We start from the raw sequence: 57671 nt of genomic DNA, 5'->3' as shown, positions 1-57671 counted from the left end.
CGTCAAGTGGCATGACGGCACGGAGCTGACCACCGAGGACGTCGCCTGGTCACTGGACCGGCCTGCCACGATTCTCAACAGCCCGGGCAAGTTCGATGTGTACACCAAGGCGATCATCAACAAGAAGATCATCGACAAGTACACGATCCAGCTGACCACCAACCAGCCGTATCCGTTGATGCTCAACGACCTGACGGCGGTGTTCATGGTGCAGAAGAAGGCCACGCAGGGCCTGTCTTCCGACGACTTCGCGCAGGGCAAGGGGATGATCGGCACCGGGCCGTTCAAGTTCGTCAGCTACGCGCGCGACGATCGCGTCGAACTGGTCAAGAACCCCGACTACTGGGGGCCAAAGCCGGCCTGGGACAAGGTGACGCTGCGCTTCATCCCGAACCCGGCCACGCGTCTGGCGGCGCTGCTGTCGGGCGATGTGCAGGCGATCGAGAACGTGCCGACGCCGGACCTGCCCAAAGTCCGCAACGATCCCAAGCTTTCGTTCTTCTCGAAGATCTCGCATCGCGTGATCTATCTGTACTTCGACGCCAAACGGGACAAGTCACCGTTCGTGACTACGAAGGACGGCCAGGCGATGGACAAGAATCCGCTCAAGGACCCGCGCGTGCGTCTTGCCATCAGCACCGCCATCAATCGCCAGGGCATCAAGGATCGTCTGATGGAAGGGCTGGCGGAGCCAACCAATAACCTCGTGCCGCCGACGATGTTCGGCTACAACCCGGCGCTGAAGACGGTCAAGTACGATCCCGAGGCGGCGAAGAAGATGCTGGCCGAGGCGGGCTACCCCAATGGCTTCGGGTTGACGTTGCATACGCCGAACAACCGGTACGTCAACGACGAGAAGATCGCGCAGACCATCGCGCAGAACCTGACGCGCATTGGCATCAACACCAAGGTGGAAGGGATGCCGATGGCCACCTACTCAGCGAAGGGGATCAAGCACGAATGGTCGTTCGGCCTGCTGGGCTGGGGTGCCCAGACCGGTGAGGTCAGCTCGCCGCTGCGCGCGCTGCTAGCCTGCGAGGACTCCAAGAAGGGCTTCGGTACCACCAACTGGGGCGAGTACTGCAATCCGAAGATGGATGTGGTGCTGGAGAAGGCGCTGGCCACCGTGGATGACAATGAGCGCTCGAAGCTGTTGCAGGAAGCCACTGCCATCGCGATCCTCGATGATGGCATCATTCCGATCCATCATCAGGTGACCACGTGGGCCACGCAGAAGGGCATCGTGTACATCCCCCGTACCGACGAACGGACATACGCGCACAACTTCAAGCCGGCCGGCGCGCAATGATTCTGCCCGCACGCGGGCCTTTGATGGCTCCGGTATGATCGCGGCCCCGACTGCGTCCATGCAGCCGGGGCAATCCGCCCACGCCTGCCCCAGTGGGCCGCGAACACGCTGACGGGCCGCATGCGGCCGCCAGCGAAAGGATAGTGGTAAGAACATGCTGGTCTTCATCATCCGGCGGCTGATGCAGAGCGTGGTTGTGCTCCTCGTCATGTCGCTGCTCGTGTTTCTTGGCGTCTTCGCAATCGGGAATCCGGTCGATATCCTGATCAGTCCGCAGGCGGACCAGGAAGACATCAAACGTACGATCGCCGCGCTCGGTCTCGACAAGCCGCTTTGGGAGCAATACTGGATCTTCCTGCAGAACGCGCTGCACGGTAACCTCGGCACCTCGTTCGCGCACGGCACGCCCGCGCTCAAGCTGATCTTCGAGCGGATGCCCGCCACGCTGGAGCTGGCCGTGTGCGCGATCCTGCTGGCGATCGTGCTCGGTATTCCGCTGGGGTTGTGGGCCGGGCTCCGGCCGAATGGCATCGCCGGCAAGTCGATCATGACCGTGTCGATCCTCGGCTTTTCCCTGCCCACGTTCTGGGTGGGCCTGATGCTGATCATGGTCTTCGCGGTGCAGCTTGGATGGCTGCCATCCAACGGCCGAGGAGAAACGGTGCGCGTGCTGGGTGTGCCGCTGAGTTTTCTGACCGTGGACGGTATCCGCCACCTGATCCTGCCGGCCGTCACGCTGTCGCTGCTGAATATCGCGATGGTGATCCGTCTGACGCGCGCCGGCACGCAGGAGGCGATGCTGCAGGACTACGTGAAGTTCGCGCGCGCCAAGGGCCTGTCGAACACCCGCATCGTCGGGGTGCACGTGCTGAAGAACATCATGATTCCGATCGTGACCGTGATCGCGCTGCAGTTCGGGTCGATCATCGCCTTCGCGATCGTCACGGAGTCCATTTTTGCCTGGCCCGGCATGGGCAAGCTCATCATCGACTCGATCCAGTTGCTGGACCGCCCGGTGATCGTTGCCTACCTGATGGTGATCGTGACGTTGTTCATCCTGATCAACCTGCTGGTCGACATCATCTACAGCATGCTCGATCCGCGCGTGCGGATTGCCGACAACAAGGGCTGAGCCATGAGTACTTCGACCGTACCGCAAAACGCGGCCAAGGTGGCCGGTACCGCCAAAGAGCAGACGCCGTTCCGCCGCTTCGCCAGGCAGTTCATGGAAAGCAAGCTCGCGATGTTGGGGCTGGTCATCCTTGGGCTGATCATCCTGATTGCGATATTCGCGCCATGGCTCGCGCCTCAGAATCCCTATGACCTCGCGACCCTGGACGTGCTCGACGCCCGCCTGGCCCCCGGCGAGCAGGCGGGCAGTGGCATGACGTTCCTGCTGGGCTCCGACGAACAGGGCCGCGACATGCTCTCCGCGGTGATGTACGGCCTGCGCATCAGCGTGGGCGTCGGGGTGGTCAGCACCGTGATCGCGTTGCTGCTGGGCGCCACGCTCGGCCTGCTCGCGGGCTTCATCGGCGGCCGCACCGAGGCCTTCATCATGCGCGTGGCCGACCTGCAGCTTTCGTTTCCGCCGATCCTGCTGGCGCTGATCCTGCTGGCGTTCCTGCGCCCCGGCATCGGCAACATCGTCATCGCGCTGGTGGCTGTGCAGTGGGCCTACTACGCGCGCACCACGCGTAGCGCGGCGCTGGTCGAGCGGCGCAAGGAGTATATCGAGGCGGCCACCTGCCTGGGTCTGCCGCCGGGGCGCATCATGTTCCGCCACCTGCTGCCGAACTGCCTACCGCCGCTGATCGTCATCGCCGCGCTGCAAGTCGCGTCGGCCATTACGCTGGAAGCCACGCTGTCGTTCCTAGGGCTCGGTGTGCCGGTTACCGAGCCGTCGCTTGGGATGCTGATCGCCAATGGCCAGCAGTACATGCTGTCCGGCAAGTACTGGATCAGCTTCTTCCCGGGCATCGCCCTCGTGATCACAATCGTGGCGATGAACCTCGTGGCCGACCAGTTGCGCGATGTGCTCAATCCGCGCCTGCAAACGCAATAACGGACCAGGAGCCGACATGACGCAACCAACCCTGGTCGTCGAACATCTGAAAACGCAGTTCTTTACCCGAGCCGGCGTGGCGCGTGCCGTGGACGACGTGTCGTTCACGGTTGGCCGTGGCGAGATCATGGGCCTGGTCGGTGAATCGGGCTCGGGCAAGTCGATGACCGGCTATTCGATCATGGGGCTGATCGATCCGCCGGGCAAAGTGGTGGAAGGCCGCATCGCGCTGACCAGCCGGGACGGCGTGACTCGCGACCTGCGCGCGCTGACGCCCGCGCAGCAACGCGACGTGCGCGGCAACCGGATCGCGATGATCTTTCAGGACCCGATGATGACGCTGAACCCGGTCCTGCGCATCGACACCCAGATGATCGAAGCCGTGCGCGCGCACGACGATGTCAGCAAGGCCGCCGCGCGTGAGCGCGCGCGCAATGCGCTGGCACGCGTCGGCATCCCGTCGCCAGACGAGCGGCTGCAGGCCTATCCGCATCAGTTTTCCGGCGGTATGCGCCAGCGCGTGGCGATTGCGATTGCCCTGCTCAACAAGCCCGACCTGATCATCGCCGATGAGCCGACGACCGCGCTCGACGTCACGATTCAGGGGCAAATCCTGTATGAAATGCAGACGCTGTGCCGCGAATCCGGCACCGCGCTGATCTGGATCACTCATGACCTTTCCGTTGTGGCGGGGCTGGCCGACAAGGTCTGCGTGATGTACGCGGGCAAGATCGTCGAATCGGGCGACGTGCGGCAGGTGCTAGAAGCTCCCCGGCATCCTTATACCCATGGGCTGATCGACTCGGCGCCGTCGCGCAATCCGCGTGGTGTGCCGCTGCGGCAGATTCCGGGCATGACGCCATCGCTGCTGAATTTGCCGAGCGGCTGCGCGTTTCGCGAGCGCTGCCCCTATGCCACGGAGATCTGTGCCACCGAGCCGCCGCTTGAACTGTCGCCAGATGGGAGGCAGTTGCGCTGCTTCCATCCGGTACACGCCCAGCAGGAGGCCGCATGAGCTCGAATGTGATGGATACCCCGGGCGCCCTGGCCTCCGGCGTGGCGGCGGAGACGGCCCTGCCGCCGGCGCCGCTGCTGGAACTGCGAGGCGTCTCCAAGCGCTTCGTCAAGTCGCTCGACATCGCGGCGAAAGTCGCCAATGTCTTCGGCGCGAAGCAGCGCGTGGAGATCGTTCATGCGGTGGATCATGTCGATCTCTCGATCCGCACTGGCGAGGTTGTTGGTCTCGTGGGGGAATCGGGCTGCGGCAAGTCCACGCTGGGCCGCATGGCCGTGGGCCTGCACACGCTGACTGAAGGGGAACGATTCTGGCGCGGTACGGATCTCGACCGGCTGCCGCCAGACCGGAAGCGCGAGAAGCAGCTTGCGATCCAGATGATTTTCCAGGACCCGTACGCGTCGCTGAATCCACGGATGCGCGTGCTCGACATTGTCGGCGAGGCGCCTGTCGTCCACGGCATGGTGGAGAAGGGCGCGCAGAAGGCGTATGTGGAAGACATGCTCGTGCGCGTGGGGATGGATCCGACCGTGCTGCGCCGCTTCCCGCACCAATTCTCGGGCGGTCAGCGCGCGCGGATCGGCATTGCGCGCGCGTTGGCGGTCAAGCCGGAGTTCCTGGTCTGCGATGAATCGGTGGCGGCGCTAGATGTATCGATCCAGGCCCAGGTGCTGAACCTGTTCATGCGCCTGCGCGAAGAACTGAACCTGACGTACCTGTTTATCAGCCATGATCTGGGCGTGGTCAAGCACATCAGCGACCGCGTGGTGATCATGTATCTGGGACGTGTGGTGGAGTCCGCGCCGACCGAGGAGGTGTTCGCCGCGCCGAATCATCCCTATACGCAGGCGTTGCTGGCCGAGGCGCCGAAGCTCGAGGTCGGCAAGAAGACTTACGTGGCGATCCGGGGCGAGATTCCGTCGCCGCTGAATCCGCCCACCGGCTGCCACTTTCATCCGCGCTGCCCGCACGCGATGCCACGTTGCAAGACCGAGCAGCCGGTACTGAAGGAGATCGCGCCGCTGAGGTTTTCAGCGTGCCATCTGAACGATCAAACCTGACTGGGTGAGTGTTCTTTCCCCTCTCACGCAGTGCGGGAGAGGGGAGCAAGAAAGGCCGTCAGCGAATCACCACGCCCCGCGAGTTGATGATCGTCATCTCGACGAACTTCGAGCCGACATGGCTCTCGGGCGAGAACTGGACGATATAGCCGCCGAGGTCGACGTTACGCATGGTTTCCAGCGCCGTCACCAGGCGTTCGCGCGTCAGGTCCTTGCCCGCGCGCCGCAGGCCCTCGACGAACGACTTGGCGGCGATGAAGCCCTCGATGCTGGCGTAGTCGAAGTCGTTCTGCTTGCCAGCCGCCTGCAGCAGCCGCAGGTACTCGCGCACCACCGGCAGCGTGGCATTGCCGGGGTGCGGCATTACCTGCGAGATGATCACGCCGCTGCCCTGCGGCCCCACTTCCTTGGCCAGCGCCTGGGTGCCGACGAACGACACGTTGTAGAACTGCCCACTGTAGCCGCGTCGCAGCGCTTCCTTCACGAAGGCGCCGACCGTGCGGTAGGCGCTGATCAGCACGACCGCGTCCGGCTTGGCCTTCATCGCCGTCTGCATGGCATCGCCGATTTCCACCGTGTTCCGGATCACGCTTTCCTGGGCCACCAGTTGCACGCCGCTGTCGGCCGGCAGGGCCTTGATGGCGTGCTCGACGCCGGAGAGGCCGGCACGGCCGTAAGCGTCGTCGTTGAAGACCACGACGATGCGCTTGAGGCCGGTGGTACGGATCTGGCGCACGATCGCGGCGGTTTCTTCCTCATAGCCGGCGCGCACATGGAATACGTAGCGGCTCTGCGGGTCGCGCAGCGACTGCGCCCCCGTGAACGGCGCGAAGAACGGGATGCGTGCCTGGTTGACCAGCGGCATCACGGCCTGGCTGGTCGGTGTGCCCACGTAGCCGAACAGGGCGAAGACCCGGTCTTCCTCGATCAGCTTTTTCGTATTCTTGACGGCCTCTTCCGGCTCGTACATGTCGTCGAGCGCCTTGAGTTCGATCTTGCGGCCGAACACGCCGCCCTGCTTGTTGATGTAGTCGAAGTAGAGGTGGGCGCCGGCGTTCATCTGCTTGCCGAGCACGGCCGTGGGGCCGGACAGCGCGGCCGACTGGCCCAGCAGGATGCTGTCGGCCGTGACCCCCGTTTCGCCAGCCGTGGTGTTGGCGGCAAAGGCGGCGCCAGTCACGCCGCAGCTACCGATGGCGCATGCCATCAGCAGGCCGGCAAATGTCCGGCGATTGACCCTAGATTGCAAAACCATGTGAATCCCCGTCAAAAAATCCGTCAACCATTCTTGTTACTGCTGTGTTGCTTCTCGGATCCGCGTCCCCTCGCGATCTGACGTCGCTGCGGGTTCTTTCCGACCCAGGGGGCGGAACGCGCCGGCACATCATAATCGAATACAATCGGAGCCAAACAATTTCTCCCGGTTGGGAATGTTCGGACGAGGCCGTTGCGCCACAGTCACATGGCGGAACATGGAAGAGGCGAAGTTCGATTCGCCCTGACGCTGGCCCGTTCGCCGTACTTCATTGCCCACACCGGGCGCCCCACTGAAGTTATCTGCCTGCCGATACCGCCATGGCCACCCGCATCGTCCGCGCCGCCTGCCCCCACGATTGCCCCGATACCTGTGCACTGCTCGTCACCGTCGAAGACGGCCGGGCGATCAAGGTCGCCGGAGACCCCGAGCATCCGGGCACCCAGGGTGTGCTCTGCACCAAGGTTTCGCGCTATACCGAACGCACCTATCACCCGGACCGGCTGTTGACCCCGCTGCGGCGCGTGGGCAAGAAGGGCGAGGGCAGGTTCGAGCCAATTTCGTGGGACGAGGCGCTCGACGAAATTGCCGGGCGGCTGTCATCGATCGCCGCCCGGAATCCTGAGGCGATCGTTCCCTACAGCTACGCCGGCACGATGGGCCTGGTACAGGGCGAGAGCATGGCCGCGCGCTTCTTCCACAAGCTCGGCGCCTCGCTGCTCGATCGCACGATCTGCGCCAGTGCGGGCGCCACGGCCCTGCGCCATACCTACGGCGCTAGCGTCGGCATGGACATGGAGCAGGTGGTCGACGCGAAGCTGATCATTATCTGGGGCAGCAATCCGATTACGTCGAACCTGCATTTCTGGACGCGCGCCCAGGAAGCCAAGCGCCGTGGCGCGACGCTGGTGGCGATCGACCCGTACCGCTCGCTGACGGCGGAGAAATGCCATCGTCATATCGCGCCGATGCCGGGCACCGACGCCGCGCTGGCGCTGGCGATGATGCACGTGCTGATTCGCGACGACCTGATCGACCACGACTACGTCGCCCGCCATACCGTTGGCTTCGACGCGCTGCGCGAACGGGCGATGCAGTTTTCGCCGGAAACGGCGGCGCGGATCTGCGGGATTCCGGTCGATGACATCGAGTGGCTCGCCGGGCTGTACGGCAAACTCGCCGTGCGCGAGCGCCAGCCGGTGGCGATCCGCCTGAATTACGGGATGCAGCGCGTGCACGGTGGCGGCCAGGCAGTGCGTGCCGTGGCGTGCCTGCCTTCGCTGGTCGGTGCATGGCGCGAGGCCGCAGGCGGCCTGCTGTTGTCGACGTCGGGCTTCTTCCCGGTCGACAACGCGGCGCTGCAACGCCCCGACCTGCTGCCTGGCTGGCCGAACCTGCCGCGCACGATCAACATGAGCACGATCGGCGACGCGCTGCTGGACGACGGCACCACCGGCAACGGCCCGAAGATCGAAGCCGTGGTGGTCTACAACAGCAACCCCGTGGCAGTGGCGCCGGAATCGGGGAAGGTGGCGGCCGGGTTTGGACGCGACGACCTGTTCACGGTTGTACTGGAACACTTCCGGACCGATACGGCCGACTACGCCGATATCGTGCTGCCGGCCACGACGCAGCTCGAGCACGTTGATGTGCACAAGGCCTACGGCCACACTTACTTCCTGGCGAACAACCAGGCGGTGGAGCCGCTCGGGCAGGCGCTGCCGAACACCGAGATCTTCCGCCGGCTGGCCGCGCGCATGGGATTCACGGAGCCCTGCTTTGCCGACAGCGACGAGGCGATCGCATCGCAGGCCGTCCTGCGTGACGACAAGCGCGCGGCGGGTATTAGCTGGGATTCCCTCAAGGCACGGGGCTGGCAGAAACTGAATATCGCCAAGGCGCCATTCGCCGAGGGCGGCTTCCCGTCGGCATCGGGCAAGTGCGAGTTCTATTCGGAGACAATGGCGCGAGAGGGGCTTGATCCCGTTCCCGCCTACGTGCCGCCGTACGAAGCGCCTTCCTCGGCCCCCGAACTGTTCGCGCGTTACCCCCTGGCGATGATCTCGCCGCCGGCACGCAACTTCCTCAACAGCACGTTCGTCAATGTCGACAGCCTGCGCGCCACCGAAGGCGAGCCGCATCTCGACATCCATCCGCTCGACGCCGCGGCGCGTGGCATTGCCAATGGTGCGCAGGTCCGCGCCTTCAACGATCGCGGCAGCATGCAGGCGCGCGCCCGCGTGACCGACCGCGCCCGGCAGGGCCTGGTCGTCGGCCTGTCGATCTGGTGGAAGAAGCTCGCGCCGGATGGCAAGAACGCCAACGAACTGACCAGCCAGCGATTGACGGACTTGGGGCGCGCGCCGGTCTTCTACGACTGCCTGGTCGAAGTGGAGCCGGTGCCCGCGGAGGCGCTGGCATCATGATCCGCTGGCCGGCCCGCCGGCGCCTGGCGAGTGCCCTGGCGGTGCTCGGCGCGGCGTTGCTGGTGGCCGGCTGCGACACACTCGGCTATTACTATCAGTCGATCGGCGGCCATCTCGGCGTGATGGCGCAGGCACAACCGATCGACGATGCCATTGCCACGGCCAATGGCGCCCACGATGCGCGCCTGGCCCAGCGTCTGACGCTGGCCCGCGAGATCCGTGACTACGCCTCGCGCGAGCTAAAGCTGCCTGACAACGGCAGCTATCGCCGCTACGCCAACCTGCATCGTCCCTATGTGGTGTGGAGCGTGTTCGCCACGCCCGAGCTGTCGATGGATCTGCGCAAGTGGTGCTTTCCGATCGTCGGTTGCATCACCTATCGGGGCTACTACGACCAGAAAGCTGCCGACCACTACGCGCTGGGGCTGCGCCGTGACGGGCTGGAGGCCTATGTGGCCGGCATCCCCGCGTATTCCACGCTTGGCTACTTCGACGACCCGCTGCTCAACACCTTTGTCTACCTGCCCGAAGGCGAACTGGCGCGGCTGATCTTCCACGAACTGGCGCATCAGGTGGTCTACGTGCGCAACGACACGGCGTTCAACGAATCATTTGCCACGGCGGTGGAGACGGCCGGCGTCGAGCGCTGGCTCGCGCAGGAAGGGTCGCCCGAGGTGCGCGCCAGCTATCAGATCTACGACAAGCGGCGGCGCCAGTTCCGCACCATGCTGCTGGGCGCGCGCGACCAACTGGTCGAGCTTTACCATTCGCCGCTCGACGACGACGCCAAGCGGCAAGGCAAAGCGCGTATCTTCGACGAACTGCGCCAGACGTATGCGAACCTCAAGAAGGACGAGTGGGGCGGCTACAGCGGCTACGACCGATGGTTCGAGCAGCCGCTGACCAATGCCCATCTGGCCGCTGTCGCCACGTATCAGCAATGGGTGCCGGCTTTTACCGCGTTGCTGGCGCAATGCGATGGTGACTGGGACCGCTTCTACGCGGCCGCGCGCAAGATCGGCGATCTCCCGCCGGCAGAGCGCGACGCGGCCTTGCGCAAGCTGGCGCCGCCCGCCACCGAGGTGAAGCCACTGACCGCCTTGCGTGCGACGGACGCCGGCAGTCAGACATCCGCTACCAGTCAGGGGCAGTAGCCACCGAGGTCAATCGCGGGAGTTTCCCAATGGTGGTGCGCGCGGGCCGTGCGAGAATGGCCGTCATGCCTCGCGCCCTCAAAAGAACCGGCCATACGCCTCGTGCCGCCGAAGCCACCACGCTGGCAGAAAGCGGCCCTGCACGCGCGCACGTTGCCGAACGACAGGAAGCGCGTCGTCGCCAGATTCTCGACGCGGCGGGCCAGCTCTTCTACACGAAGGGCTACCCAGGCATGACGATGAATGATCTGTGCCGGGCGCTCGGCGTGACCAAGCCCGCCGTCTATTACTACTTCGCTGACAAGTACGAGATCTTCGACATCCTGTGTCGCGAGTCGGCACAGACCTGTCTGACGGTGATCCGCGAGACCGCCGACCCGGCGCTGCCGGTTCGCGAGCGGCTGAGCGCCTGCCTGCTGGAAATGGCGCGACGCTGCGTCCGCTGCCATGTGGCCGCCGCCCTGAGCTTTCGCGACAACCAGTACCTGAGGCCGGACACGGTGGAATGGCTCAACACCATGGCGCGCGATTTCTATCGCGACCTGTACGCGCTTCTGGAAGAAGGTCGTGAGGCGGGCGTGTTCGAGTTCGGCGATGCGCGCGTGACCGCGCATTCCATGGGCGGCGTGATTGGATTCATGTACACGTGGCACGAGCCGGGACGCATGGACCCGGAGACGCTGGCGCAGGAGTTGGCCAGGAACATGATGAAACTGGTCCTGCCGAATTGATCGCAGTCAAAGCCAGCTGAGGCCGTCAGGGTATTCCCTTGGTCACCTTAATGGGTGACGCATAATCCATGATTTCACGGTCGTATTCGTGGAGGACTTCGTCTAACGTGTTGTCTCGATAGCATCGCGCGTTTAGCATTGCGAAAAAATCGAACGACCATTCAGAAATTCAGGAGACGGTATGGAAAAGCTGTGGCTGAAAAACTATCCGGCAGGCGTGCCAGCAGAGATCGACGCCAGCCAGTTCCGTTCACTGGCCCAGTTGCTCGAGGAATCGTTCCGTACCTATGCTGATCGCCGGGCATTCATCTGCATGGACCATGCGATAACCTACGGCGAACTCGACCAGCTTTCCCACGCCTTTGCCGCATGGCTGCAGTCGCGGGGCCTGCGCCCCGGCGCGCGCGTTGCGATCATGATGCCGAACGTGCTGCAGTATCCGGTGGTGCTGGCGGCTGTGCTGCGTGCCGGCTACGTGGTGGTCAACGTCAACCCGCTCTACACGCCGCGTGAACTCGAGCACCAGCTCAAGGACAGCGGCGCCGAGGCGATCGTCATCCTCGAGAACTTCGCATCGACGCTGCAGGCCGTGCTGTCGGCCACACCGGTCAAGCACGTCGTGGTGGCCAGCATGGGCGATCTGCTCGGTACGGTGAAGGGCGCGATCGTCAATTTCGTGGTCCGTAACGTCAAGAAGATGGTGCCGGCCTGGGAACTGCCCCACTGCGTGCGCTTCAAGGACGTGCTGGCCGAAGGCCGGAAGATGACGCTGAAGCCGGTCAACACCGGTCCGGATGACGTGGCGTTCCTGCAGTACACGGGCGGGACCACCGGCGTGTCGAAGGGTGCCACGCTGCTGCATCGGAACATCGTGGCCAACGTGCTGCAGTCCGAAGCGTGGATGCAGCCGGCGCTGGCCAAGGGTGCGCCTATCGACCAGGTGGTCACCATCACCGCGCTGCCGCTGTACCACATCTTCGCGCTGACCGTCTGCTGCCTGCTGGGTATGCGCAGCGGTGGCCTGAGCATCCTGATCCCGAATCCGCGCGATATCCCGGGATTCATCAAGGAACTGCAGAAGTACAAGTTCCACATGTTCCCGGCCGTGAACACGCTCTACAACGCGCTGCTGAATCATCCGGACTTCGCCAAGATCGATTTCTCGGGCCTGCGCGTGGCCAATGGCGGCGGCATGGCCGTGCAGGAAGCCGTGGCCAAGAACTGGCTGGCGAAGACGGGCTGCCCGATCATCGAAGGCTACGGCCTGTCCGAAACCTCGCCGTCGGCCACCTGCAATCCGACCAATACCGATGCGTTCTCCGGCACGATTGGTCTGCCGTTGCCGTCGACCGACGTGTCGATCCGCGACGACGACGGCAACGAACTGCCGCTCGGCCAGCCGGGCGAAATCTGCCTGCGCGGGCCGCAGGTGATGGCCGGCTACTGGAACCGCCCCGACGAGACCGCCAAGGTCATGACCGCGGACGGCTTCTTCAAGACGGGCGACATCGGCGTGATGGACGAGCGCGGCTATACCAAGATCGTCGATCGCAAGAAGGATATGATCCTGGTGTCGGGCTTCAACGTGTATCCGAACGAAGTGGAAGGCGTGGTCGCGGAATGCCCTGGCGTGCTGGAAGTTGCGGCTGTGGGCGTGCCGGACCAGCATTCGGGCGAGGTGGTGAAGCTGTTCGTGGTCAAGAAGGACCCGGCGTTGTCCGAGGCCGACGTGATCGCGTTCTGCAAGGATCGCCTGACCGGCTACAAGCGCCCCAAGTACGTCGAGTTCCGTACCGAACTGCCGAAGACCAACGTCGGCAAGATCCTGCGCCGCGAACTGCGCGATAGCCGCAAGGCAGCCTGACGCAGGATCTGGCGCCTCAACACTCGTTTGACGGCGCCATCTGCGGTTGTGTCGATCCGTCCGGATAGATCAGCCGCACACACGCGCCGGGCTCCAGTCCCGGCGCCGCCGGCGCATTCACCTGCGCCATGGTGCCATCGGCCGCCCGTACCTTGTACTGGTAGAGATCCATCTGCTGAGGCGGCTGCCGGTTGAACAGGCGGGTCAGATCCATCGAGAAGCCCACGCCAACGCCCCCACCGCCCCCACCGCCACCACCGCCGCCAACACCGGCGGCTCCCACACCGACGCCGTAGCCGCTGTCGTTCGGGTTCGCGACGTCGATCCGCGTCAGGAACGTCTTTTCGGTGACGCGTCCGAGCTTGACCGTCGCGTTAACCGGGGTGATCTGCGGGCCCGAAGGCGCCGAGGAGGCACACGCCGCCACGACGCACGCCGTGGACAAGATTCCTATGAGTTGCAGCGGACGAGAGAGTAACTGGGTCATGACGTGGGCAGGCTGGTTTTGAGGCGTCCGAGCAGCCGGAACAGCGCGCGGCGATCGGTTTCGGCCAGGCCGGAGAACAATTGCTCGATCCACCCCTCGTGCGCGCGCGCCATGCTGGAGAACGCTGCCCGGCCGGCGGGCGTCAGGCGGATCAGATAGGCGCGGCGATCGGTGGGCAGCGCCTCGCGCGTGACCAGGCCTTCCTGCTGCAACTGGTCGGTGATGCCGGTGACGTTGCCGCCGGTCACCATCATGCGGCGCGACAACTCGCCCATCTTGAGGCCTTCAGGATGCCGATCGAGCTGCGACATCAGATCGAAGCGGGGCAGAGTGACCGCGAAATCCTGACGCAGCCGCGAACGGATGTCACCCTCGATCAGGTTCGTGCAGGTCAACAGGCGCAGCCAGAGGCGCAGCGCCTCATGCTCCGAGTCGCCAGCGCTGGTCTCCAGATCGACCGGCGCCGGCTCGTCGGTATTGCTGGCGGAGGAAGGATTGGGCATCGTGGTTAGGGCAGGCGAAAACTTGATATTTCAAGTATATGCCTTGCCCGGCCACGATCGGTTGTCGTCAGTCGACCTTTGCGCCGGAATCCTTGACCACCTTGGCCCATTTGATGTGCTCCGCGCGGATGAGAGCGGCGAACTGGTCGGGTGTGTTGCCGACCGGATCGGCGCCCTGGGCCATCATTCGGTCGCGCACGGCAGGGGTGCTCAGGCTCTTGGCGACTTCCTGCTGGATGCGATGGATGATCTCCGGCGACGTGCCAGCCGGTGCCAGCAGCCCGAACCACGAACTGGCCTCATAGCTCGGCAGGTTCGCCGCGGCCGCCACAGTGGGCACGCCGGGCAGCGCCGGCGACGGCTTGGCGCTGGTCACGGCCAGCGCCTTGAGCTTGCCGGCCTTGATCAGCGCCATGGAGGAAGGCAGGTTGTCGAACATCACCTGCATCGTGCCGCCCGTCATGTCGGTCAGCGCGGGGCCGCTGCCGCGGTACGGGAAGTGGACCATGTAGGTCTTGGTCTGGGTCTTGAACAGCTCTCCGGCCAGGTGGATCGACGTGCCGTTGCCGCTCGATGCCATGTTCAGCTTGCCAGGATTAGCCCGTGCGTAGGCAATGAGATCGTTGACGGTATTGATCTTGTTCTGTTGCGCGAAGGCGGGGTTCACTTCCAGCACATTGGGTACCGACGCCACCTCGGTGATCGGCGCGAAGTCCTTGATCGGGTCGTACGGCAGCTTGCCGTACAGCGACTGGTTGATGCCGTGCGTCCCTACGGTGCCCATCAGCAGCGTGTAGCCGTCCGGCGCCGACTTAGCGACGATGTCCGAGCCGATATTGCCGCCGGCGCCGGGTTTGTTGTCGACCACCACGTTCCAGCCGGGCAGCTTCGACAATTCGGCAGAGACTGCGCGCGCCAGGATGTCAGTGGTGCCGCCGGCCGGGAATGGCACGACCAGACGGATCGGCTTGGTGGGATAGGCGTCGGCTGCATGGGCCGAAGCGGCCGCCAGCGGGCTCAGGGCAATCGAAAGCAGCAGCGCGACAGTGCGCCGGCGTGGGTGTGACATGGCGAGGTCTCCGTATAAGGGCCGGCTAATGGCCGGTTGTCCCGGTCTCGGAGCCATTCTAGTCTGGTGTCCGCCACCTGGCGGATGGGGTGAAGCCCTTATGCGTGTCTCGCGTGTGGCAAGAAAAAAGGCGCCCGTGGGCGCCTTGAAAGGAACGATGAATCGGTTCGATCAGAACTTGTGGCGAATACCCAGGGCCACGCCGACCTGGCTGTTGGCGCCTTGCTGCAGGTAGTAGCCGTTGGCGAAGCTGACCGCCGACGTGTCGAAGTTCAGGCCCGAGTTCTTCGCGTAGGCCATCGTCAGGTAGACGTCGGTGCGCTTCGAGAAGTTGTAGTCGGCCACGAAGCTGATCTGCCACGGGTTGGCGGGATTGTTCGACGGCAGGGCGGCCTGGCCAACCCCGGCAGGGGCGCGCAGTTGCGTCACGTCGTCGTAGAAGTAGGCAAGCGTCAGACCCAGCGGAGCGCTGACCTGATAGTTCAAGCCGATCCAGTAGTAGTTGTCGCGGATCAGTTCGTTGCCGCTGCTGTCCGTGGTACGGCCATAGCGGTAACCAGCCATCAGCTTGGCCGGGCCATACGTGTAGCTACCGGCTGCGCCGATCTTGCGCGACCGGCCAGGCGAGCCAATGTTGACCGCCGGACGCCATTCGTCATAGGCAACCGTCAGGCCAAGGGGGCCGCTCATGTACAGCACGCCAGCGCCACCGCCTGCGTTGTTGTTGAAGTTGCCCGGCACTTCGCCAGCGCCGCCGCCGGCCAGCGGGGTCGTGCCGATCGCACCGACGCCCGTGCCGAAGCTCCAGTGCGCCTCGGCGGTAACCGGGCCGATCACGGCGGTGTACTTGGCTGTGTTGTCCGAGCGGAAGTTCGTACCCAGCTGGGCCACCACCGGTTCATACAGCGTCGCGTAGCCGGTCGGCGAGAAGTTCGCGAACATGTCGAACATCGTGGTGTACTGACGACCGAAGGTCACGCGACCCAGCGTATCGCTTTGCAGACCCAGGAATGCCTGACGACCGAAGAGGCGGCCGCCTTGCTGCGACTTGCCATCGTCAAGGCCAAAGCCGCTTTCCAGCACGAACAGTGCCTTCAGGCCGCCGCCCAGATCTTCGGTGCCACGCAGGCCCCAACGCGAGCCGGACAGGCCGCCGCCGCCAGACAGACCAACACGGCTGCCGCCGCCCGGTGCCGCTTGAGGAACGCCGCTGGCATTGGGGGCGCCCAGGCCCGGTGCCAGGTGGTTCGTGTATTCGATCGGCAAGTCCACGACACCATAAAGGGTCACGCTCGATTGCGCATTTGCAGCAGTGGCAAACGCGCTCATCGCGGCAAGCGCGAGAAGCGACTTTTTCATGCTGGGTGATCTCCACTTAAGAATTATTAGATAAAGCTCGGAAGGGACCTCCATACGTCAGCCCTCTACACCCTTCCGCACTTGACTTCCTTGGAAGCTGCCGATCACTCTAACAAAAGAGCACTTCTTTTGACCCTGTGGTAAACGTCTTGTCTGGTTTTCACAACTCAGGGTTTTTAAGTACCTGTAAGCGACAGATGCCAGCACAGACGCGGCGTTGCGGGCGATGTTGCGGGCCTCGCGAGGGTCGCGCGGGTACAATGGGGGAATTCCCGAAGGCGCGTTTGGTGCGACCTACCTCTTCAGTGGGGCGAAGGTTCGATATGCGCGCAGACCATCCCTAGACAGACATGGATACGTTGATCCGAGAATTCGATGTCGCGTTGCGCGCGATTGCTGGTGCGACCCGCGCGGAGCGCGCCAACCCTGCAGAGAGGCTGGCTCCGGAAGCGGAGCAGATGAACCCCGAGGAGCGTCGCCACGTATCCGGCCTCATGCGCATCAACCATGTTGGAGAGGTTTGCGCCCAGGCCCTCTACCAGGCGCAGAAGCTGACCGCGCGAACGCCGGCCGTGCGCGCGCAGATGGATGCTGCCGCCAAAGAGGAAGAGGATCATCTGGCCTGGTGCGCGGACCGCCTGCGTGAACTGGGCTCGCGTCCGAGCCTGCTGAATCCCGTCTGGTATGCCGGCGCGTTCGCGATCGGCGTTCTGGCGGGACGCGCCGGCGACAAGGTCAGCCTTGGCTTCGTGGCCGAGACCGAGCGTCAGGTCGAGCATCATCTGACCAGCCACCTCGACCGCCTGCCCACCACGGACAGCCGCTCGCGCGCAATCCTCGAACAAATGCGCGACGACGAGGTCCGCCACGGCGATGCCGCGAGGAACGCAGGGGGTATCCCACTGCCGGGACCAGTTCGCGCATTGATGCAAGTCGCATCGCGCGTCATGACCACCACCGCCTATCGCATCTGATCGATAAGGATCGCCGCGTCTCGAAGCGCTTCGTCGCGATCCATTTCGCGATGGGTCGCGGACCTGCCTGTGGTGGTTGTGGAAAAGTCCCCTGAGCCCTTGCCTGACAGGGGCTGACAGCAAAACGTTGTATCCTTCCCGACGGCGTGAAACCGATGGCGTTTCGCGCTGTCGGCAGTATTCCCTCCGGTAGTTCTCAGGTGGTTTCTCTGCTTTCCTCCCCAAGTTCTTCATTTCATTAAGGAATCACCTTTGCGGTGCGTGAGGTTGACGCGCTAAGTCTTTGTTCTGATTAAAAAAAGCTTGTTTCTTGCCCCATAGCGAGCCTTGACCCGCCAAAACGCTTCCTCTAAAGTGGGAAATAGTGTGAGGAAGTGTATTTTTGTGTGAAAAACCGGGTTGGCTCTGCGATGATTTATCTCAGACCGAACTGGTAGCGGAAGGGATGAATCGACCTGCCGGACGGCTCAGATGCCGACGGCTACCAGGGGGGCGAGCTTGTTTCAGGGAGCATCGGCGCTTTCGCTTGATGCCAAGGGCCGGATGTCCATTCCGGCCAGGCACCGTGAAGCGCTGCAAACACAGGCCGAGGGCCGGGTTACGCTGACCAAGCACCCGGACGGATGCCTGTTGCTCTTTCCCCGCCCTGAGTGGGAGGTTTTCCGAGGCCGCATCGCGGCGCTGCCGATGGATGCCCATTGGTGGAAGCGGATTTTCCTCGGTAACGCCGCCGACGTGGATATGGACGGCGCAGGCCGCGTGCTGATAGCACCGGAATTGCGCAGTGCCGCCATGCTCGACAAGGAAGTGATGCTGCTCGGCATGGGCAGCCACTTCGAAGTTTGGGATGCCGCGACCTACGCCGCCAAGGAACAGGCAGCGATGGCGCAAGGCATGCCGGAAGCATTGAAGAATTTCTCCTTCTGAAGAGGTCATGAGCCCTACCGAATCGCCGGGGACCACCACCCTGCGCCATCGCACCGTGTTGCTGGACGAGGCCGTCGATGCGCTCGTCTGGCGGCCCGACGGCGCCTATGTGGACGGCACCTTCGGCAGAGGGGGGCACAGCCGGGCAGTACTGGCCCGGCTGGGGCCGGCCGGCACCCTGGTCGCCTTCGACAAGGATCCGGCAGCAATCGCAGAAGCGGGCACCATCAAGGATGCCCGCTTCTCCATTGAGCACGCGAGCTTTGCGGAAATGGGCGATCGGCTGGCCGGCCGTGGCCCGGTGGCTGGCGTGCTGCTCGACCTGGGAATCAGCTCGCCCCAGATCGACGAGGCAGCGAGGGGGTTTTCCTTTCGTTTCGAGGGCCCGCTGGACATGCGCATGGACACCACGCGCGGCATTACCGCCGCCGAGTGGCTTGCACAAGCGGACGAGCAGGACATTGCCAGGGTGATACGAGACTATGGGGAAGAACGGTTTGCTCTACAGATTGCAAAGGCGATTGTTGCTCGCCGGCGCGAATCCGGCGATGGCGGAGCACTCGCCACTACTTCAGACCTTGCCGCGCTCGTGGCGAAAGCCGTCAAAACACGCGAGAAGGGCCAGGACCCTGCGACCCGCACCTTTCAAGCTTTACGGATTTACATCAATCAAGAGCTTGAGGACCTCGAAAGAGGTCTGAAGGCGGCGTACGAACTGCTTCAGGTCGGGGGCCGCCTCGTGGTGATCAGCTTTCACTCGCTCGAGGACCGTATCGTCAAACGGTTCATGCAGGCGCACGCCCGCCCCGAGCGGGATGCCGATCCGGCCCTGCGCCGCGCACCATTGCGCGCGGCCGACCTGCCGCAGCCGACGATGAAACTGCTGGGCCGATTCAAGCCGGGCGCCGAAGAGGTGGCCGGTAACCCGCGCGCCCGTTCCGCGGTGATGCGCGTGGCCGAAAAACTCGGAGAGCAGTCGGCATGAACCGCCTGACCTTCTTCCTCCTTGCCGCCCTGTTGTTCTGCGCGCTGTCGCTGGTCAGCGCGCAGCATCAGGCACGCACGCTGTTCGTGGCACTCGAACGCGCGCAGTCGGAGGAGAAGCAGCTCGATATCGACTGGTCGCGCCTGCAGTACCAGCAAAGCTCGCTCAGCAAGAGCGCGCGCATTGCCGAGGCCGCGCGCACGCAGCTCAAGATGTCGCCGGCGGTGGCCGGTCGTACCCAGTATCTGCAGGGCGTGGTGCTGCCATCGACGCCGCCGGATGCCGAACAACCCGCAGAGGGGGCAGCCAAATGAGCATGGCCCGGCCAACCATGAACCGCGCCCGCGCCGGCAACAAGTCGCGCGGCGAGGCAGCCCGTCCGCGCACCGGCCAGTTCTCTGCCAGCCCGGTGCTGGGTCTGCGCCTGCCGATGTGGCGCTCGAAGTTCGTGGTGTTCCTGATGTTCGCCGCGTTCCTGGCGCTGGCCGCGCGCGCGATGTGGATTCAGGGCCCGGGCAACCAGTTCTATGAGATGGAGGGCAAGAAGCGCTTCCAGCGCACGCTGGAGCTGCCCGCCACGCGCGGCAAGATCCTGGATCGCAACGGCCTGGTGCTGGCCACCAGCCTGCCGGTCAAGGCGATCTGGGCCGTGCCTGAGGACGTGCCGAACGATCTCGATCCGCAGCGCATGCGCCAATTGGCCAAGCTGCTGGACATGTCCGAAAAGGAACTGCGCGCCAAATTCAACGAGGACAAGAGCTTCGTCTACCTGAAGCGCCAGGTGCTGCCCGATGCGGCCGACAAGATCGCCGCGCTCAAGATCGATGGCGTTCACCAGACTCGCGAATACAAGCGCTTCTATCCCGAAGGCGAGGCGATGGCGCATATCGTCGGCTTCACCAACGTCGAGGACAAGGGGCAGGAAGGCGTGGAACTGGCGCGTGAAAGCGTGCTGGCAGGCCGTGCCGGCGCGCGTCAGGTGATCAAGGATCGCCTGGGCCGCGTGGTGGAGGACGTTGGCATCCTGAAGACCCCGCGCGACGGCGAGGACATGCAGCTGTCGATCGACGCCAAGATCCAGTATCTGGCCTACAACGAGGTCAAGGCCGTGGTCGAGCGTAGCAAGGCCAAGGCGGCCAGCGCCGTGGTGCTCGATGCGCAGACCGGCGAGGTGCTGGCGCTGGCCAACTGGCCGACCTACAACCCGAACGACCGCAGCCGCCTGTCGGGCGAGCAGCTTCGCAACCGCGTGCTGACCGATACCTTCGAGCCCGGCTCGATGATGAAGCCGATTTCGATCGGGCTGGCGCTGCAGCTTGGACGCGTGACGCCGTCGACGACCATCGTGACGACCGGCAAGTTCAACTTCGAAGGCGCGACGATCTCCGATACCCACAACTACGGCACGCTCACGGTGGGCGGCGTGATCCAGAAGTCGAGCAACATCGGCACGACGAAGATCGCGATGATGATGAAGCCGCAGGAGATGTGGGACATGTTTACCAGCGTCGGCCTGGGCCAGGCGCCGAAGATCGGCTTCCCGGGTGCCGTGGCGGGTCGCGTGCGGCCGTGGAAGAGCTGGCGGCCGATCGAGCAGGCGACGATGTCCTATGGCTATGGCCTCTCGGTGTCGCTGTTCCAGATCGCGCACGCCTATACGATCTTCGCGCACGACGGCGAGCTGATTCCCGTGTCGATCTTCAAGACCAATGGCCCGACAGACGGCGAACGCATCCTGTCGCCCCAGGTTGCCCGCCAGGTGCGCGGCATGCTCGAAACCGTGACCGCGCCCGGCGGTACCGCGCCCGAGGCCCAGGTGATGGGCTACCGCGTCGGCGGCAAGACCGGTACTGCATACAAGCATGTAGGCCGCGGCTACGACCGCAGCAAGTACCGCGCCTCGTTCATCGGCCTGGCCCCGATGTCAAACCCGCGCGTGATCGTGGCCGTCAGCGTGGACGAGCCGACCTCCGGCAGCCACTACGGTGGCGCGGTCGCCGGCCCGGTCTTCTCGGCCATCACCGGCGGCGCTCTGCGCGCGCTGAATGTCCAGCCCGACTCGCCGATCCGGCAGTTGATGGTCACCGACAAGGTGCCTGAGAGCGAACCATGGAGCGCGACCCAATGACGCGCCAACCGCTGCTTCCGCTCGAAGTCTCCGCCCAGGCCAGCAACGCGCTGGCCTGGCTGCGTACGCACGCCCCGGAAAACGCGCAGTTGACCGGCGATACGCGCCGCCTGCAACCGGGCGACGTGTTCTTCGCCTATGTGCTGGGCAACGAGCGTCTGGCTACCGATGGTCGTCCGCATATCGACAAGGCGATCGCTGCCGGCGCGTCGGCCGTTGTCTACGAGGCTGACAACTTCGCATGGCCCCATGACGATCGCGTGCCGCATCTGGCAGTGTCTCACCTGCACGAACTGGCAGGCCCCATCGCGGCTGGCTGGTACGGCATCGCCGCGTGCAATCTGACGATTACCGGCGTCACGGGCACCAACGGCAAGACCTCGTGCTCGCAATGGCTGGCACGCCTGCTGCAGATGGCAGGCACGCGATGCGCGACGATCGGCACCCTCGGCTCGGGCTTCCCCGACGCGCTCAAGCTCACCGGCTTCACCACGCCGGACGCTGTTCAGTTGCAGGCCAGCCTGGCCGAACTGCACGACGCCGGCGCGCGCGCCGTGGCGATGGAAGTTTCCTCGCATGGGCTGGAGCAGGGCCGCGTGGCCGGCACCGGGTTTGCCGTTGCCGTGCTGACCAACCTGACCCAGGACCACCTCGACTACCACGGCACGATGGCCGAGTACGAGGCAGCCAAGGCGCGCCTGTTTGCGTGGGACGGCCTCAAGGCGGCGGTGATCAATCGCGACGATGGCATGGGCCAGCGCCTGCTAGCCAGCAACGCGGTGGCCGTGAGTGCCCCGCAAGTCATTGAATACGGTATCGACGGCAAGGCCGGCGCTTCGGTGGCACGCGGCCAGTGGCTGCGCGCGACTGGCGTGCGGGCCACTGGCGCCGGCACGGCGTTCCACGTCGATGGCAGTTTCGGCACCGCGGACGTGACCACGCCGATGATCGGCGCATTCAACGTCAGCAATCTGCTGGCCGTGCTCGGCGCCGCGCTGGCGCAGGGCGTGACCTGGGATGCCGCCATCGATGCGCTGCGCCGCCTGACGCCGGTCGATGGCCGCATGGAATTGTTCGGCGGCCACGATGCCCCGCTGGCCGTGGTCGACTACGCCCACACGCCCGATGCGCTGGTCCAGACGCTGACCGCGCTGCGGCCCGTGGCCCAGGCGCGTCAGGGCAAGCTCTGGTGCGTGTTCGGCTGCGGCGGGGATCGCGACGCCACCAAGCGCCCGCTGATGGGCGGTGTGGCTGAGCGCCTGGCCGATGAAGTGGTGCTGACCAGTGACAACCCGCGCAGCGAAGATCCGCGCGAGATCCTTGAAGCGATCGCCGACGGCATGAGCGACCGTGCCCGCGCCGCGCTGATCGAGGACCGCGCCGCCGCCATTCTCTACGCCATCAAACATGCCGCCCCGGCCGACGTGGTGCTCGTGGCCGGCAAGGGCCACGAAGCCACGCAGGAGATCCAGGGTCGCAAGCGCCCGTTCTCCGACCGCGAGCACGTGCGTCTGACCCTGGGCGCGCGCGGGGTGTCGGCATGAACCGCCAACCGATGACGACTCTGCAGCAAGCCGCTGGCTGGATTGCCGGCGCAAGTATTTCCGGAGATGCTACGCGCTCGTTTTCGCGCGTGCATACCGACAGCCGTACCGTCGAGCCCGGCGACCTGTTTGTCGCGCTCAAGGGTGAGCGTTTCGACGCCCACGATTTTCTGGCCGATGTGGTCGCGCGCGGCGCCGCCGCGGTGATGGTGAGCCGCAAGGTCGACGTCGACGTGCCGGCGCTGATCGTGCCCGACACGCGCACCGGCCTCGGCCAGTTGGCCACGGGTTGGCGCCGCACGTTCACGCCGCCGACGGTGGCCGTGACCGGCAGCAATGGCAAGACCACGGTCAAGGAAATGATCGCGGCGATCTTTGCTGCGGCCGTGGGTGAGGGCGATCGTCTGGCAACGGGTGGCAACCTGAACAACGACATCGGCCTGCCACTGACCGTGTTGCGCCTGCGCGCGCATCACAAGCTGGCCGTGCTCGAGCTGGGCATGAATCACCCGGGTGAGACGATCTACCTGGCCGGCATCGCCCAGCCGACCGTGGCGGTGGTCACCAACGCCCAGCGCGAGCACCAGGAATTCATGGTCAGCGTGGAGGCCGTGGCGCATGAACACGCCAGCGCCATCGCCGCGCTGCCCGCCGATGGCGTGGCCGTGTTTCCGGTCGATGCTGAAAGCGGTGGCGCCTATGCGGCCATCTGGCGTCAGGCCGCCGGCACACGGAAGGTGCTGTCGTTCGGGACCGATGCTTCGGCCGACGTACGGGCTACGGTGTCGCTGGAGAATGGCGTGCAGGTGCTGGATGTGACCGCGCCCGACCGGCGCTTCACGCTGCGCCTGCAGGTGCTGGGTGTGCACAACGTGCGCAACGCGCTGGCGGCTACGGCGTGCGCGCTGGCCGCAGGCGTCGATGTGGCGGCAATCCAGGCGGGCATCGCCGGCTTCACCGCCGTGAAGGGCCGTCTGCAGGTGAAGCACACCCCGGCGGGCACCGTCGTTATCGACGACACGTACAACGCCAACCCGGATTCGATGCGCGCCGCGATCGACGTGCTGGCCGGATTCGCGACCCCGCGCCTGCTGGTGCTGGGCGATATGGGCGAGGTAGGGGATCAGGGTCCGATGTTCCACACCGAGATCGGTGCGTACGCGCGCGAGCGCGGCATCGACGCGCTCTGGGCAACAGGCGAACTCGCACCGCACGCGGTGCAGGCATATGGCGGTGGCGCACGGTATTTCGCTCGCGCGGAAGACCTGGCGCAGGCGCTGGAGGCAGACAAGGAGGGCACGGTGGCCAATGCAGCGGCCGTGCTGGTGAAGGGATCGCGCTTCATGCGCATGGAACGGATGGTCGATGCGCTTGTCGCATCACCTTCCGCTCATTAACGAAACAGACCAACGATGTTATTGACACTGGCCCAGTGGCTGCAGAACGACTACAGCTTCCTGCGGGTCGTCAACTATCTGACTTTCCGCGCGGTGATGGCCAACGTCACCGCGCTGGTGATCGGCCTGGGTTTCGGGCCGTGGGTGATTCGCCGCCTGACCGAACTGAAGATCGGTCAGGCCGTACGCACGATCGGCCCCCAGACGCACCTGGTGAAGGCCGGCACGCCGACCATGGGTGGCGTGCTGGTGCTGATCTCGATCGCGATCTCGACGTTGCTCTGGTGTGACTGGGGCAACCGATTCATCTGGGTTGTGCTGCTCGTGACGCTGGGCTATGGCGCGATTGGCTGGGTCGATGACTACCGCAAGGTGGTCTATCGCGATCCGCGCGGCATGTCGAGCCGCGAGAAGTTCTTCTGGCAGACGCTGATCGGTCTGGTTGCCGCCGTGTATCTGGCGTTCTCGGTGTCCGAGGCCAGCAACGTGCGCATCTGGAGCCTGTTCCTGAGCTGGATCGAGGGCGGCATGTTCGCCGACGTGCCGTACAAGATGAACCTGATCGTGCCCTTCTTCAAGGAAGTGAGCTACCCGCTCGGCGTGACCGGTTTCATCGTGCTGACCTATCTGGTGATCGTTGGCTCGAGCAACGCGGTGAACCTGACCGACGGTCTGGACGGCCTCGTGATCATGCCCGTGGTGCTGGTGGGCGGCGGCCTTGGCGTGTTTGCCTATGTGATGGGCAATGCGGTCTACAGCAAGTATCTGCTGTTCCCGCACATTCCCGGCGCGGGCGAGCTGCTGATCTTCTGCTCGGCGATGGCCGGCGCGGGACTGGCGTTCCTCTGGTTCAACGCCCACCCGGCACGCGTGTTCATGGGTGACGTTGGCGCGCTGGCGCTGGGCGGGGCGCTGGGCACGGTCGCGGTGATCGTGCGCCAGGAGATCGTGCTGTTCGTGATGGGCGGGATCTTCGTGGTGGAAACGCTGTCAGTGATGCTCCAGGTGTCGTGGTTCAAGTTCACGAAGCGTCGCTACGGCGAAGGCCGCCGGTTGTTCCGCATGGCGCCGCTGCATCACCACTTCGAACTGGGCGGCTGGAAGGAAACGCAAGTAACGGTGCGCTTCTGGATCATCACGATGCTGCTGGTGCTGATCGGGTTGTCGTCGCTGAAGCTGCGCTGAACCCGGGCTGAAATTTTTAACCTACGGACTCTACAAGGCAGGAAAACGAAGTGTTTGGCGTGTTGCAGAAACCCCATGTGCTGGTACTTGGCCTCGGTGAATCGGGGCTGGCCATGGCACGCTGGTGCGGCCTGAATGGCTGCCGCGTGCGCGTGGCCGACACACGCGAGGCGCCCGCCAACCTTGTCTTCCTGCAGGCGGAACTGACCACGGCCCAGTTCGTGGGCGGGCAGTTCACCGAGAACCTGCTCGACGATATCGGTCTGGTGGCGATCAGCCCCGGGCTGTCCCCGCTCGAACCCAATACCCGGGCGCTGCTCGAGGCGGCGCAGGCACGCAGTATTCCTGTCTGGGGCGAGATCGAACTGTTCGCCCAGGCGATTGGCTACCTGGAGGCCACGTCGGGCTACGCCCCGCGCGTGCTGGCCATCACCGGTACCAACGGCAAGACCACGACCACCGCGCTGACCGGCCGGCTGATCGAGCGCGCAGGCAAGACCGTGGGCGTGGCAGGCAATATCAGCCCGTCCGCGCTGGACAAGCTGTCGGCCTGCATCGCAAGCGCCACGTTGCCGGATGTCTGGGTGCTCGAACTGTCCAGCTTCCAGCTCGAATACACGTTCTCGCTGGCGCCGCACGCGGCCACGGTGCTCAATGTCACGCAGGACCACCTCGACTGGCACGGCAGCATGGAAGCGTATGCCGCCGCCAAGGCGCGCATCTTCGGCCCGGCCGAGAAGGGTTGCCTGCAGGTGCTTAACCGGCAGGACCCGCTGACGATGAACATGGCCCGCCGCGGTACCACGCTGGTCACGTTCGGCACCGACCTGCCCGAGACGCCAGGCAGCTACGGCGTGCTGCGCGAAGGCGGGATGCCGTGGCTCGTGCTGGCCGAGCCCGACACCGAAGCCGATGCCGAGCAGAAGCCGCGCCGCCGCAAGAAGGACGATGTCGTCGCCGATGCCGTCGTGCCGGTGCGCCACAAGCGCCTGATGCCGGCCGACGCGCTGCACATCCGTGGCATGCACAACGCCACCAACGCGATGGCCGCGCTGGCGCTGTGCCGCGCGATCGACCTGCCGCTCAACGCGCTGCTGCACGGCCTGCGCGAGTATCGCGGCGAGCCGCACCGCGTGGAATGGGTGGCAACGATCGATGAAGTCGAATACTTCGACGACAGCAAGGGGACGAACGTCGGCGCCACCGTGGCTGCACTGAGCGGGCTGGACAAGCACGTGGTGCTGATCGCCGGTGGCGAGGGCAAGGGCCAGGATTTCTCGCCGCTGGTCGCGCCGGTGGCGCAATACGCGCGCGCCGTGGTGCTGATTGGCAAGGATGCGGGTGCGCTGCGCGAGGCGCTGGGGGCGACCGGCAAACCGCTGATCGACGCCGGCTCGCTGGAAGAAGCGGTGGAGAAATCCGCCAGCCTCGCGGAAGCGGGCGACGTGGTGCTGCTGTCGCCGGCCTGCGCCAGCCTCGACATGTTCCGTAACTACGTGCATCGCGCCCAGGTGTTCCGCGGCGCGGTGGAAGAACTGGCTTTGTCCCGGGGGATCATGCCATGAGCGACTCGCAGGTCAAGCGCAGCGGATTCATCGGCGCCACCATCGGCAATGCCTGGGGTGGCCTGCGTGATGCGGTGTCCGGCGTCAAGCCGACCCGCTCCCGCATGATGGAGTACGACCAGCCCCTGCTGTGGGTAGCGATCGTACTGCTGACGTTCGGCCTGGTGATGGTCTACTCGGCATCGATCGCGCTGCCGGACTCGCCGCGCTACGCCAACTACCGCGAGGCCCATTTCCTGGTGCGCCATGCGTTCAGCCTGGTGATCGGACTCTCCACGGCGCTGGTGGCGTTCCAGATTCCGGTGAAGGTCTGGGACCGCTACGCGCCGAAGCTGTTCATCGTCGCGCTGATCCTGCTGGTGATCGTGCTGGTGCCGTTCGTCGGCAAGGGCGTGAACGGCGCGCGGCGCTGGATTCCGCTTGGCCTGATGAATTTCCAGCCGTCCGAACTGATGAAGCTGGCCGTGGTGCTGTACGCGGCCAACTACACGGTGCGCAAGCAGGAGTGGATGCAGACTGTCTCGAAGGGCTTCCTCCCGATGGGGGTGGCCGTGGTCGTGGTGGGGATGCTGCTACTGCTCGAACCCGATATGGGCGCGTTCCTGGTGATCGCGGCCGTGGCGATGGGCATCCTGTTTCTGGGCGGCATCAACGGCAAGCTGTTCGCCGGCCTGGTCGGCGTGGCCGTGGGCGCGTTCGCGCTGCTGATTACGGCATCGCCATGGCGTCGCGAGCGGATCTTTGCGTACCTGAACCCGTGGGAAGAAAGTAACGCGCTCGGCAAGGCTTATCAGCTCACGCACTCGCTGATCGCCTTCGGCCGTGGCGAATGGACCGGCGTGGGCCTGGGCGGCAGCATCGAGAAATTGCACTACCTGCCGGAAGCCCACACTGACTTCATCCTGGCGGTGATCGGCGAGGAATTCGGCTTCATCGGTGTGCTGGTGATGATCGTGCTGTTCTACTGGATGGTCCGCCGCTGCTTCGACATCGGCCGTACGGCGCTGCAGCTAGACCGCACCTTCGCCGGTCTGGTGGCCAAGGGCATGGGCATCTGGGTCGGCTGGCAAACGTTCATCAACATGGGCGTGAACCTGGGTCTGCTGCCGACCAAGGGCCTGACGCTGCCACTGGTCAGCTATGGCGGCTCGGGCATCCTGATGAACTGTGTGGCGTTGGCGATTGTCCTGCGCATTGACTACGAGAACAGGGTGTTGATGCGCGGAGGGAAGGTATGACCGCACGCACGCTGCTCGTGATGGCTGGCGGCACCGGGGGCCACGTGTTCCCGGGGCTGGCGGTCGCGCGTGCGTTGCGTGACGAGGGCTGGCGCGTGGTCTGGCTCGGCAATCGTACGGGCATGGAAGCGACGCTGGTGCCGAAGCACGACATTCCGATGGAGTACATCCAGTTCGGTGGACTGCGTGGCAAGGGCCTGCTGACCAAGCTCCTGCTGCCGCTGAACCTGCTGCGCGCGTTCTGGCAGAGCATCGGCGCGCTGCGTCGGGTGAAGCCGGACGTGGTGCTCGGCATGGGCGGCTATATCACCTTCCCGGCAGGGATGATGGCGTCGCTGCTCGGGCGCCCGCTGGTGCTGCACGAACAGAATTCGATCGCTGGCCTGGCGAACAAGGTGTTGGCGAAGGTCGCGGACCGCGTGCTCTGCGCGTTCCCGGACGCGTTGCCGAATAGCGAATGGACCGGCAATCCGGTGCGTGCCGAACTGGCGCAGATTCCGGCGCCGGAGTCGCGATATGACCATCGTACCGGCCCGCTGCACGTGCTCGTGGTGGGTGGCAGCCTTGGCGCGGCCGCGCTCAACGACGTGGTGCCGAAGGCAATCGCGCTGCTGCCCGAGGGGCAGCGCCCGGTCGTCAAGCACCAGGCCGGCGCGAAACAGATCGATACGCTGCGCGCGAACTACGCCGCAGCAGGAGTGGCCGGCGATACCGTGCCATTCATCGACGACATGGCGGCGGCCTATGCCGACGCCGATCTGGTCATCTGCCGCGCGGGCGCGATGACGGTTTCCGAAGTGGCGGCCGCCGGTGTGGCGGCGCTGTTCGTGCCGTTTCCGCATGCGGTGGACGATCACCAGACCACCAACGCGAAGTTCCTGTCGAAGCAGGGCGCTGCGTTGCTGGTGCAACAGAACGAACTGACCGCGGAAGGTCTGGCGAAGACGCTCGCCGGCCTGTCGCGGACGCAATTGAAGGACATGGCGCGCGCTGCGCGCGGCCTGGCCAAACCGGAGGCAACCCGGCGCGTCGCCGAGATCTGCAGCCAGTTGGCGGGTAAATCGTGAAACGAATTCAATGAAGCATATTGTCAAGAACATCCACTTCGTAGGCATTGGCGGGGCCGGCATGAGCGGCATCGCCGAGGTCCTGCTGAATCTGGGCTACAAGGTCTCGGGTTCCGACGTGGGCAGCAATGCCGCCACGCGGCGCCTGGCTTCACTCGGCGCGCGCGTGGCTCATGGCCACGACGCGGAGAACGTGACGGGCGCCAATGCCGTGGTGGTATCCACCGCGGTGACCAACGACAACCCCGAAGTGCTGGCTGCCCGCGCCAGGCGTATTCCGGTGGTGCCGCGCGCGGTGATGCTGGCCGAGCTGATGCGCCTGAAGCAGGGCGTGGCCATCGCCGGCACCCATGGCAAGACCACCACGACCAGCCTGGTGGCATCGGTGCTGGCCGAAGGCGGGCTCGATCCGACGTTCGTGATCGGTGGCCGCCTGAATTCAGCCGGCGCCAACGCGCGGCTCGGCACGGGCGATTTCATCGTCGCGGAAGCCGACGAGTCCGACGCGTCGTTCCTGAACCTGTTTCCGGTGATGGAAGTCATCACCAATATCGACGCCGACCACATGGACACCTACGGGCATGATTTTGCCCGGCTCAAGCAGGCGTTCGTGGAGTTCACCCAGCGCCTGCCGTTCTACGGTATTGCCGTGCTGTGCGTCGATGACCCGAACGTGCGCGAGATCCTGCCGTTCGTGTCCAAGCCGGTGGTGCGCTACGGTTTTGCCGAGGACGCGCAGATTCGCGCGGTCAATGCGCGCGCCGTCGATGGACAGATGCACTTCACCGTGCTGCGCCAGCTCAATGGCCACGCCGAGCCGCCGCTCGACATCGTGCTGAACCTGCCCGGGATTCACAACGTGCAGAACGCGCTGGCCGCCATCGCGATCGCCACCGAACTCGAAGTGCCGGACGCGTCGATCGTCAAGGCGCTGCGCGAGTTTCACGGCGTGGGCCGCCGCTTCCAGCGCTACGGCGAGGTGGCGACGCCCGACGGTTCGGGCACGTTCACGCTGGTCGACGACTACGGCCACCACCCGGTGGAGATGGCCGCGACGCTGGCCGCCGCGCGTGGCGCGTTCCCGGACCGCCGCCTGGTGCTGGCATTCCAGCCCCATCGCTTCACACGCACGCGCGACTGTTTCGAGGACTTCGTCAAGGTGCTGGGCACCGTCGACGCGCTGCTGCTGGCGGAGGTGTACGCCGCCGGCGAATCGCCGATCGTCGCGGCCGATGGCCGCGCGCTGACGCGCGCGCTGCGCGTCGCAAACAAGGTAGAACCCGTTTTTGTCGAGCAGATCGAGGACATGCCCCAGGCCATCCTGAATGCCGTACGGCCCGGCGATGTGGTCGTAACCATGGGCGCTGGCTCGATCGGCGCAGTGCCGGGCCAGTTGGTGTCGCATCAGCAAGGGGGGCAGCAATGAGCTTCGTCGCCCATCCCAATATCGATCCGAAGTCGCTGGGCAAGGTTGGCGTGCTGCTGGGCGGCAAGTCCGCCGAGCGCGAGATCTCGCTGCTGTCCGGTAACGGCGTGCTGGCCGCGCTGAAGTCGCGCGGCGTCGATGCGCATCCGTTCGATCCGGGTCTGCTGCCGATCAGCGAACTGGCTGCGGCAGGTTTCGACCGCGTTTTCATCGCGCTGCACGGTCGCTACGGCGAAGACGGCACGATGCAGGGCCTGCTCGAGCAGCTTGGCATCCCCTATACCGGCAGCGGCGTGCTGGCGTCGGCGCTGGCCATGGACAAGCAGGCCACCAAGCGCCTGTGGATGACGCATGGCCTGGCCACGCCGCGCTTCGCGATGCTCTACGCGAATACCGATTTCGATGCCGTGGTTGCCGATCTTGGCCTGCCGCTGATCGTCAAGCCGGCCCGTGAAGGGTCATCGATCGGCCTGACCAAGGTGGTCGCCGCGGACCAGATGCGCGCTGCGTTCGAGAAGGCCGCAGGGCTTGATGCCGACGTGATCGCCGAGACGTTCATCGATGGCGCGGAGCTGACTTGCCCGATCGTGGGCGAGGGTCCGACGGCCGAAGCGCTCCCGGTTATCAAGATTGTCGCGCCGGAGTCGAACTACGACTATCAAAATAAGTATTTTACTGACGATACCCAATACCTGTGCCCCTCGACATTGCCCGACGCCCTGGAGCGCGAAGTGCGCGCGCTGGCCGTGGAGGCCTTCCGGGTGCTGGGGTGTCGTGGCTGGGCCCGCGCGGACGTGATGCTGACGCGCGACGGCAAGCCTTATCTGCTCGAAATGAATACGTCCCCCGGCATGACCGGCCATTCGCTCGTGCCGATGGCGGCGCGTGCGAATGGCATCAGCTATGAGGACTTCGTCATGCAGGTACTGGCGGCAGCCACGCTGGACCTGCATCCGAATGAACGCTGGAAACCCGAATAACCGCAGTACCGACCGCCTGACCGACGACACATGTGGCATAACGCGCGCCTGCTCAACCTGTTCGCCTCAGCGCTATACGCGCTGGTGGCGCTCATGGCGCTCGGGGCTGGGCTGCTGTGGCTGGCCCAGCGGCCGGTGTTCGCCATTACGCATGTCGAGCTGACGTCGATGGATGGCGCGCCGCTGCGCCACGTGAACGCGCCGAGCGTGCGCGCGAACGCGCTGGGCAAGCTGGCCGGCAACTTCTTCACGCTCGACCTGAACACGGCGCGACAGGCGTTCGAGTCGGTGCCCTGGGTGCGCCACGCGAGCGTGCGGCGCGAGTGGCCGAACGGCTTGGCGATCCAGGTGGAAGAGCACGAACCCCTCGGTACCTGGGGTGGTCCGGATAGTGGCAGGCTGATCAATACCTATGGCGAGGTATTCGTGGCCAACACCGCCGAGGCCGAAGAGGATGCCCAGCTGCTGGCGCTTGACGGACCGCCGGACAGCGAGGAAGACGTGGTCGAGAAGCTGGAGATCATGCGCGAGTGGTTCAAGCCGATGAAGCTCGAACCGCTGGCCGTGGCGCTGTCGGGGCGTTATGCATGGCGTGCCAAATTGTCTAACGGCATGGTCGTCGAATTCGGCCGCGAGCAGAACGACGAGGATCGCACGGCCATGGAGGCGCGGGTCAAGCGCTTCGTGGCGTCGTGGCCGCAGGTCACGGAGCAGATGGGCAAGCAGATCGAGTATGCCGATCTGCGCTATCCCAACGGGTTCGCGATCCGGGCGGCCAGCGTGCGCTTCCTGACCGATGCGCAGGCAGCGGCGGCGGCCAAGGCGGCGACCAAGGCAGCCAGCGGCGCGGCAACCCCCCAGGCGGCTTCGGCCGGCAACACCAACAACAATCCGACGCGACTCAAGAGTAAGAACGCGGAGAAAACTCGATGAGCAAGGAATACAAGGACCTACTGGTCGGTCTCGACATCGGCACCTCGAAGGTGGCGGCCGTGGTGGCGGAACTGCGCCCCGATGGCAGCTATGAGGTGATCGGGATGGGCCAGTCCGAGTCCAAGGGTTTGAAGAAGGGGGTCGTGGTCAACATCGAGGCTACCGTGCAGTCGATCCAGCGCGCGCTGGAAGAAGCCGAGCTGATGGCTGACTGCAAGATCGCCGAGGTGTTCACCGGCATCGCCGGCAGCCATATCCGCAGCTTCAACTCGAGCGGCATGGTGGCGATCAAGGACAAGGAAGTCACGCAGACGGACGTGGCCCGCGTGATCGAGACCGCCAAGGCGGTCAACATCCCGACCGATCAGCAGATCCTGCACATCCTGACCCAGGAATTCATCATCGACGGCCAGGAGGATGTGCGCGAGCCCATCGGCATGAGCGGTATCCGGCTCGAAGTGAAGGTGCATATCGTGACGGGCGCGGTTAGCGCGGCCCAGAACATCGTCAAGTGCGTGCGCCGCTGCGGCCTGGAAGTGCACGACCTGATCCTGCAGCCGCTGGCCTCGAGCCTGGCGGTGCTGACCGAGGACGAGAAGGAACTCGGCGTGGTGCTGGTGGATATCGGCGGCGGCACGACGGACATCGCCATCTTCAGCGAAGGCGCGATCCGGCACACGGCCGTGATCCCGATCGCCGGGGACCAGATCACCAACGACATCGCCATGGCGCTGCGCACGCCGACGCCCGATGCCGAGGACATCAAGATGCAGTACGGCATCGCCAAGCAGGCGATCGCCGACCCGGAAGACATGATCGAGGTGCCTGGCGTGGGTGACCGCGGCACGCGCACGCTGAGCCGCCAGGCGCTGGCCGCTGTGATCGAGCCGCGTATCGAGGAACTCTATTCGCTGGTGCACCAGGTGGTGCGCGAGTCGGGCTACGAGGAACTGCTGTCGTCGGGCGTGGTGATCACCGGTGGCACGGCCATGATGCCGGGCATGGTGGAACTGGGCGAAGACATCTTCCTGAAGCCCGTGCGCGTGGGCGTGCCCGAGTATCGCGGCAACCTGCACGAAGTCGTGAAGAGCCCGCGTTACTCCACGGTAATGGGCCTGCTGCAAGAAGGATGCGTTCAGCGTATGCGCGGCCGCAAGGTGGCGGTGCAGAGCGGCTCGGTGAAGCAGGTGTGGGGACGCATGAAGGAATGGTTTGTCGGCAACTTCTGATGAATCTGCCGGTCAGGTTTTCTTTGACGTGATACGCGCCTGGCGTCAGCGCGATGGCGGAAATGCACGTTGAGCAGTTTTTCGCAGTTTTACTGGTTAGTTGTTCTTGATGGTTTCTTGTTCAGGAACCAAGGGTTGCGGCGGGGAGGCTGCAGCGTTTGGGGACTGATTTTTCTCGGAGGCAGTGATGGACTTTGACATGATCGAAACGGAGATTCAGGACGGCACCATCATCAAGGTGGTGGGCGTGGGCGGCGCGGGCGGCAATGCCGTGCAGCACATGATCAGCCGTGGCGTACAGGGTGTGGAATTCATTTGCATGAATACCGACGCCCAGGCGCTGAAGCGCTCCACCGCATCGCGCGTGCTGCAACTGGGCAACACCGGCCTTGGAGCCGGTGCCAAGCCGGAAGTTGGCCGTAACTGCGCGGAGCAGGCGCGTGACCAGATCGCCGACGCCCTGCGCGGCGCGCACATGGTCTTCATCACTGCCGGCATGGGCGGTGGCACCGGTACCGGTGCTGCGCCGATCGTGGCGCAGGTGGCCAAGGAAATGGGCATCCTGACCGTGGGCGTGGTCAGCAAGCCGTTCGACTTCGAAGGTGCGCGCCGTGCCAAGGTAGCCGAACACGGTTCGGGCGAACTCGAATCGTCGGTGGACTCGCTGATCGTGGTGCTCAACGAGAAGCTGTTCGAAGTGATGGGCGACGACGCCGAGATGGACAAGTGCTTCCAGTGCGCCGATGACGTGCTGCATAACGCTGTCGCTGGCATCGCCGAAATCATCAATGTCGACGGTCTCGTGAACGTCGACTTTGAAGACGTGAAGACGGTGATGGGCGAGCAGGGCAAGGCCATGATGGGCACGGCTACCGTGTCCGGCGTGGATCGCGCCCGCCTGGCCGCCGAGCAGGCCGTGGCTAGCCCGCTGCTCGAAGGTGTGGACCTGTCCGGCGCGCGTGGCGTGCTGGTCAACATCACGGCCAGCCGCTCGTTGAAGCTGTCGGAAACCAAGGAAGTCATGAACACGATCCGCAGCTACGCCGCGGAGGATGCGACCGTGATCTTCGGTACGGTGTACGACGATTCGATGAGCGACGCGCTGCGCGTGACCGTGGTGGCCACTGGCCTGGGCCGTTCGGCCAAGAAGCAGCAGCCGATGACGCTGCTGAAGACCGGCACGGACAACATCCCGGTGCAGATGATGGCTGGCCTGACCGCTGCCCCGGCGCATGCATCGCCGGACTACAGCGGCCTGGATACGCCGGCCGTGTGGCGCAGCTCGCGCGAGTCGGCGTCCGCCCACGTGGCGGCGCTGCAAGAGAAGGGCGTGGATACGTACGACATCCCGGCCTTCCTGCGCAAGCAGGCTGACTGAGTTGGGCTCCGGCAGGGCCGTGGCGTTGGCCGCGTGCCTGGCGGGTTGTCGCTGGTCCGTTCCGCATCGCCCGAGCGCTCCCTTTCCGCTCGGTGATTGCCTGGACTGACGCCATCCGTCAGTGCGCCGGCACGTGTCGCGCCCGCGCCGAAAGCAGTCCGTCCGCATCCCGTTGCCGGGCAGGCAGGCCATCGGCCGCCTCCCCGGACTGGTTTCCCGCCTCCCAGCGGCGGGATGTGCCCCCGTCCGCGCGGCGCGTCCACAAGACGCGCCGCGTGGCGTTTGAGCAGCAAGCTGACTGCCCTGCACTTGACATAGCTGAAGCCAGGATTCGCCAATGCGACGCTTGGTTGCAACGGCATCCGCCCCTATGATGCAGGCAGGGTTTCTACCGAGAGGAGGAATCTCCCATGATCGCCATTGGGCAACGCGTCCCCGACGCCACGCTGTACGAATTTTTCGAAACCGAATCCGAAGGCTGCGCGCTCGGGCCGAATGCGTTTTCGGTGGCCGAACTGGTCAAGGGCCGCAAGATCGTGGTCTTCGGCCTGCCCGGCGCCTTTACCCCGACTTGCTCCGCGAAGCATGTTCCCAGCTATCTCAAGGAGTACGATGCCTTGCGTGCCGCCGGTGTCGACGAAATCTGGTGCCACTCGGTCAACGACGCCTTTGTGATGGGTGCCTGGGGACGCGAGCAGAAGGCCACAGGCAAGGTCCGGATGATGGGTGACGGCGCCGCGCAATGGGCCAAGGCCCTGGGGCTGGATCAGGACCTGAGCCAGCGTGGTCTGGGTGTCCGCGCCAAACGCTATGCGATGGTCGTGGATGACGGTGTGGTGACCCACCTGTTCATCGAGGAGCCGGGCGAGTTCAAGGTCAGCAGTGCCGAATGGGTGCTGCAGGCGTTGCGCGCCTGACACGGTAGTTCGGGCGTGAATGCTTTATGCGTATCATTTCGGACGTTGTCTAACACCCCGAAACAAAGTGGTGCAGCGCAATAGACCGAGTAATGGTAGTATCGCGTTATCAAGATTTACGCCCAATAGCTTTTAATAATAGTTGAGGCCGTCATGCTCAAACAGCGCACTATCAAATCCCTGGTGAAGACGGTTGGTATCGGTTTGCACTCGGGCCGCAAAGTGACGCTGACCCTGCGCCCGGCTCCGGCCGATACCGGCATTGTCTTTACCCGCGTCGACCTGCCCGAGGCCGTGGAAATCCACGCGGCGGCTTCTGCCATTGGTGATACCCGCCTGGCATCGGTGCTCCAGAAGGACGGCGCGCGCGTTTCGACCGTTGAACACCTGATGTCGGCCTGCGCCGGCCTGGGTGTCGACAATCTTTATGTCGACGTCGACGCCGAGGAAATTCCGATCATGGACGGCAGCGCGGCATCGTTCGTGTTCCTGCTGCAATCGGCTGGCATGGAAGAGCAGCCTGCGGCCAAGCGTTTCATCCGCGTGAAGAAAGCCGTGGAAGTCCGCGATGGCGACAAGCTGGCTCGCCTGGAGCCGTTCTTCGGCTTCAAGCTTGCCTTCACGATCGACTTCCGCCATCCCGCTGTCGACAAGACGGGTCAGACGTTCACGATCGACTTTGCCGACACCAGCTACGTCCGTGAAATCGCCCGTGCCCGTACTTTCGGTTTTGCCCATGAAGTGGAGGCACTGCGCGAGATGGGCCTGGCACGCGGGGGCAGCCTCGACAACGCAATCGTGCTCGACGAGCACCGCATGTTGAACAACGAGGAACTGCGCTACGGCGACGAGTTCGTCCGCCACAAGATCCTCGACGCGATCGGCGACCTGTACGTGATCGGCCATCCGCTGATTGCTTCGTATGTTGCGCACAAATCTGGCCATGGCATGAACAATCAGTTGCTGCGCGCACTGCTGGCGGACCAGGAAGCCTACGAATTCGTGACCTTCGACAAGGTAGAGGAAGCGCCCGTCGCGTTCCTGCCACAGGCTCAGCCGGCATTTGCCTGACGACTGACTGGCAGCAAACTTCGATCGGAAACCCCGCGCCTCGTAAGAGCGCGGGGTTTTTTGTTGTCTGCGGGGGATGGTGCCGGGCCGCGCATCTGGCCGCTACTAACTACTAATAAGGGGCCTGAGCGGGCGTGGCGAGGATCGAATCAGCGATGCCGGGCCAGCAAGGCCTCCACCGCATCCTTTAGCGGTGACGCCTCCAGGTTGTGCGCCAGCACGTCCATGCTGTGCAATCCGGCGGGCGACAGATTGGCCGTTCGCGGCTTGCGTTCGACCGGACCAGTGTCCCAATCGCCACGCCCGACCTCCGGTTGTACCCGTACACGGATTGCGGTAACCTGCGATCCCCGTTGTTGCAGCCGGGAAAGCAGGGTCGGCACCACTTGCCGGACCCGCGCGGCCGCCGCGCCATGCGCGGCAAGCAACAACAGTGTGCGCTCCGTTTGCGGTCCCCGGTCGTCAGTCTTGACGCCGGCCACGGCGATGCCGGCCCGCATGCCTTGCGGCAGGAGCGACAGGACTTCCGCTTCCAGAGACGCCAGTTGCCGCGCGGTCTGCATCAGCGCCGAAACCGGCCCGGCCTTGGCCAGCCAGTCATTGAGTGGCTTGGCCGCAGGGGTCTGGTGAGCGTGGTGGGTGAACATGCGCATGCGCGCATTCTAGCGCGCAATCCTTGCCCGTCCGAGAGCCGGGATGCCTTTGCCCGCGTGCGCACGGGGCCGAAAGAGCGGCCCTGTCTTCTGGGGTGGGGTTAGGTCATGCAAATCATCGTGCTACATCCGCGCGAGCAGCGGATGCTTCGTTTTCATCTCACGCGCCTGCGCGTCGCGCTGCTTATGCTGGCGCTCTGCTCGCTCGTTGCCGCCGCCGCTTCAGGGGTGACCTGGCTCGTAGCGCGGTCCCAAGCGTCGCCCGAGGTCTCGCGACAAGCGCGCGAGAACGCTTTTCTACGCCAGAACCTGGCGGTGCTTGCCGCGAGCGTAGGCGATCTGCAGGCGCAGATGGTTCGTCTCGATGCTCTTGGTGAGCGGGTTTCGGGTCTGGCTGGAATTGCCCCCCAGGATTTCGACTTTCGCCATCGCCCAGCCCGTGGGGGCCCGGCCGCGCCGGCGCAGTCGACCGAACTGACTCTGCCCGAGCTGCGCGCCGAGCTGGCCCGCCTGAGCGAGCAGGCCGAGCACCGCGTCGACTACTTCGATGTGATCGAGACCGCGTTGATGGACCGTCAGATGAGAGAACGACGCATCCCCCGGGTGCTTCCCGTGGCAACCGGGTACGACGGATCCAGCTTCGGTACGCGGATCGATCCTTTCACCGGTCGCCGCTCCCAGCATGAAGGCGTGGACTTCGTGGCGCCCACCGGTACGCCGATCCTGGCGGCCGCAGGTGGCGTGGTGGTGGCAGCGGAATGGCACAACGAGTACGGCAACATGATTGATATCGATCACGGTAACGGACTCAAGACCCGGTATGCTCACGCGTCGAAGTCGCTGGTTCGGGCTGGCGATATCGTCCGCCCTGGCCAGATGATTGCCCGGGTCGGCAGCACGGGGCGCTCGACCGGCGCACACCTGCACTTCGAGGTCCATGTGAACGGTTTGCCACGTAATCCGAATGGCTTTTTGAACGCGGCCGTACCGGCGCCCTTGGCCGAGGCGCTCTCCCCAACCAACCGGACCGCCATCCGCTGATCGTCGAACCCTGGGCACGCAGCGGAACATTGAAGTCGGTGAGGTTGTCCCAACCTCACCAGCAGCCTGTCCCGGACGGGCGGCCCCGGTTATCGCCCGGGCCTGTTGCGCCCATGCAGATTCTGGCCTGGCAGCGGTCCGGTCAGGACATCGGCACATGATAAACTCGGCGTTTTGCGCCAATCCACCCATTCCTCGCGCGTGGCTGCCCGGTTCGCCGCTGGTCGCTCGCAGGTGAAAGCACTCGATGATCACGGGCCTTCTCAAGAAAGTCTTCGGCAGCCGCAACGAACGGCTGATCAAACAATATCGCCGCACGGTCGAGCAGATCAATGCGCTCGAGCCGAAGTTCGAGAAGCTCTCGGACGACGAGTTGCGTGGCATGACCGAGACATTCCGCCAGCGTCATGCCGGCGGCGAGTCGCTCGAGGCACTGCTGCCTGAGGCTTTCGCTGTCTGCCGCGAAGCCAGCAAGCGGATCATGAAGATGCGTCACTTCGACGTGCAAATGATCGGCGGCATGGTGCTGAACGACAACAAGATTGCCGAAATGCGCACCGGCGAAGGCAAGACGCTGACCGCCACGCTGGCCGTGTATCTCAATGCGCTGACCGGCAAGGGCGTGCACGTGGTGACGGTCAACGACTACCTGGCGCAGCGCGATGCCGAGTGGATGGGGCGCCTGTACAACTTCCTGGGCCTGTCGGTGGGCGTGAACCTGTCGCAGATGCCACACGATCAGAAGCAGATCGCGTACAACGCGGACATCACGTATGGCACCAACAACGAGTTTGGCTTCGACTATCTGCGCGACAACATGGTCTATGACCCGTCGCAGCGCGTGCAGCGTCCGTTGCACTACGCGATCGTCGACGAAGTGGACTCGATCCTGATCGACGAGGCACGCACGCCGTTGATCATCTCGGGCCAGGCCGAGAACCAGACCGATCTCTACCAGCGCATGAACGGCATTCCGAAGCTGCTCGAGCGCCAGATCGGCGAGGAGAAGGCCGACGGTACCGGCGTCGAGAAGCCGGGCGACTACTACGTGGACGAGAAGGGCCATCAGGTCTACCTGACCGAGGCCGGCCACGAGAAGGCCGAGCAGATCCTGTCCCAGCTCGGCCTGATCAGCGAGGGCGAATCGCTCTACGCGCCTCAGAACATTACGCTGATGCACCACCTGTACGCCGCCCTGCGCGCGCAGAGCCTGTTCCATCGCGACCAGCACTATGTGGTGCAGAACGACGAGGTCATCATCGTCGACGAATTCACGGGCCGCCTGATGACGGGCCGCCGCTGGTCCGATGGCCTGCACCAGGCCGTGGAAGCCAAGGAAGGCGTGACCGTCCAGCAGGAAAACCAGACGCTGGCCACCATCACGTTCCAGAACTACTTCCGCATGTACGAGAAGCTGGCCGGCATGACCGGCACGGCCGACACGGAAGCCTACGAGTTCCAGGAGATCTACGGCCTCGAAGTCGTGGTGATCCCGACCAACCGTCAGGCCCAGCGCAAGGATCTGCAGGACCAGATCTACAAGACGTCGAAGGAACGCTACGACGCCGTGGTGCGCGATATCCGCGACTGCTACGACCGAGGCCAGCCGGTGCTGGTGGGCACGACGTCGATCGAGACGTCCGAGTATCTGTCGGACCTGCTGAACAAGGAAAAGCTGCCGCACCAGGTGCTGAACGCCAAGCAGCACGCGCGCGAAGCCGAGATCGTGGCGCAGGCCGGCCGGCCCAAGATGATCACGATCGCCACCAACATGGCCGGTCGCGGTACCGACATCGTGCTGGGCGGCAACGTCGAGAAGCAGGCCGGCTTCATCGAAGCCGATGCCAACCTGGCCGATGCCGAGAAGGCCGAGCGCATCGCCAAGCTGAAGGATGAATGGCAATCGCTGCACGATCAGGTCAAGGCGGCTGGCGGCCTGCATATCGTCGGCACCGAGCGACACGAGTCGCGCCGGATCGACAACCAGCTTCGCGGCCGTGCCGGCCGTCAGGGCGACCCGGGCTCGTCGCGCTTCTATCTGTCGCTTGACGACCAGCTCCTGCGTATCTTCGCCGGCGACCGCGTGCGCGCGATCATGGAACGCCTGAAGATGCCTGAAGGCGAGCCGATCGAAGCCGGTATCGTCACGCGCTCGATCGAATCCGCGCAGCGCAAGGTCGAAGGCCGCAACTTCGACATCCGCAAGCAACTGCTGCAGTACGACGACGTTGCCAACGACCAGCGTAAGGAAATCTACAAGCTCCGCAACGACGTACTCGAATCGCAGGACGTCGGCGACATGGTGGCGAACCTGCGCGAGAGCGTGCTGGTCGAGGTGTTCCGCGAGTACGTGCCCGCCGAGAGCATGGAAGAGCAGTGGGACATCGCTGGCCTGGAACAGCGCCTGCGTGACGACTGGGGTCTGGAGCTGCCGCTGGCGAAGACCATCGAAGGCGCGCAGAGCATCGAGGATGAAGAGCTGCTGGACATGATCCTGAAGGCAGCGCGCGAGCACTACGACGCCAAGGTGGCGCAAGTGGGCCGCGAGTCGTTCGCCGGCTTCGAGCGCTCGGTCATGCTGCAAAGCATCGACACGCACTGGCGCGAGCACTTGGCCGCGCTGGACCACCTGCGCCAGGGCATCCACCTGCGCGGCTATGCGCAGAAGGATCCGAAGCAGGAGTACAAGCGCGAGTCGTTCGAACTGTTCGCGCGCCTGCTGGACGTGATCAAGAGCGAAGTCACGCGCGTGGTGTTCAACGTGCATATCCAGTCGCCCGAGGAACTCGAACAAGCTTCGGAGCAGATCGAGGAAGGCCTGGCGCACCTCGAGAACGTGCAGTACAAGCATGAGGAGTTCGCCGAGGGCGCCGAGCCTGTGGAGCAGGCAGAGCCGGCACGCAGTAACACGGCCGCCGCGGCGCTGGCCGCGATGGGCGGCGAAGCGGCGCTGGCCGGCATGCCCAAGGTTGGCCGCAACGACCCGTGCCCGTGCGGTTCGGGCAAGAAGTTCAAGCAGTGCCACGGCAAGCTGAGCTGAAGCCAGTCCGCCGCGGTCGGTGATCGGCGCGCACGGCGCGCATCACCAAACCATCCAGCACATGCCCGCTTGAACCCTGCGTCAAGCGGGCATGTTCGTCAGGTGCATCAGAGAATTTGAGGAAATCACCATGCCAGTGAACCTGCCCCTGCCCCAGGCAGAAAACTTGAAATCCGTCGCCGGCGTCGAGCTCGGCTGGGCCGAAGCCGGTATCCGCAAGGCCAATCGCAAGGACGTGCTCGTGGTCCGCGTGGCCGAAGGCAGCACGGTGGCAGGCGTGTTCACGCAAAACCGGTTCTGCGCGGCGCCCGTGCAGGTTTGCCGTGAGCATCTCGCCTCGGGCGCTGGCATTCGTGCCATCGTGGTGAACACTGGCAATGCCAACGCCGGCACCGGGGAACCGGGTCTGGCCGCCGCGCGCGCCACGTGCGATGCGCTGGCCAAGGCGCTGGCCATCCAGTCGAACCAGGTGCTGCCGTTCTCGACCGGCGTGATCCTGGAACAGCTTCCGGTCGACCGCCTGACCGCCGCACTGCCGACCGCTATCGCCAACGCACGTGCCGATAACTGGCTGGCCGCTGCGGAATCGATCATGACCACCGACACGCAGCCGAAGGCAGCCTCGCGCACGGTGCAGATCGACGGCAAGACCGTGACGCTTTCCGGCATCAGCAAGGGCGCCGGCATGATCCGCCCCAACATGGCGACGATGCTCGGCTTTATCGCCACCGATGCCGCCGTGGCGCAGCCGGTGCTGCAGAAGCTGGTGTCGCACGCCGCCGATCACTCGTTCAACAGCATCACGATCGATGGCGATACGTCGACCAACGACTCGTTCGTGCTGATCGCCTCGGGCAAGGCCGGCGTGACGATCGATCGCGCCGAGGGTGCCGCGTTCGAGGCGCTGCGTGATGCCGTGACGGCGCTGGCTCAGGAACTCGCGCAGGCGATCGTGCGCGATGGCGAAGGCGCCACCAAGCTGATGACGATCCGTGTGGAAGGGGGCAAAAATGTGGCCGAGTGCCGCCAGATCGCCTACGCCGTGGCCCATTCGCCGCTGGTGAAAACGGCGTTCTATGCCTCGGACCCCAACCTCGGCCGTATCCTCGCCGCTATCGGCTATGCCGGCGTCAACGATCTCGACGTCGATCGCGTGAACCTGTGGCTCGATGACGTGTGGGTCGCGCGTGACGGCGGCCGCAACCCCGAGTATCGCGAGGAAGACGGTCAGCGCGTGATGAAGCAGGCGGAGATCACGGTGCGCATCGCGTTGGGCCGTGGCGACGCCGAAGCGACCGTGTGGACCTGCGACCTGTCGCATGACTACGTGTCGATCAACGCCGACTATCGTTCGTAAGTTCGTAATTCTGGAAGACTCGCCCCATGTCTGACCTCGCTGCCCGCCTCGATGGCTTCCTTGCCCGACTTGAACAATGGCTGCCGCCGGAACTGACCGACGCGGACTGGAAGGAGGCGGTAGCGTTCCGCTGGCGCAAGCGCCAGAGCCTGTTCGGCAACATCGGCTATCTGCAGGCGATCCGGCAATTGCCGCCGATCCATCTGGGCGATCTGAAGAACATCGATCGCCAGAAAGACGCGATCGTCGCCAATACCCGCCAGTTCGTGAACCGGCTGCCGGCCAACAACGTGCTGCTGACCGGCGCGCGTGGCACCGGCAAGTCGTCGCTGATCAAGGCTTGCCTGAATGCGTTCGTGAACGACGGGCTGCGCCTGGTGGAAGTAGACAAGGATGATCTGGGCGATCTCGGAGACATCGTCGAGCAGCTTGCGCAGCGCCCCGAGCGCTTCGCGATTTTCTGCGACGACTTGTCGTTCGAGGACGGCGAATCCGGCTACAAGTCGCTCAAGTCGGCGTTGGACGGCTCGGTGGCCGCGCAGTCAGACAACGTGCTGATCTATGCGACGTCGAACCGCCGGCATCTGCTGCCCGAGTACATGAAGGACAACGAGACGTACCAGCACACCTCCGATGGCGAAATCCATCCGGGAGAAGTGGTGGAGGAGAAGATCTCGCTGTCCGAGCGCTTTGGCTTGTGGCTGTCGTTCTACCCGCCGAAGCAGGACGAGTACCTGGCCATCGTTGGTCACTGGCTCGGACACTTCGGCTGCACGCCCGCAGACATCGAGGCTGCGCGCGGCGATGCGCTGGTTTGGGCTCTCGAGCGCGGTTCGCGCTCCGGGCGCGTGGCGTGGCAGTTCGCGCGCGACTGGGGCGGCAAGCATGGCAAGCCGTTCGTGGCCGACCCCTCGACTGATTCAGGCAGCAAGGCATGAGCGGTCAGGCGGACACGGCGAAGACCGCCGACGGGCAGACGCGCAAGGTCACGGAAGTGGCAGTCGGCGTGATGATCCAGGCGGACGGCAAGTTTCTGCTGGCGCAGCGTCCTGCGGGCAAGCCGTACGAGGGCTACTGGGAGTTTCCGGGCGGCAAGCTCGAGCCCGGCGAATCAGTTGAGGCGGCACTGGCGCGCGAGCTGCACGAAGAACTCGGCCTCGACATCGTGAGAAGCGAACACTGGCACACGCTGGAGCATGATTACCCTCATGCCTATGTGCGCCTGTATTTCCGCAAGATCACGGAATGGCGTGGCGATCCGGTCGGGCGGGAGGGCCAGGCATTTTCCTGGCAGACAGTGCCCGTGTCGGTGGGGCCGCTCCTGCCGGCGACGATCCCAGTCGTCGACTGGCTGGCGGAAGAATCCCGCGCAAGCTGAAATCGATGCCCGGCTCTTGCCGGGCAATTTTTTTCAACCACTCACAGGAGGCTCAATGCAACGTGTCGATCGTATCGATGACGCTGTCTCTCTGCCCGAACTGACGCTGCGGGGCATCATCCTCGGCGCCCTGATCACGGTGGTGTTCACCGCCTCCAATATCTACCTCGGCCTCAAGGTCGGCCTGACATTCTCCTCGGCGATTCCTGCTGCCGTGATCTCGATGGCCGTGCTTCGGCTGTTTCCGGGCGCGAACATCCTCGAGAACAACATGGTGCAGACGCAGGCGTCCGCTGCTGGCACGCTGTCGTCGATCATCTTCATCCTGCCGGGCCTGGTCATGCTGGGGCACTGGCAGGGATTCCCGTTCTGGCAGACGCTGGCGATCTGCGCGGCGGGTGGCATGCTCGGTGTGATCTTTAGCATCCCGCTGCGCCACGCGATGGTGGTGCACAGCGATCTGCCGTATCCGGAAGGGGTGGCCGCCGCCGAGATCCTGCGAGTGGGGAGCGCGAGCCAGGATAAGGGCAATGGAAAACAGGAGACCGGGCTTGGTGACCTCGTTGCAGGTGGCGTTGCTGCGGGCCTGTTCAGCATTGCCGCAGGTGGTTTCCGGGTTCTGGCCGAAGGGGCCAATGCCTGGCTGGCCGTCGGCGCATCTGTGGTGCGCCTCTCGATGGGTTTCTCGCTCGCGCTGGTGGGCGCCGGCTATCTGGTCGGTATCGTCGGCGGGCTGGCCATGTTGCTGGGCCTGTTCCTGACCTGGGGCATCGCGGTGCCGTGGCTGACCGCCATCACACCGATGCCGGCGGGGGCCACGCTGTCCAGCTTCGGTACCGCAGTGTGGAGCACGCAAGCGCGCTTCATCGGCGCGGGCACGATCGGTATCGCGGCGATCTGGACGCTCGGCACGCTGTTCAAGCCGATGGTGGAAGGCGTGCGTGCATCGATGGGTGCCCTCCGTGCCGGCGCTCCGGGAGAGGGTGGCGCGGTGCCGCGCACGCAACGCGACTTGCCGATGGCCTGGATCGGCGTCCTCACGCTGGTCCTGCTGGTGGTGCTGGCAGTGACGTTTGGATACTTCCTTGCCCCGGCGCCGCTCGATACCGGCGCCACCTGGCGTCTGGTTGGCTGTGCCGTGCTGTTCGCCTTCGTGTTCGGCTTCCTGGTGGCTGCCGCATGTGGCTATATGGCTGGTCTGGTGGGGTCGTCAGCCAGCCCGATCTCGGGCATCGGCATCATCGCTGTGATCCTGGTGTCGCTGCTGATTCTTGGCATCGGCACGCTGGACGGCCTGCTCGACACGCCCGAGGGCGGCAAATACGCGATTGCGCTGGCGATCTTCACGACCTCGGCTGTCGTGGCGGTGGCCTCGATCTCGAATGACAACCTGCAGGATCTCAAGACTGGCTGGCTGGTTGGCGCCACGCCGTGGCGCCAACAGGTGGCGCTGCTGATCGGCTGCGCCGTGGGTGCCGCCGTGATTCCGCCGGTGCTCGAACTGCTCTATCACGCGTACGGCTTTGCCGGCGCCTTGCCCCGGGCCGACATGGACCCGAATCAGGCGCTGGCCGCTCCGCAGGCCACGTTGATGACCGCGATCGCTACGGGCATTTTCACGCACAAGCTCAACTGGACAATGATCCTGATTGGCGTGGCGCTGGGTGTTGTGCTGATCGCGATTGACGAAGTGCTGCGCCATCGCGGTGGCGTGGCGCGGCTGCCCGTACTGGCAGTCGGTATCGGCATCTACCTGCCGCCGACGATCAGTTCGGCGCTGGTGGTGGGCGCGGTGTTGTCGTGGTGGTTGCTGCGCACGGAGCGCAAGCGCGCCGAGGCGCGTGGCGACGATGTGCCCACGGTGCTGGCCCATGCCGAGCGGCGCGGGACGCTGCTTGCTTCGGGCCTGATCGTGGGTGAAAGCCTGGTCGGCGTTGCGCTGGCCGCGGTGATCGGCCTCTCGGGCAAGGAGGCGCCGCTGGCACTGGTGGGCGAGGGGTTTGGCACTACGGCGCAGTGGCTGGGACTGGCCGTGTTCGTGCTGGTCTGCGTGGGATTCAGCCGTCGGGTGCTGGCTGCACGTTAGCCCGGCCGGCCGTAGCACTCGGCAATATCGCGGCTATCGCAGGTTCCCCTCTTTCGCCTGGCGCGAGAGGGGCGCAGCGATCCGATCAGTCTTCGGCGTCTTCCGGCAGGTCCGGCGACGGCGTCTCGCCCGGCTTGCCACCGATCACATACTTCTCGGACGCCCAGGCGCCCAGGTCGATCTGCTTGCAGCGTTCCGAGCAGAACGGACGGAACTTGTTATCCGGCACCCAGGCAACTTCCTTGCCGCAGGTGGGGCATTTGACGACGGCTGGCATCGGAGACTTCAGAAGTTACAGAGCTTAAGCAGGAAGGGGATATCGGCATCCACCGATCGGGGCCGCATGTCGCCATCCTGCTGCGTGAACCGTACCCAGAGCATGTACTTGTTGGCGCTCATCTCGGGGATGAAGGCCAGCAGCGATTCGTCCAGGTACACCTGCATGAGCTGGTAGCTGCGGCCAGACAGCATCTGCTGATAGCTGCCACCGGTCGCAATGACCTTGCCGCTCTGGCCGGACTCGCGCAGCAGGCGCAGCACGATGCCGGCGCCCATGCGCAGCGAGGCTAGTGGGCGTGCCCATTTGAGGATGTCGGCGCGGCGATCATCGGCGTCGCGATGCTGCCAGGCGTAGTACGCTGGCAGATCGAACTCGCAGGTGCCACCGGGGATGATCGCGCGGCTGCGGATGCTGGTCAGCCATTCATTGTCGGCCAGCAACTGGCCGGCCTTACCGACGGTCTGGCTGAGCGCTGCAATGCCTTGCTCGATTTCGGTAATCACCGCGACCAGCGCATCCTGATCAATCTGCGGATTGGAGCGCAGCGGCGCCAGGGCCTGGCGCTGGCGCTCGAGTTCCTTGATCAGGTCGGTCTTGAGGTCGGCACGTCCCGCTACGTCGATGATCTCGAAAATCGTGGTGATGGCGACGTGATGCTGAAGCGGATGTTCCTGCCCGAGGAAATAATCCAGCCGATCGAACAGGTCCTCCAGGCGCAGGAGTGTCCTGATGCGTTCGTTGAAAGGATATTCGTACAGGATCAAGTCGGTGTCCGTGCTGCGCGCCGGTTGGCGGTCGTTTCAGTCGGGAAGGCGCTCTGGCGCTGTCCGTGCCGCTTTCGCCCATGCAAAGACAACTCGCGCCTGGGTGGAGTTCCTGGCCGGAACTCGTCACACCGCGCATATTTGCCGGCATGTTTCAGCGCATTCTATGCGAGTCAGGGCCCGAGGACAAATCGAATCTGCCTCTATCGGGCATGGGGGATGTCACGGATGCGCCGCGTTTTCGGATGTGTTTCCAGATGTATCCGAAAGCGAGCGATATAGCGCATCGAGCTTCGTGACTTGCGCGTCCAGCGCTTCGGGTGGCCCGTCGTTGTCGATCAGGTCGTCGGCCACGGCCATGCGTTCGGCGCGTGTGGCCTGCCGTCGCATGATCGCCAGTACCTGATCGCGCGTGAATCCATTGCGGGCCATCACGCGGGCGATCTGGGTTTCCTCCTGGCAATCGACCACGAGCACGCGGCCGACTCGCGCGCGCCAGGTACTCGATTCGACGAGCAGCGGTACCACGTAGATCAGGTACGGGTTGTGGCCCGCTTCGCGGATGGCGGTGGCCCGCGCTTCGGTGGCCTGGCGAATCAGCGGATGGGTGATGCCCTCGAGCCGGGTCTTGGCCGATGGGTCGGAGAAGACAAGTGCCCGCATCGCGTCGCGATCCATCGCACCATCCTGGCGCAGGCATCCGGGGCCGAATGCCGCGACGAGCGGTGCGATGGCGGGGCCGCCCGGCGCGGTGATCTCGTGGGCGATGAGGTCGGTATCGATCAACGCGGCGCCGAGCGCGGCGAACATGTCCGCAACGCGGGTCTTGCCGGAGCCGATACCGCCGGTCAGTCCGATTTCCAGCATGGAACAGGGTGTCAGTCAGTCGTGAATGTCGCCAACGATACCAGCTTTGCTTGCAGCCGCCGATTGTCGGCTAGTGTCCGGCCACCAACGTCAGCGGTAATACGTCCGCGCCAAAGAACAGCACGATCAGCCCGGCACCGACGATGTACGGGCCAAACGGGAAGGCCGTGTCACTACTCTTGCGGCGGAAGACCAGCATCGCGCCGCCAAGTACGGCGCCGACAACCGACGACATCAGGATCAGCGCGGGCAGTGCCTGCCAGCCGAACCATGCGCCAAGCGCCGCCATCAACTTGAAATCGCCGTGGCCCATGCCCTCGCGGCCCCGCACGAGCTTGTAGAGCCAATAGACGCTCCACAGCAGCAGGTAGCCCGCCGCAGCGCCGATGACGGCATCCGCCAGCGGCGCGAACAGGCCCTGCAGGTTCAGCAGCAGGCCCAGCCACAGCAGCGGCAGTGTGATCTGGTCTGGCAGAAGCTGGGTGTCGGCATCGATCATGAACAACGCGACCAGCGACCAGATCATCACGATCGCGGCCAGCGCCTGCGCCGTCGGACCGAAGTGCCACATCGCCAGGGCGCTGAGCGCCGCCGTGACCAGCTCGACGAGCGGATAGCGGATGCCGATCGGCGTCTTGCAGGCCTTGCAGCGGCCACGCAGGAACAGGTAGCTGATGACCGGAATATTCTCCCAGGGGGCGATCTGGTGGCCGCACTTCGGGCACGCGGATCGCGGCACCATCAGGTTATAACGCTCGGGGTGCGGCAGCGGTTCGTCGCGGATTTCCGCGATGTAGTTGGCCTCGTCGTACTCCATCATCTTCGGCAGACGATGGATCACCACGTTGAGGAAACTGCCGACCATCAGGCCAACCACCCCTGCCGCGACAATAAGGAAAGCTGGCGGCAACGCCGCCAGCGATGACAGGACAGCTTGCATGCGTTACATCACCCGGCGTTACACCACTTGGCCCAGCTTGAAGATCGGCAGATACATGGCGACGACCATGCCGCCGATCAGCACCCCAAGCACCACGATGATCAGCGGCTCGATCAGGCTCGAGATAGCGGCCACGGCGTCGTCGACCTCGCGCTCGTAGAATTCGGCAACCTTGAGCAACATGCTGTCCAGTGCGCCCGATTCCTCACCGATCTGGGTCATCTGCAGCACCATGTTGTCGAACACGTGGGTGGCCTGCATGGCGTTGGTCAGGCTGGTACCGATACGCACAGACTGCTCGATTTCACGCGTGGCGTCGTAGTAGATCCAGTTGCCGGCGGCGCCTGCCACCGATTCCATCGACTCCACCAGCGGCGTGCCTGCCGCAAACATCGTGGCCAGCGTGCGCGTCCAGCGCGCGACCACCGCTTTGCGGAACAGGCTGCCGAAGATCGGTAGCTTGAGCAGAACCTTGTCGTGCCAGCGCTGCACCTTCTCGGACTTCTTGCGGGCGCGGAAATAGCCAATGATCGAGAAGACCGGCGCGCCGATGACGAGATACCAGTACTGCACGAAAAAGTCGGAGATGTTGATCACGACCATCGTGGGTGCGGGCAGCGAGGCGCCAAAGCTCGAGAACACGCCCTTGAAGGCCGGGATCACGAACAGCATCAGGATCACCGTCACGGCAAAGGCCACGCTCAGCACGGCGATTGGGTAGATCATTGCGGACTTGATCTGGCCCTTCAACGCGATGCTCTTCTCCATATAGAGAGACAGCCGTTCGAGCAGCGCATCGAGAATACCGCCTTGTTCGCCAGCGTCAATCAGGTTGCAGTAGAGCGTATCGAAGTACTGCGGATGTCGGCGGAACGCCGTGGCCATGCTGCTACCCGATTCGATGTCCGAGCGGATGACAGTGAGCAGCTGGGTGAAGTTCGGGTTGGCGTGACCGCGCGCGATGATGTCGATCGACTGCAGCAGCGGCACACCCGCCTTGAGCATGGTCGAGAGCTGGCGCGTGAAGTAGGCGATGTCCTTCTCGGTAATCTTCTTGCCGCGCGCGCCTTTGCGCTTCTTCATCTTGACGACGGTCAGCCCCTGCTTGCGCAGCGAGGCGGTGACCTCGGACTGGCTCTCGGCGCGTTGTTCGCCCTTGAACGACTTGCCTTTTCGGTCCTTGGCTTCCCACTCGAAGATGTACTGCGTGGGTGCCTTCCGCCCTGATTTCGCCCGAGACGGCGCTGCCGTCCGGGCGCCCGCCGCTGGTGCGCGCGTCGCCATGATTTGACCCCTGAGACTTGTTCTTTGTTTTACGTGTTCGTGGTCGCCAGCACTTCTTCGAGTGACGTGACGCCCTGTTTGACCTTGAGCAGGCCAGCCTCCCGCAACGATAGCACGCCTTCCTTGCGCGCCTGTTCAGCAATCTGCAATGCCGTGCCGTGCGACAGGATGATCTGTTGAATGGTTTCGGTAATCGGCATGACCTGGTAGATACCGCATCGCCCCTTGTAGCCGCTACCGCTGCATCGGTCGCAGCCCACCGGGTGATAGGGCTTCCATGTTCCGTCGAGGTCTGATTCCTGGAAGCCAGCGTCGATCAGCACCTGCGGCGCCAGGTCGCCCTCGCGCTTGCAAGTGCAAAGCCGGCGCGCCAGGCGCTGCGCGGTGATCAGCAGGACCGACGAGGCGATGTTGAACGGTGCCACGCCCATATTCATCAGGCGTGTCAGCGTGGTCGGCGCGTCGTTCGTGTGCAGCGTGGACAGCACCAGGTGACCGGTCTGCGCGGCCTTGATGGAGATGTCGGCCGTCTCGAGGTCACGAATTTCGCCGACCATGATCACGTCGGGATCCTGGCGCAGGAACGATTTCAGCGCGGCGGCGAAGGTCAGGCCGGCCTTGTCGTTCACGTTGACCTGGTTGATGCCGGGCAACTGGATTTCGGCCGGGTCCTCGGCCGTGGAGATATTAATGTCGCCCTGGTTCAGCATGTTCAGGAACGTATAGAGCGACACAGTCTTGCCGCTGCCGGTCGGGCCAGTCACCAGCACCATCCCGTATGGCCGCTTGATCACTTCCTGCAGCAGTGCCTTCTGCTGCGGCTCATAGCCGAGTTGGTCGATGTCGAGCTTGTCGCTCGACGAATCGAGAATCCGCATCACGATCTTTTCGCCGAACAACGTGGGCAGCGTGGAGACGCGGAAGTCGATCGCCTTGTCGACGGTCTCCTTGCCGTCCTTGTCTTTCGGCATCGAGATCAGCAGCTTCATCCGGCCGTCCTGCGGCACGCGCTTTTCCGAGATGTCCAGGCGCGATAGCACCTTGATACGCGTGGCGATCTTGTCGCGGATATCGAGCGGTGGCCGCGCGACTTCCTGCAGCACGCCGTCCACGCGGAAGCGAATGCGGTAGAAGAACTCGAATGGTTCGAAGTGAAGGTCCGACGCGCCGCGATGGAAGGCTTCCGTCAGCAGCTTCTGCAGGAAGCGGACCACTGGCGCGTCGTCGATGTCGTTGGCGCCGGGGACCTTGCGCGCGCTTGCGGCGGCCACCGGGTCATAGTCGATCATCTTCTGAGCCGTGGGCGTCGGCAGGGCGTTCTTGAGCGTGCCAAGTGCCTCGCCGGCAGATCGGACATGCTTCATCAGCTTGTCGTGTTCGACGACGACCGTTTCCACGGGTAGGCTGAACTTCTGGCGGATCACGTCGACGCCGGCCTGGTTGGCCGGATCGGACATCGCCACGATCAGGCGGTTTTCCCGACGGCCCAGCGGCAGGAGCCGGTGCGCATGGAACTCGCGGTTGCCCGAGAGTGCCGACGGCACGCGGCTGAGGTTGTATTCGGAGAGGTCGAGCAGCGGGAGCTGGTACTTGTCGGCGGCGAACACGGCGACGTCATGGGCGGACATGGTGCCGCTGCCAATGATCTCGTCGATCAGCTGCGTCTTCTTTTCCCGGGCCGATTGCTCCAACTGGGCAAGCAGAGCCGGCGCGATCCGCCGGCTCTGGGCAAGCGCGAGGCCTAGTGTCATGGCGAAATACTGTGCAAGGTGCGCGCGTTCGGGCTGGTGAACGGCGGCGCGGTTGACTGCGGCGGGATCGGCGGGGGCATGTGTCCCGGACCGGGGCAGTTTGCCGCTGGGGTCACTTTTTGTAAAGCTCGGTTGCGCGCGCGTTGGCGTTTGTACGACAGCGGCGCAACCCTACTTGCGCGGGGCGGGGGAATCGACGCGAAAAAGGGCGCCGTGGAGAGTGCTGTGGCCGGGGTAGTCCACAAAGCAAAAAGCCGGATCCACGTGTGTGGATCCGGCTTTTTTGAAATCTGGTCGGGGTGAGAGGATTCGAACCTCCGGCCTCTACGTCCCGAACGTAGCGCTCTACCAGGCTAAGCTACACCCCGATTTCTGGTTTGCCGCAGCAACTTGCGTTGTCAGCAGCAAAGAACAAAAGTTTAGCAGCGTTTCTTTCGGATGGGAAGAGGGGGCGAGAAGATTTGCGCCGCCCTCAGCTTTGCCTTTGCGCCACTCTTAGCTTTGCCGTTGCAGCGAGAACGCGCACAGGTCGATCAGCGTCTGCTTGAGCGGCGAGTCCGGGAACAGCATGGCGGCCTTCTCCGCGGCCTCCGCTTCACGCTGGGCGGCTGCGAACGTCACATCGAGCGCGCCGCTGGCGTGGATCGCCGAGAACACGGCATCGAAATGCTCGGTGCCGCCTTGCACGATGGCGTCGCGCGCCAGTTCGCGCTGCTGGGCCGTGCCATGTTCGAGCAGGTGCAGCAGCGGCAGTGTCGGCTTGCCTTCGCGCAGGTCGTCGCCCGCGTTCTTGCCCATCTGCTCGGCGCTGGCCGTGTAGTCGAGCATATCGTCGATCAGCTGGAACGCGGTGCCGATCCGGCGGCCGTACTCCGCTGCGGCTTCTTCCATTTCCGCGTCCGCGCCGGCGAGCACCGCGCCCAGTTGGGCCGATGCCTCGAACAGCTTGGCGGTCTTGTAGCGGATGACCTGCAGGTAGCGCTCCACCGTGACTTCGGGGTCGTGCATATTCAGCAGTTGCAGCACTTCGCCTTCCGCGATCACGTTGGTGGCGTTGGAGAGGATCTCCATGATGCGCATGCTGCCGGCTTCCACCATCATCTGGAAGGCGCGCGAATAGAGGAAGTCGCCCACCAGGACGCTGGCGGCGTTGCCGAACACCGCATTGGCGGTATCGCGGCCCCGGCGCAGTTCCGATTCGTCGACCACGTCGTCATGCAGGAGCGTGGCGGTGTGGATGAACTCGACCACCGCCGCCAGTTCGTGGTGGCGATGGCCTTCGTAGTCGAATGCACGTGCGGAAAGCAGCAGGATGACGGGGCGCAGACGTTTGCCGCCCGCTCCGATGATGTACTCGCCGATCTGTTCGATCAGCGGCACCTCCGACGACAGGCGCCGGCGGATGACTGCGTCAACGGCGCGCATGTCGGCAGCGACCGGGGCAAGCAGGGCAGTAGCGGAAGACTGGGACAAGATGAATCACCGTTGCGCAAAACCCGAGGATTATATGCGATGCGGGTGTGCGTTTGGCTGTTGTGGGTAGCAAGCTGGAAGGGATTGTCAGGACGGGATGTTGCCGTGGCGCAATTTTCTGCCTGGCCTCGCTTCTATAATCCGGCCATGAACAAGTCACGCGAATCTCGTCGTCCCGTCCGTCGCGCCGCCTGGTGGGTGGCTTTTGCGGCATTGGCCGGGTACCTGCTGGCCGACCTGACCTGATCGTCCGGGCGCTGGAAGTGCCGCGATCGTCTCAGGCGGTGTGCTGGCAGGCTATCTCATTGTTTTCTTTGCAGTTTTCCGGCGGCTGGTTTATAATCACCGGTTCTTTCGGTCGCGTTTGTCACGCGCACCGTCTGCGGCGCACGAAACGGCGCCGGTTCCGGGGCTCCCGGGGCAGCATTCAACGTTTCAACTCAACATCGAGAGGTTCGACAATGTACGCGGTCGTAAAAACCGGCGGCAAGCAATACAAGGTTGCTGCTGGCGAAAAACTGAAAGTAGAACAGATACCGGCTGACATTGGCGCAGAAATCACGCTGGACCAGGTGCTCGCAGTGGGCGCTGGCGACCAAATCAAATTTGGTACGCCGCTGGTGAGCGGGGCTTCCGTCAAGGCTACCGTTATCGCCCAGGGTCGTCACGACAAGGTGAAGATCTTCAAGATGCGCCGTCGCAAGCACTACCAGAAGCGTCAGGGCCATCGTCAGAATTACACCGAACTGCGCATCGAAGCCATCGTTGCCTGAGCATCAGCTCGGACACAGGCTTAATCGCAATAGGTCAACAGGAGTAAAGACATGGCACAGAAAAAAGGCGGCGGTTCTACGCGGAACGGCCGTGATTCGGAATCGAAGCGTCTGGGCGTGAAGGTGTTCGGTGGCCAGGCCATCAACGCCGGCGGCATCATCGTTCGTCAACGCGGCACGCGCGTGCACGCTGGCGAGAACGTGGGTATCGGCAAGGACCACACCCTGTTCGCGCTGGTGGACGGCCACGTGCAGTTCGCCGTCAAGGGCGCTGCCAAGAAGCAGCAAGTCAGCGTCGTTCCGGCGGCCTGATACAGCCTTTGCAGCACGAAGGCCCCGCAGTGACTGCGGGGCTTTTTTGTTTTCTGCCAAGATAAAATGTCGCTGACCCGTCGAGGGCCGGCGGCGACAAGCCCGAACCACCACGGAAAACCAACATGAAGTTCATTGACGAAGCCCGTATCGAAGCGATCGCCGGCAATGGCGGCAACGGAAGCGCTTCGTTTCGGCGCGAGAAATTTGTGCCCTTCGGTGGCCCCGATGGCGGTGACGGCGGCCGTGGTGGCAGCGTGTTCGCACAGGCCGACCGCAACATCAATACGCTGATCGACTTTCGCTACGCCAAGAAGCACGTGGCGCGGAACGGCGAAAACGGCCGGGGCTCGGATTGCTACGGCGCGGCGGGCGAAGATGTCACGTTGCGGATGCCGGTGGGCACGCTGATCTCCGACATGGACACCGGCGAAGTCATTGCCGACCTGACCGAGCACGGCCAGCTGGTCTGCCTGGCCGAAGGCGGCATGGGCGGCTGGGGTAACCTCCACTTCAAGTCGAGTACCAACCGCGCGCCGCGCCAGCAGGTCGACGGCAAGCCGGGCGAGCGCCGCATGCTCAAGCTCGAACTGAAGGTGCTGGCGGACGTCGGTCTGCTCGGCATGCCCAACGCGGGCAAGTCGACGTTTATCTCGCACGTGTCGAATGCACGTCCGAAGGTGGCCGACTATCCGTTTACGACGCTCCATCCGAACCTCGGTGTGGTCCGCGTGGACCATGAGCAGTCGTTCGTCGTGGCGGACATTCCGGGCTTGATCGAAGGCGCCGCCGAAGGCGCCGGTCTCGGACATCAGTTCCTGCGTCACCTGCAACGTACCGGGCTGCTGCTGCATATCGTCGACATCGCACCGTTCGACGAGAATGTCGATCCTGTTGCCGAGGCCAAGGCCATCGTCAACGAACTGAAGAAGTACGACGAGACGCTGTACGACAAGCCGCGCTGGCTGGTGCTGAACAAGCTCGACGTGGTTCCGGAAGAGGAACGTGCCGCGCGCGTGAAGGATTTCGTCAAGCGCTACAAGTGGAAGGGGCCGGTGTTCCATATCTCGGCCCTGACCGGCGAGGGCTGCCGCGAGCTGGTCTACGCGATCAAGGACCATCTCGCCGCGCTCAAGGCAGAGGAAGCCGCCGCGCTGGCCGAGCCCGATATCCGCCTCGACGACCGCCTGCATAACGTCGATCGAGACGACAGCAAAGCGTAACGCACTACAACAAGGCTCCACGGAGACAGGACCCGCCATGCAATCGGTCATCGCCCAGGCAAAACGCATCGTCGTCAAAGTAGGTTCGAGTCTGGTTACCAACGACGGCAAGGGGCTCGACCACGATGCCATCGCGCGCTGGGCAGCACAGATCGCCAAGTTGCGTGGCACGGGCAAGGAAGTCGTGCTGGTCAGCTCAGGCGCGATTGCCGAAGGGATGCAGCGACTGGGCTGGGCGCGCCGGCCGAAGGAAATCCACGAACTGCAGGCCGCTGCCGCAGTGGGCCAGATGGGCTTGGCGCAGGTCTACGAAAGCCAGTTCGGCCGATATGGCATCCGCACCGCGCAGGTGCTGCTGACGCACGCTGACCTGGCCGATCGCGAGCGCTATCTGAATGCCCGCTCCACGCTGCTGACGCTGCTGTCGCTCGGCGTGGTGCCGATCATCAACGAGAACGACACGGTCGTCACCGACGAAATCAAGTTTGGCGACAACGATACGCTCGGCGCGCTGGTGACGAATTTGATCGAAGGCGACGCATTGGTGATCCTGACCGACCAGCGAGGGCTCTACACCGCTGATCCGCGCAAGGACCCGAATGCCGAGTTCGTCCATGAAGCGCTGGCTGGCACGCCCGAACTCGAGGCCATGGCCGGTGGCGCGGGCTCGTCCATTGGCCGAGGCGGCATGCTGACCAAGATCCTGGCGGCCAAGCGGGCGGCGAAGTCTGGTGCTCATACGACGATCGCCTCGGGTCGCGAGGCCGATGTGCTGGGCAGGCTGGCTGCCGGCGAGGCCATCGGCACGCAACTGCTGGCGCCGACCGGTCGTCTGACGGCGCGCAAGCAGTGGATGGCGGATCACCTGCAATTGCGCGGCCGCGTGATCATCGACGCGGGCGCGGTAGAGAAACTCACCAGCGGTGGCAAGTCGCTGCTGCCGATTGGCGTGGTGGAAGTGCAGGGCGAGTTCGCCCGTGGTGAGGTTATTGCGTGCGCCAGCCCGGAGGGGAAGGAAGTGGCGCGCGGCATCACCAACTATTCGAGCGCCGAAGCCCGCCTGATCGCACGCAAGCCGTCATCGGAGATCGAGTCGGTGCTGGGCCATCTGAACGAGCCCGAGTTGATCCATCGCGATAACCTCGTGCTGGTCTGAGCGCGAGACTGTTACCCACGAACCCATGAAAAACGGCGGGGCCCCCCAAAG

General features: G+C 64.4%; 50 protein-coding genes and 1 tRNA gene (1 of these 51 running past the window's edge). 37 read left to right on the top strand and 14 right to left on the bottom strand.

What is annotated here, in order from left to right; all coding sequences use genetic code 11:
• The 5 genes from RN01_RS29690 to RN01_RS29670 all read left to right on the top strand — a co-directional run.
• Positions 1 to 1309, top strand: partial view of an ABC transporter substrate-binding protein gene (locus tag RN01_RS29690; RefSeq protein ID WP_017513676.1) — the 3' portion only. The gene continues 299 nt to the left of window position 1, outside the view; only the last 1309 of its 1608 coding nucleotides appear in the window; its start codon lies beyond the left edge, outside the window; the stop codon is at positions 1307 to 1309.
• Between the two features lie 154 nt (positions 1310 to 1463).
• Positions 1464 to 2441 (top strand): ABC transporter permease, encoded by a 978-nt coding sequence (locus tag RN01_RS29685; protein ID WP_017513675.1) that lies wholly within the window; start codon positions 1464 to 1466, stop codon positions 2439 to 2441.
• A gap of 3 nt (positions 2442 to 2444) precedes the next feature.
• The gene (locus RN01_RS29680) at positions 2445 to 3374 is read left to right on the top strand and encodes an ABC transporter permease (RefSeq protein WP_017513674.1); all 930 of its coding nucleotides are present in this window, start codon (positions 2445 to 2447) and stop codon (positions 3372 to 3374) included.
• 16 nt (positions 3375 to 3390) lie between these two features.
• Complete coding sequence (locus RN01_RS29675) at positions 3391 to 4389, top strand: ABC transporter ATP-binding protein (protein ID WP_011517638.1); 999 nt, start codon at positions 3391 to 3393, stop codon at positions 4387 to 4389.
• 11 nt (positions 4390 to 4400) lie between these two features.
• On the top strand, positions 4401 to 5450 hold the full coding sequence (locus tag RN01_RS29670; RefSeq protein ID WP_223277359.1) for an ABC transporter ATP-binding protein: 1050 nt from the start codon (positions 4401 to 4403) through the stop codon (positions 5448 to 5450).
• A gap of 58 nt (positions 5451 to 5508) precedes the next feature.
• Here RN01_RS29670 and RN01_RS29665 read toward each other — a convergent pair whose 3' ends face one another.
• Complete coding sequence (locus tag RN01_RS29665; protein WP_024570934.1) at positions 5509 to 6705, bottom strand: ABC transporter substrate-binding protein; 1197 nt, start codon at positions 6703 to 6705, stop codon at positions 5509 to 5511.
• Between the two features lie 320 nt (positions 6706 to 7025).
• Between RN01_RS29665 and RN01_RS29660 the strand changes: the two genes are divergently transcribed.
• The 4 genes from RN01_RS29660 to RN01_RS29645 all read left to right on the top strand — a co-directional run bounded on the left by RN01_RS29660 (position 7026) and on the right by RN01_RS29645 (position 12880).
• On the top strand, positions 7026 to 9131 hold the full coding sequence (locus RN01_RS29660; RefSeq protein ID WP_017512392.1) for a molybdopterin-dependent oxidoreductase: 2106 nt from the start codon (positions 7026 to 7028) through the stop codon (positions 9129 to 9131).
• Positions 9128 to 10285: an aminopeptidase gene (locus tag RN01_RS29655; RefSeq protein WP_011517632.1), complete on the top strand. Its 1158-nt coding sequence runs from the start codon at positions 9128 to 9130 to the stop codon at positions 10283 to 10285. Before RN01_RS29660 ends, RN01_RS29655 begins: the two co-directional genes overlap by 4 nt.
• Before the next feature lie 65 nt (positions 10286 to 10350).
• Positions 10351 to 11016: a TetR/AcrR family transcriptional regulator gene (locus tag RN01_RS29650; RefSeq protein WP_186401023.1), complete on the top strand. Its 666-nt coding sequence runs from the start codon at positions 10351 to 10353 to the stop codon at positions 11014 to 11016.
• 181 nt (positions 11017 to 11197) lie between these two features.
• Positions 11198 to 12880, top strand: a complete 1683-nt coding sequence (locus RN01_RS29645) for a long-chain fatty acid--CoA ligase (protein ID WP_017512390.1) — start codon at positions 11198 to 11200, stop codon at positions 12878 to 12880.
• 16 nt (positions 12881 to 12896) lie between these two features.
• Here the strand turns inward: RN01_RS29645 and RN01_RS29640 are convergent, their stop codons facing one another.
• The 4 genes from RN01_RS29640 to RN01_RS29625 all read right to left on the bottom strand — a co-directional run bounded on the left by RN01_RS29640 (position 12897) and on the right by RN01_RS29625 (position 16298).
• Positions 12897 to 13367: a hypothetical protein gene (locus tag RN01_RS29640; RefSeq protein WP_024570932.1), complete on the bottom strand. Its 471-nt coding sequence runs from the start codon at positions 13365 to 13367 to the stop codon at positions 12897 to 12899.
• On the bottom strand, positions 13364 to 13870 hold the full coding sequence (locus RN01_RS29635) for a MarR family winged helix-turn-helix transcriptional regulator (RefSeq protein ID WP_011517628.1): 507 nt from the start codon (positions 13868 to 13870) through the stop codon (positions 13364 to 13366). The genes RN01_RS29640 and RN01_RS29635 overlap by 4 nt, the downstream gene beginning before the upstream one ends.
• Before the next feature lie 67 nt (positions 13871 to 13937).
• Positions 13938 to 14939 carry a tripartite tricarboxylate transporter substrate binding protein gene (locus RN01_RS29630; RefSeq protein ID WP_017512388.1) on the bottom strand — a complete coding sequence of 334 codons (1002 nt, stop codon included), beginning with the start codon at positions 14937 to 14939 and terminating at the stop codon, positions 13938 to 13940.
• Positions 14940 to 15110: 171 nt separating this feature from the next.
• The gene (locus tag RN01_RS29625; RefSeq protein WP_017512387.1) at positions 15111 to 16298 is read right to left on the bottom strand and encodes a porin; all 1188 of its coding nucleotides are present in this window, start codon (positions 16296 to 16298) and stop codon (positions 15111 to 15113) included.
• Positions 16299 to 16648: 350 nt separating this feature from the next.
• Between RN01_RS29625 and coq7 the strand changes: the two genes are divergently transcribed.
• The 18 genes from coq7 to lpxC all read left to right on the top strand — a co-directional run bounded on the left by coq7 (position 16649) and on the right by lpxC (position 37242).
• Entirely contained in the window at positions 16649 to 17272 is a 624-nt protein-coding gene (gene coq7 / locus RN01_RS29620) for a 2-polyprenyl-3-methyl-6-methoxy-1,4-benzoquinone monooxygenase (protein WP_017512386.1), read from the top strand.
• Between the two features lie 498 nt (positions 17273 to 17770).
• Positions 17771 to 18199: a division/cell wall cluster transcriptional repressor MraZ gene (mraZ, locus tag RN01_RS29615; protein WP_008650293.1), complete on the top strand. Its 429-nt coding sequence runs from the start codon at positions 17771 to 17773 to the stop codon at positions 18197 to 18199.
• A gap of 7 nt (positions 18200 to 18206) precedes the next feature.
• Positions 18207 to 19184, top strand: coding sequence for a 16S rRNA (cytosine(1402)-N(4))-methyltransferase RsmH (gene rsmH / locus RN01_RS29610; RefSeq protein ID WP_011517625.1), 978 nt, complete (start codon positions 18207 to 18209; stop codon positions 19182 to 19184).
• A complete protein-coding gene (gene ftsL / locus RN01_RS29605) occupies positions 19181 to 19498 on the top strand; it encodes a cell division protein FtsL (RefSeq protein ID WP_008650296.1) in 318 nt (105 codons plus the stop codon). Before rsmH ends, ftsL begins: the two co-directional genes overlap by 4 nt.
• A complete protein-coding gene (locus tag RN01_RS29600) occupies positions 19495 to 21312 on the top strand; it encodes a penicillin-binding protein 2 (protein ID WP_008650298.1) in 1818 nt (605 codons plus the stop codon). Before ftsL ends, RN01_RS29600 begins: the two co-directional genes overlap by 4 nt.
• Positions 21309 to 22856 carry a UDP-N-acetylmuramoyl-L-alanyl-D-glutamate--2,6-diaminopimelate ligase gene (locus tag RN01_RS29595; RefSeq protein ID WP_017511632.1) on the top strand — a complete coding sequence of 516 codons (1548 nt, stop codon included), beginning with the start codon at positions 21309 to 21311 and terminating at the stop codon, positions 22854 to 22856. The genes RN01_RS29600 and RN01_RS29595 overlap by 4 nt, the downstream gene beginning before the upstream one ends.
• Positions 22853 to 24253 (top strand): UDP-N-acetylmuramoyl-tripeptide--D-alanyl-D-alanine ligase, encoded by a 1401-nt coding sequence (gene murF, locus RN01_RS29590; RefSeq protein WP_017511633.1) that lies wholly within the window; start codon positions 22853 to 22855, stop codon positions 24251 to 24253. Before RN01_RS29595 ends, murF begins: the two co-directional genes overlap by 4 nt.
• 15 nt (positions 24254 to 24268) lie before the next feature.
• Positions 24269 to 25438, top strand: coding sequence for a phospho-N-acetylmuramoyl-pentapeptide-transferase (mraY, locus tag RN01_RS29585; protein WP_008650301.1), 1170 nt, complete (start codon positions 24269 to 24271; stop codon positions 25436 to 25438).
• 50 nt (positions 25439 to 25488) lie between these two features.
• Positions 25489 to 27003, top strand: coding sequence for a UDP-N-acetylmuramoyl-L-alanine--D-glutamate ligase (gene murD, locus RN01_RS29580; RefSeq protein ID WP_017511634.1), 1515 nt, complete (start codon positions 25489 to 25491; stop codon positions 27001 to 27003).
• Positions 27000 to 28241 carry a putative lipid II flippase FtsW gene (gene ftsW / locus RN01_RS29575; protein WP_017511635.1) on the top strand — a complete coding sequence of 414 codons (1242 nt, stop codon included), beginning with the start codon at positions 27000 to 27002 and terminating at the stop codon, positions 28239 to 28241. The genes murD and ftsW overlap by 4 nt, the downstream gene beginning before the upstream one ends.
• On the top strand, positions 28238 to 29308 hold the full coding sequence (gene murG, locus RN01_RS29570; RefSeq protein ID WP_017511636.1) for an undecaprenyldiphospho-muramoylpentapeptide beta-N-acetylglucosaminyltransferase: 1071 nt from the start codon (positions 28238 to 28240) through the stop codon (positions 29306 to 29308). Before ftsW ends, murG begins: the two co-directional genes overlap by 4 nt.
• Positions 29309 to 29318: 10 nt before the next feature.
• Positions 29319 to 30734, top strand: coding sequence for a UDP-N-acetylmuramate--L-alanine ligase (gene murC, locus RN01_RS29565; RefSeq protein WP_011517619.1), 1416 nt, complete (start codon positions 29319 to 29321; stop codon positions 30732 to 30734).
• Positions 30731 to 31714 carry a D-alanine--D-alanine ligase gene (locus tag RN01_RS29560; protein ID WP_017511637.1) on the top strand — a complete coding sequence of 328 codons (984 nt, stop codon included), beginning with the start codon at positions 30731 to 30733 and terminating at the stop codon, positions 31712 to 31714. The genes murC and RN01_RS29560 overlap by 4 nt, the downstream gene beginning before the upstream one ends.
• Before the next feature lie 30 nt (positions 31715 to 31744).
• Positions 31745 to 32647 (top strand): cell division protein FtsQ/DivIB, encoded by a 903-nt coding sequence (locus RN01_RS29555; RefSeq protein WP_011517617.1) that lies wholly within the window; start codon positions 31745 to 31747, stop codon positions 32645 to 32647.
• Positions 32644 to 33876, top strand: coding sequence for a cell division protein FtsA (gene ftsA, locus RN01_RS29550; protein WP_008650315.1), 1233 nt, complete (start codon positions 32644 to 32646; stop codon positions 33874 to 33876). Before RN01_RS29555 ends, ftsA begins: the two co-directional genes overlap by 4 nt.
• A 187-nt stretch (positions 33877 to 34063) precedes the next feature.
• Entirely contained in the window at positions 34064 to 35254 is a 1191-nt protein-coding gene (gene ftsZ / locus RN01_RS29545; RefSeq protein ID WP_008650317.1) for a cell division protein FtsZ, read from the top strand.
• Positions 35255 to 35664: 410 nt separating this feature from the next.
• Positions 35665 to 36171 carry a peroxiredoxin gene (locus RN01_RS29540; protein ID WP_017511638.1) on the top strand — a complete coding sequence of 169 codons (507 nt, stop codon included), beginning with the start codon at positions 35665 to 35667 and terminating at the stop codon, positions 36169 to 36171.
• A 153-nt stretch (positions 36172 to 36324) separates the two neighbouring features.
• A complete protein-coding gene (lpxC, locus tag RN01_RS29535) occupies positions 36325 to 37242 on the top strand; it encodes a UDP-3-O-acyl-N-acetylglucosamine deacetylase (protein ID WP_008650320.1) in 918 nt (305 codons plus the stop codon).
• 149 nt (positions 37243 to 37391) lie between these two features.
• Here the strand turns inward: lpxC and RN01_RS29530 are convergent, their stop codons facing one another.
• The gene (locus RN01_RS29530) at positions 37392 to 37895 is read right to left on the bottom strand and encodes a DciA family protein (protein ID WP_024570931.1); all 504 of its coding nucleotides are present in this window, start codon (positions 37893 to 37895) and stop codon (positions 37392 to 37394) included.
• Positions 37896 to 38003: 108 nt separating this feature from the next.
• Here RN01_RS29530 and RN01_RS29525 point away from each other — a divergent pair, with 108 nt between their 5' ends.
• The 6 genes from RN01_RS29525 to RN01_RS29500 all read left to right on the top strand — a co-directional run bounded on the left by RN01_RS29525 (position 38004) and on the right by RN01_RS29500 (position 46797).
• Positions 38004 to 38936: a M23 family metallopeptidase gene (locus RN01_RS29525; RefSeq protein ID WP_017514675.1), complete on the top strand. Its 933-nt coding sequence runs from the start codon at positions 38004 to 38006 to the stop codon at positions 38934 to 38936.
• Between the two features lie 247 nt (positions 38937 to 39183).
• On the top strand, positions 39184 to 41976 hold the full coding sequence (gene secA, locus RN01_RS29520; RefSeq protein ID WP_017514674.1) for a preprotein translocase subunit SecA: 2793 nt from the start codon (positions 39184 to 39186) through the stop codon (positions 41974 to 41976).
• Between the two features lie 130 nt (positions 41977 to 42106).
• Entirely contained in the window at positions 42107 to 43333 is a 1227-nt protein-coding gene (gene argJ, locus RN01_RS29515) for a bifunctional glutamate N-acetyltransferase/amino-acid acetyltransferase ArgJ (protein ID WP_024570930.1), read from the top strand.
• A gap of 26 nt (positions 43334 to 43359) precedes the next feature.
• Positions 43360 to 44271: an ATP-binding protein gene (locus RN01_RS29510; RefSeq protein WP_017514215.1), complete on the top strand. Its 912-nt coding sequence runs from the start codon at positions 43360 to 43362 to the stop codon at positions 44269 to 44271.
• A complete protein-coding gene (locus tag RN01_RS29505; RefSeq protein ID WP_017514216.1) occupies positions 44268 to 44711 on the top strand; it encodes an NUDIX domain-containing protein in 444 nt (147 codons plus the stop codon). Before RN01_RS29510 ends, RN01_RS29505 begins: the two co-directional genes overlap by 4 nt.
• Positions 44712 to 44766: 55 nt before the next feature.
• Complete coding sequence (locus tag RN01_RS29500; protein WP_017514217.1) at positions 44767 to 46797, top strand: OPT family oligopeptide transporter; 2031 nt, start codon at positions 44767 to 44769, stop codon at positions 46795 to 46797.
• 85 nt (positions 46798 to 46882) lie between these two features.
• Here the strand turns inward: RN01_RS29500 and RN01_RS29495 are convergent, their stop codons facing one another.
• The 8 genes from RN01_RS29495 to ispB form a co-directional block, all read right to left on the bottom strand.
• Complete coding sequence (locus RN01_RS29495) at positions 46883 to 47074, bottom strand: DNA gyrase inhibitor YacG (RefSeq protein WP_008650330.1); 192 nt, start codon at positions 47072 to 47074, stop codon at positions 46883 to 46885.
• Positions 47075 to 47082: 8 nt separating this feature from the next.
• Complete coding sequence (gene zapD, locus RN01_RS29490) at positions 47083 to 47841, bottom strand: cell division protein ZapD (protein WP_008650332.1); 759 nt, start codon at positions 47839 to 47841, stop codon at positions 47083 to 47085.
• A 222-nt stretch (positions 47842 to 48063) separates the two neighbouring features.
• Entirely contained in the window at positions 48064 to 48708 is a 645-nt protein-coding gene (coaE, locus tag RN01_RS29485; protein WP_017515849.1) for a dephospho-CoA kinase, read from the bottom strand.
• Between the two features lie 70 nt (positions 48709 to 48778).
• Complete coding sequence (locus RN01_RS29480) at positions 48779 to 49648, bottom strand: A24 family peptidase (protein WP_024570929.1); 870 nt, start codon at positions 49646 to 49648, stop codon at positions 48779 to 48781.
• Positions 49649 to 49666: 18 nt separating this feature from the next.
• Positions 49667 to 50932 (bottom strand): type II secretion system F family protein, encoded by a 1266-nt coding sequence (locus tag RN01_RS29475; protein ID WP_017515802.1) that lies wholly within the window; start codon positions 50930 to 50932, stop codon positions 49667 to 49669.
• Positions 50933 to 50961: 29 nt separating this feature from the next.
• Positions 50962 to 52683 carry a type IV-A pilus assembly ATPase PilB gene (pilB, locus tag RN01_RS29470; RefSeq protein ID WP_024570928.1) on the bottom strand — a complete coding sequence of 574 codons (1722 nt, stop codon included), beginning with the start codon at positions 52681 to 52683 and terminating at the stop codon, positions 50962 to 50964.
• Between the two features lie 291 nt (positions 52684 to 52974).
• Positions 52975 to 53051: transfer RNA gene (locus RN01_RS29465), tRNA-Pro, on the bottom strand.
• 127 nt (positions 53052 to 53178) lie between these two features.
• Complete coding sequence (gene ispB, locus RN01_RS29460) at positions 53179 to 54108, bottom strand: octaprenyl diphosphate synthase (RefSeq protein ID WP_017514705.1); 930 nt, start codon at positions 54106 to 54108, stop codon at positions 53179 to 53181.
• Between the two features lie 509 nt (positions 54109 to 54617).
• On the opposite strand from ispB, the gene rplU reads away from it, so the two are divergent.
• The 4 genes from rplU to proB all read left to right on the top strand — a co-directional run bounded on the left by rplU (position 54618) and on the right by proB (position 57620).
• Positions 54618 to 54929, top strand: coding sequence for a 50S ribosomal protein L21 (gene rplU, locus RN01_RS29455; protein ID WP_008647259.1), 312 nt, complete (start codon positions 54618 to 54620; stop codon positions 54927 to 54929).
• Between the two features lie 51 nt (positions 54930 to 54980).
• A complete protein-coding gene (rpmA, locus tag RN01_RS29450) occupies positions 54981 to 55241 on the top strand; it encodes a 50S ribosomal protein L27 (protein WP_008647258.1) in 261 nt (86 codons plus the stop codon).
• Positions 55242 to 55366: 125 nt separating this feature from the next.
• On the top strand, positions 55367 to 56464 hold the full coding sequence (obgE, locus tag RN01_RS29445; protein WP_008647251.1) for a GTPase ObgE: 1098 nt from the start codon (positions 55367 to 55369) through the stop codon (positions 56462 to 56464).
• Positions 56465 to 56501: 37 nt separating this feature from the next.
• Positions 56502 to 57620 carry a glutamate 5-kinase gene (gene proB, locus RN01_RS29440; RefSeq protein ID WP_008647250.1) on the top strand — a complete coding sequence of 373 codons (1119 nt, stop codon included), beginning with the start codon at positions 56502 to 56504 and terminating at the stop codon, positions 57618 to 57620.
• Positions 57621 to 57671 lie beyond the last annotated feature (51 nt).

This window comes from Cupriavidus sp. SHE (genome assembly GCF_000812445.1).
GTDB lineage: Bacteria > Pseudomonadota > Gammaproteobacteria > Burkholderiales > Burkholderiaceae > Cupriavidus > Cupriavidus metallidurans.
This window is presented reverse-complemented; position numbering and strand designations above follow the sequence as displayed.

Excerpts from the sequence above, each read along its gene's own strand:
- RN01_RS29685 (WP_017513675.1), top strand. The coding sequence starts at position 1,464 with ATGCTGGTCTTCATCATCCGGCGGCTGATGCAGAGCGTGGTTGTGCTC.
- RN01_RS29680 (WP_017513674.1), top strand. The coding sequence starts at position 2,445 with ATGAGTACTTCGACCGTACCGCAAAACGCGGCCAAGGTGGCCGGTACC.
- RN01_RS29675 (WP_011517638.1), top strand. The coding sequence starts at position 3,391 with ATGACGCAACCAACCCTGGTCGTCGAACATCTGAAAACGCAGTTCTTT.
- RN01_RS29670 (WP_223277359.1), top strand. The coding sequence starts at position 4,401 with ATGGATACCCCGGGCGCCCTGGCCTCCGGCGTGGCGGCGGAGACGGCC.
- RN01_RS29665 (WP_024570934.1), bottom strand. The coding sequence starts at position 6,705 with ATGGTTTTGCAATCTAGGGTCAATCGCCGGACATTTGCCGGCCTGCTG.
- RN01_RS29660 (WP_017512392.1), top strand. The coding sequence starts at position 7,026 with ATGGCCACCCGCATCGTCCGCGCCGCCTGCCCCCACGATTGCCCCGAT.
- RN01_RS29655 (WP_011517632.1), top strand. The coding sequence starts at position 9,128 with ATGATCCGCTGGCCGGCCCGCCGGCGCCTGGCGAGTGCCCTGGCGGTG.
- RN01_RS29650 (WP_186401023.1), top strand. The coding sequence starts at position 10,351 with ATGCCTCGCGCCCTCAAAAGAACCGGCCATACGCCTCGTGCCGCCGAA.
- RN01_RS29645 (WP_017512390.1), top strand. The coding sequence starts at position 11,198 with ATGGAAAAGCTGTGGCTGAAAAACTATCCGGCAGGCGTGCCAGCAGAG.
- RN01_RS29640 (WP_024570932.1), bottom strand. The coding sequence starts at position 13,367 with ATGACCCAGTTACTCTCTCGTCCGCTGCAACTCATAGGAATCTTGTCC.
- RN01_RS29635 (WP_011517628.1), bottom strand. The coding sequence starts at position 13,870 with ATGCCCAATCCTTCCTCCGCCAGCAATACCGACGAGCCGGCGCCGGTC.
- RN01_RS29630 (WP_017512388.1), bottom strand. The coding sequence starts at position 14,939 with ATGTCACACCCACGCCGGCGCACTGTCGCGCTGCTGCTTTCGATTGCC.
- RN01_RS29625 (WP_017512387.1), bottom strand. The coding sequence starts at position 16,298 with ATGAAAAAGTCGCTTCTCGCGCTTGCCGCGATGAGCGCGTTTGCCACT.
- coq7 (WP_017512386.1), top strand. The coding sequence starts at position 16,649 with ATGGATACGTTGATCCGAGAATTCGATGTCGCGTTGCGCGCGATTGCT.
- rsmH (WP_011517625.1), top strand. The coding sequence starts at position 18,207 with ATGAGCCCTACCGAATCGCCGGGGACCACCACCCTGCGCCATCGCACC.
- ftsL (WP_008650296.1), top strand. The coding sequence starts at position 19,181 with ATGAACCGCCTGACCTTCTTCCTCCTTGCCGCCCTGTTGTTCTGCGCG.
- RN01_RS29600 (WP_008650298.1), top strand. The coding sequence starts at position 19,495 with ATGAGCATGGCCCGGCCAACCATGAACCGCGCCCGCGCCGGCAACAAG.
- RN01_RS29595 (WP_017511632.1), top strand. The coding sequence starts at position 21,309 with ATGACGCGCCAACCGCTGCTTCCGCTCGAAGTCTCCGCCCAGGCCAGC.
- murF (WP_017511633.1), top strand. The coding sequence starts at position 22,853 with ATGAACCGCCAACCGATGACGACTCTGCAGCAAGCCGCTGGCTGGATT.
- mraY (WP_008650301.1), top strand. The coding sequence starts at position 24,269 with ATGTTATTGACACTGGCCCAGTGGCTGCAGAACGACTACAGCTTCCTG.
- ftsW (WP_017511635.1), top strand. The coding sequence starts at position 27,000 with ATGAGCGACTCGCAGGTCAAGCGCAGCGGATTCATCGGCGCCACCATC.
- murG (WP_017511636.1), top strand. The coding sequence starts at position 28,238 with ATGACCGCACGCACGCTGCTCGTGATGGCTGGCGGCACCGGGGGCCAC.
- murC (WP_011517619.1), top strand. The coding sequence starts at position 29,319 with ATGAAGCATATTGTCAAGAACATCCACTTCGTAGGCATTGGCGGGGCC.
- RN01_RS29560 (WP_017511637.1), top strand. The coding sequence starts at position 30,731 with ATGAGCTTCGTCGCCCATCCCAATATCGATCCGAAGTCGCTGGGCAAG.
- RN01_RS29555 (WP_011517617.1), top strand. The coding sequence starts at position 31,745 with ATGTGGCATAACGCGCGCCTGCTCAACCTGTTCGCCTCAGCGCTATAC.
- ftsA (WP_008650315.1), top strand. The coding sequence starts at position 32,644 with ATGAGCAAGGAATACAAGGACCTACTGGTCGGTCTCGACATCGGCACC.
- ftsZ (WP_008650317.1), top strand. The coding sequence starts at position 34,064 with ATGGACTTTGACATGATCGAAACGGAGATTCAGGACGGCACCATCATC.
- RN01_RS29540 (WP_017511638.1), top strand. The coding sequence starts at position 35,665 with ATGATCGCCATTGGGCAACGCGTCCCCGACGCCACGCTGTACGAATTT.
- lpxC (WP_008650320.1), top strand. The coding sequence starts at position 36,325 with ATGCTCAAACAGCGCACTATCAAATCCCTGGTGAAGACGGTTGGTATC.
- RN01_RS29530 (WP_024570931.1), bottom strand. The coding sequence starts at position 37,895 with ATGCGCATGTTCACCCACCACGCTCACCAGACCCCTGCGGCCAAGCCA.
- RN01_RS29525 (WP_017514675.1), top strand. The coding sequence starts at position 38,004 with ATGCAAATCATCGTGCTACATCCGCGCGAGCAGCGGATGCTTCGTTTT.
- secA (WP_017514674.1), top strand. The coding sequence starts at position 39,184 with ATGATCACGGGCCTTCTCAAGAAAGTCTTCGGCAGCCGCAACGAACGG.
- argJ (WP_024570930.1), top strand. The coding sequence starts at position 42,107 with ATGCCAGTGAACCTGCCCCTGCCCCAGGCAGAAAACTTGAAATCCGTC.
- RN01_RS29510 (WP_017514215.1), top strand. The coding sequence starts at position 43,360 with ATGTCTGACCTCGCTGCCCGCCTCGATGGCTTCCTTGCCCGACTTGAA.
- RN01_RS29505 (WP_017514216.1), top strand. The coding sequence starts at position 44,268 with ATGAGCGGTCAGGCGGACACGGCGAAGACCGCCGACGGGCAGACGCGC.
- RN01_RS29500 (WP_017514217.1), top strand. The coding sequence starts at position 44,767 with ATGCAACGTGTCGATCGTATCGATGACGCTGTCTCTCTGCCCGAACTG.
- RN01_RS29495 (WP_008650330.1), bottom strand. The coding sequence starts at position 47,074 with ATGCCAGCCGTCGTCAAATGCCCCACCTGCGGCAAGGAAGTTGCCTGG.
- coaE (WP_017515849.1), bottom strand. The coding sequence starts at position 48,708 with ATGCTGGAAATCGGACTGACCGGCGGTATCGGCTCCGGCAAGACCCGC.
- RN01_RS29480 (WP_024570929.1), bottom strand. The coding sequence starts at position 49,648 with ATGCAAGCTGTCCTGTCATCGCTGGCGGCGTTGCCGCCAGCTTTCCTT.
- RN01_RS29475 (WP_017515802.1), bottom strand. The coding sequence starts at position 50,932 with ATGGCGACGCGCGCACCAGCGGCGGGCGCCCGGACGGCAGCGCCGTCT.
- pilB (WP_024570928.1), bottom strand. The coding sequence starts at position 52,683 with ATGACACTAGGCCTCGCGCTTGCCCAGAGCCGGCGGATCGCGCCGGCT.
- ispB (WP_017514705.1), bottom strand. The coding sequence starts at position 54,108 with ATGCGCGCCGTTGACGCAGTCATCCGCCGGCGCCTGTCGTCGGAGGTG.
- rplU (WP_008647259.1), top strand. The coding sequence starts at position 54,618 with ATGTACGCGGTCGTAAAAACCGGCGGCAAGCAATACAAGGTTGCTGCT.
- rpmA (WP_008647258.1), top strand. The coding sequence starts at position 54,981 with ATGGCACAGAAAAAAGGCGGCGGTTCTACGCGGAACGGCCGTGATTCG.
- obgE (WP_008647251.1), top strand. The coding sequence starts at position 55,367 with ATGAAGTTCATTGACGAAGCCCGTATCGAAGCGATCGCCGGCAATGGC.
- proB (WP_008647250.1), top strand. The coding sequence starts at position 56,502 with ATGCAATCGGTCATCGCCCAGGCAAAACGCATCGTCGTCAAAGTAGGT.